General features: G+C 50.4%; 47 protein-coding genes (1 of these 47 running past the window's edge). 24 read left to right on the top strand and 23 right to left on the bottom strand.

Features of this window, described 5'->3' with window-relative positions; all coding sequences use genetic code 11:
• The 3 genes from O4H49_RS17170 to O4H49_RS17160 form a co-directional block, all read right to left on the bottom strand.
• On the bottom strand, positions 1-226 hold the start of the coding sequence (locus O4H49_RS17170; RefSeq protein ID WP_269424671.1) for an SDR family NAD(P)-dependent oxidoreductase. The gene continues 467 nt to the left of window position 1, outside the view; the window shows 226 of its 693 coding nt (coding positions 1-226); it begins with the start codon at positions 224-226; its stop codon lies beyond the left edge, outside the window.
• A 178-nt stretch (positions 227-404) separates the two neighbouring features.
• Positions 405-1,175, bottom strand: coding sequence for an SDR family NAD(P)-dependent oxidoreductase (locus O4H49_RS17165; RefSeq protein ID WP_269424670.1), 771 nt, complete (start codon positions 1,173-1,175; stop codon positions 405-407).
• A gap of 1,050 nt (positions 1,176-2,225) precedes the next feature.
• Positions 2,226-3,239, bottom strand: a complete 1,014-nt coding sequence (locus O4H49_RS17160) for an alpha/beta hydrolase family protein (RefSeq protein ID WP_269424669.1) — start codon at positions 3,237-3,239, stop codon at positions 2,226-2,228.
• Between the two features lie 244 nt (positions 3,240-3,483).
• Between O4H49_RS17160 and O4H49_RS17155 the strand changes: the two genes are divergently transcribed.
• From O4H49_RS17155 to O4H49_RS17115, 9 genes are all read left to right on the top strand, one after another.
• Positions 3,484-4,506 (top strand): helix-turn-helix domain-containing protein, encoded by a 1,023-nt coding sequence (locus tag O4H49_RS17155; RefSeq protein WP_269424668.1) that lies wholly within the window; start codon positions 3,484-3,486, stop codon positions 4,504-4,506.
• Positions 4,507-4,871: 365 nt separating this feature from the next.
• Positions 4,872-5,363 (top strand): MerR family transcriptional regulator, encoded by a 492-nt coding sequence (locus O4H49_RS17150; RefSeq protein WP_269424667.1) that lies wholly within the window; start codon positions 4,872-4,874, stop codon positions 5,361-5,363.
• Between the two features lie 75 nt (positions 5,364-5,438).
• Positions 5,439-6,260, top strand: coding sequence for an ABC transporter ATP-binding protein (locus O4H49_RS17145; RefSeq protein WP_269424666.1), 822 nt, complete (start codon positions 5,439-5,441; stop codon positions 6,258-6,260).
• Positions 6,257-8,248 carry a long-chain fatty acid--CoA ligase gene (locus O4H49_RS17140; RefSeq protein WP_419715236.1) on the top strand — a complete coding sequence of 664 codons (1,992 nt, stop codon included), beginning with the start codon at positions 6,257-6,259 and terminating at the stop codon, positions 8,246-8,248. The genes O4H49_RS17145 and O4H49_RS17140 overlap by 4 nt, the downstream gene beginning before the upstream one ends.
• Entirely contained in the window at positions 8,245-9,138 is an 894-nt protein-coding gene (locus O4H49_RS17135; protein WP_269424665.1) for a branched-chain amino acid ABC transporter permease, read from the top strand. Before O4H49_RS17140 ends, O4H49_RS17135 begins: the two co-directional genes overlap by 4 nt.
• 18 nt (positions 9,139-9,156) lie before the next feature.
• Positions 9,157-10,221, top strand: a complete 1,065-nt coding sequence (locus tag O4H49_RS17130; protein WP_269424664.1) for a branched-chain amino acid ABC transporter permease — start codon at positions 9,157-9,159, stop codon at positions 10,219-10,221.
• Positions 10,222-10,289: 68 nt separating this feature from the next.
• Positions 10,290-11,516, top strand: coding sequence for an ABC transporter substrate-binding protein (locus O4H49_RS17125; RefSeq protein ID WP_269424663.1), 1,227 nt, complete (start codon positions 10,290-10,292; stop codon positions 11,514-11,516).
• A 108-nt stretch (positions 11,517-11,624) separates the two neighbouring features.
• The gene (locus tag O4H49_RS17120) at positions 11,625-12,452 is read left to right on the top strand and encodes an ABC transporter ATP-binding protein (RefSeq protein ID WP_269424662.1); all 828 of its coding nucleotides are present in this window, start codon (positions 11,625-11,627) and stop codon (positions 12,450-12,452) included.
• 76 nt (positions 12,453-12,528) lie between these two features.
• Positions 12,529-13,776, top strand: coding sequence for a phenylacetate--CoA ligase family protein (locus O4H49_RS17115; protein ID WP_269424661.1), 1,248 nt, complete (start codon positions 12,529-12,531; stop codon positions 13,774-13,776).
• Between the two features lie 69 nt (positions 13,777-13,845).
• On the opposite strand, the gene O4H49_RS17110 is transcribed toward O4H49_RS17115, so the two are convergent.
• The 9 genes from O4H49_RS17110 to O4H49_RS17070 form a co-directional block, all read right to left on the bottom strand.
• A complete protein-coding gene (locus tag O4H49_RS17110; protein WP_269424660.1) occupies positions 13,846-15,030 on the bottom strand; it encodes an acetyl-CoA C-acyltransferase in 1,185 nt (394 codons plus the stop codon).
• Between the two features lie 59 nt (positions 15,031-15,089).
• On the bottom strand, positions 15,090-15,842 hold the full coding sequence (locus tag O4H49_RS17105; protein ID WP_269424659.1) for an SDR family NAD(P)-dependent oxidoreductase: 753 nt from the start codon (positions 15,840-15,842) through the stop codon (positions 15,090-15,092).
• Between the two features lie 31 nt (positions 15,843-15,873).
• The gene (locus O4H49_RS17100; RefSeq protein ID WP_269424658.1) at positions 15,874-16,803 is read right to left on the bottom strand and encodes a hydroxymethylglutaryl-CoA lyase; all 930 of its coding nucleotides are present in this window, start codon (positions 16,801-16,803) and stop codon (positions 15,874-15,876) included.
• 3 nt (positions 16,804-16,806) lie between these two features.
• The gene (locus O4H49_RS17095; RefSeq protein ID WP_269424657.1) at positions 16,807-18,789 is read right to left on the bottom strand and encodes an acetyl/propionyl/methylcrotonyl-CoA carboxylase subunit alpha; all 1,983 of its coding nucleotides are present in this window, start codon (positions 18,787-18,789) and stop codon (positions 16,807-16,809) included.
• 14 nt (positions 18,790-18,803) lie between these two features.
• Positions 18,804-19,589: an enoyl-CoA hydratase/isomerase family protein gene (locus tag O4H49_RS17090; protein ID WP_269424656.1), complete on the bottom strand. Its 786-nt coding sequence runs from the start codon at positions 19,587-19,589 to the stop codon at positions 18,804-18,806.
• Positions 19,590-19,593: 4 nt separating this feature from the next.
• On the bottom strand, positions 19,594-21,201 hold the full coding sequence (locus tag O4H49_RS17085) for a carboxyl transferase domain-containing protein (RefSeq protein ID WP_269424655.1): 1,608 nt from the start codon (positions 21,199-21,201) through the stop codon (positions 19,594-19,596).
• Complete coding sequence (locus tag O4H49_RS17080; protein WP_269424654.1) at positions 21,201-22,376, bottom strand: isovaleryl-CoA dehydrogenase; 1,176 nt, start codon at positions 22,374-22,376, stop codon at positions 21,201-21,203. Before O4H49_RS17080 ends, O4H49_RS17085 begins: the two co-directional genes overlap by 1 nt.
• Before the next feature lie 95 nt (positions 22,377-22,471).
• Positions 22,472-22,966 (bottom strand): PaaI family thioesterase, encoded by a 495-nt coding sequence (locus O4H49_RS17075; RefSeq protein ID WP_269424653.1) that lies wholly within the window; start codon positions 22,964-22,966, stop codon positions 22,472-22,474.
• An 81-nt stretch (positions 22,967-23,047) separates the two neighbouring features.
• Complete coding sequence (locus tag O4H49_RS17070; RefSeq protein ID WP_269424652.1) at positions 23,048-23,455, bottom strand: MerR family transcriptional regulator; 408 nt, start codon at positions 23,453-23,455, stop codon at positions 23,048-23,050.
• Between the two features lie 207 nt (positions 23,456-23,662).
• On the opposite strand from O4H49_RS17070, the gene O4H49_RS17065 reads away from it, so the two are divergent.
• Positions 23,663-24,304: a helix-turn-helix domain-containing protein gene (locus O4H49_RS17065; RefSeq protein WP_269424651.1), complete on the top strand. Its 642-nt coding sequence runs from the start codon at positions 23,663-23,665 to the stop codon at positions 24,302-24,304.
• A 37-nt stretch (positions 24,305-24,341) separates the two neighbouring features.
• Here the strand turns inward: O4H49_RS17065 and O4H49_RS17060 are convergent, their stop codons facing one another.
• The gene (locus tag O4H49_RS17060; protein ID WP_269424650.1) at positions 24,342-24,734 is read right to left on the bottom strand and encodes a VOC family protein; all 393 of its coding nucleotides are present in this window, start codon (positions 24,732-24,734) and stop codon (positions 24,342-24,344) included.
• A 207-nt stretch (positions 24,735-24,941) separates the two neighbouring features.
• Between O4H49_RS17060 and O4H49_RS17055 the strand changes: the two genes are divergently transcribed.
• The gene (locus O4H49_RS17055; RefSeq protein ID WP_269424649.1) at positions 24,942-27,170 is read left to right on the top strand and encodes an esterase-like activity of phytase family protein; all 2,229 of its coding nucleotides are present in this window, start codon (positions 24,942-24,944) and stop codon (positions 27,168-27,170) included.
• An 85-nt stretch (positions 27,171-27,255) separates the two neighbouring features.
• Here the strand turns inward: O4H49_RS17055 and O4H49_RS17050 are convergent, their stop codons facing one another.
• A complete protein-coding gene (locus O4H49_RS17050; protein WP_269424648.1) occupies positions 27,256-28,161 on the bottom strand; it encodes a LysR family transcriptional regulator in 906 nt (301 codons plus the stop codon).
• A 231-nt stretch (positions 28,162-28,392) separates the two neighbouring features.
• Between O4H49_RS17050 and O4H49_RS17045 the strand changes: the two genes are divergently transcribed.
• From O4H49_RS17045 to O4H49_RS17025, 5 genes are all read left to right on the top strand, one after another.
• Positions 28,393-29,892 (top strand): CoA-acylating methylmalonate-semialdehyde dehydrogenase, encoded by a 1,500-nt coding sequence (locus O4H49_RS17045; RefSeq protein WP_269424647.1) that lies wholly within the window; start codon positions 28,393-28,395, stop codon positions 29,890-29,892.
• Positions 29,893-29,991: 99 nt separating this feature from the next.
• Positions 29,992-31,152, top strand: a complete 1,161-nt coding sequence (locus tag O4H49_RS17040; protein WP_269424646.1) for an isobutyryl-CoA dehydrogenase — start codon at positions 29,992-29,994, stop codon at positions 31,150-31,152.
• Positions 31,149-32,222, top strand: coding sequence for an enoyl-CoA hydratase/isomerase family protein (locus O4H49_RS17035; RefSeq protein WP_269424645.1), 1,074 nt, complete (start codon positions 31,149-31,151; stop codon positions 32,220-32,222). The genes O4H49_RS17040 and O4H49_RS17035 overlap by 4 nt, the downstream gene beginning before the upstream one ends.
• A gap of 25 nt (positions 32,223-32,247) precedes the next feature.
• Complete coding sequence (gene mmsB / locus O4H49_RS17030) at positions 32,248-33,129, top strand: 3-hydroxyisobutyrate dehydrogenase (RefSeq protein ID WP_269424644.1); 882 nt, start codon at positions 32,248-32,250, stop codon at positions 33,127-33,129.
• A 63-nt stretch (positions 33,130-33,192) separates the two neighbouring features.
• Entirely contained in the window at positions 33,193-34,809 is a 1,617-nt protein-coding gene (locus tag O4H49_RS17025) for an acyl-CoA synthetase (protein ID WP_269424643.1), read from the top strand.
• Between the two features lie 199 nt (positions 34,810-35,008).
• Here the strand turns inward: O4H49_RS17025 and O4H49_RS17020 are convergent, their stop codons facing one another.
• From O4H49_RS17020 to O4H49_RS17010, 3 genes are all read right to left on the bottom strand, one after another.
• Complete coding sequence (locus tag O4H49_RS17020; RefSeq protein ID WP_269424642.1) at positions 35,009-35,902, bottom strand: alpha/beta fold hydrolase; 894 nt, start codon at positions 35,900-35,902, stop codon at positions 35,009-35,011.
• 232 nt (positions 35,903-36,134) lie between these two features.
• Entirely contained in the window at positions 36,135-36,695 is a 561-nt protein-coding gene (locus tag O4H49_RS17015) for a hypothetical protein (protein WP_269424641.1), read from the bottom strand.
• 192 nt (positions 36,696-36,887) lie between these two features.
• On the bottom strand, positions 36,888-37,373 hold the full coding sequence (locus O4H49_RS17010) for an Lrp/AsnC family transcriptional regulator (protein WP_269424640.1): 486 nt from the start codon (positions 37,371-37,373) through the stop codon (positions 36,888-36,890).
• Positions 37,374-37,685: 312 nt separating this feature from the next.
• On the opposite strand from O4H49_RS17010, the gene O4H49_RS17005 reads away from it, so the two are divergent.
• Positions 37,686-38,783: a Glu/Leu/Phe/Val dehydrogenase dimerization domain-containing protein gene (locus O4H49_RS17005; protein ID WP_269424639.1), complete on the top strand. Its 1,098-nt coding sequence runs from the start codon at positions 37,686-37,688 to the stop codon at positions 38,781-38,783.
• 91 nt (positions 38,784-38,874) lie between these two features.
• On the opposite strand, the gene O4H49_RS17000 is transcribed toward O4H49_RS17005, so the two are convergent.
• The 5 genes from O4H49_RS17000 to O4H49_RS16980 form a co-directional block, all read right to left on the bottom strand.
• Positions 38,875-39,828 (bottom strand): dimethyl sulfoxide reductase anchor subunit family protein, encoded by a 954-nt coding sequence (locus O4H49_RS17000; RefSeq protein ID WP_269424638.1) that lies wholly within the window; start codon positions 39,826-39,828, stop codon positions 38,875-38,877.
• Between the two features lie 39 nt (positions 39,829-39,867).
• Positions 39,868-40,620, bottom strand: coding sequence for a 4Fe-4S dicluster domain-containing protein (locus tag O4H49_RS16995; RefSeq protein ID WP_269424637.1), 753 nt, complete (start codon positions 40,618-40,620; stop codon positions 39,868-39,870).
• The gene (locus tag O4H49_RS16990; protein WP_269424636.1) at positions 40,617-43,568 is read right to left on the bottom strand and encodes a molybdopterin oxidoreductase family protein; all 2,952 of its coding nucleotides are present in this window, start codon (positions 43,566-43,568) and stop codon (positions 40,617-40,619) included. Before O4H49_RS16990 ends, O4H49_RS16995 begins: the two co-directional genes overlap by 4 nt.
• Before the next feature lie 101 nt (positions 43,569-43,669).
• Positions 43,670-44,587, bottom strand: coding sequence for a bifunctional enoyl-CoA hydratase/phosphate acetyltransferase (locus O4H49_RS16985; protein ID WP_269424635.1), 918 nt, complete (start codon positions 44,585-44,587; stop codon positions 43,670-43,672).
• Positions 44,588-45,053: 466 nt separating this feature from the next.
• Entirely contained in the window at positions 45,054-46,544 is a 1,491-nt protein-coding gene (locus O4H49_RS16980; protein ID WP_269424634.1) for a PLP-dependent aminotransferase family protein, read from the bottom strand.
• Between the two features lie 364 nt (positions 46,545-46,908).
• Between O4H49_RS16980 and O4H49_RS16975 the strand changes: the two genes are divergently transcribed.
• The 5 genes from O4H49_RS16975 to O4H49_RS16955 all read left to right on the top strand — a co-directional run bounded on the left by O4H49_RS16975 (position 46,909) and on the right by O4H49_RS16955 (position 54,297).
• The gene (locus O4H49_RS16975) at positions 46,909-49,122 is read left to right on the top strand and encodes a methyl-accepting chemotaxis protein (protein ID WP_269424633.1); all 2,214 of its coding nucleotides are present in this window, start codon (positions 46,909-46,911) and stop codon (positions 49,120-49,122) included.
• 942 nt (positions 49,123-50,064) lie between these two features.
• The gene (locus tag O4H49_RS16970) at positions 50,065-51,204 is read left to right on the top strand and encodes an extracellular solute-binding protein (protein WP_269424632.1); all 1,140 of its coding nucleotides are present in this window, start codon (positions 50,065-50,067) and stop codon (positions 51,202-51,204) included.
• Positions 51,205-51,318: 114 nt separating this feature from the next.
• Positions 51,319-52,410 carry an ABC transporter ATP-binding protein gene (locus O4H49_RS16965; protein WP_269424631.1) on the top strand — a complete coding sequence of 364 codons (1,092 nt, stop codon included), beginning with the start codon at positions 51,319-51,321 and terminating at the stop codon, positions 52,408-52,410.
• Complete coding sequence (locus O4H49_RS16960) at positions 52,403-53,413, top strand: ABC transporter permease (protein WP_269424630.1); 1,011 nt, start codon at positions 52,403-52,405, stop codon at positions 53,411-53,413. Before O4H49_RS16965 ends, O4H49_RS16960 begins: the two co-directional genes overlap by 8 nt.
• Complete coding sequence (locus O4H49_RS16955) at positions 53,410-54,297, top strand: ABC transporter permease (RefSeq protein ID WP_269424629.1); 888 nt, start codon at positions 53,410-53,412, stop codon at positions 54,295-54,297. Before O4H49_RS16960 ends, O4H49_RS16955 begins: the two co-directional genes overlap by 4 nt.
• Before the next feature lie 112 nt (positions 54,298-54,409).
• Here O4H49_RS16955 and O4H49_RS16950 read toward each other — a convergent pair whose 3' ends face one another.
• Complete coding sequence (locus tag O4H49_RS16950) at positions 54,410-54,787, bottom strand: hypothetical protein (protein WP_269424628.1); 378 nt, start codon at positions 54,785-54,787, stop codon at positions 54,410-54,412.
• A gap of 493 nt (positions 54,788-55,280) precedes the next feature.
• On the opposite strand from O4H49_RS16950, the gene O4H49_RS16945 reads away from it, so the two are divergent.
• Together O4H49_RS16945 and O4H49_RS16940 are read left to right on the top strand one after the other, a co-directional pair.
• Entirely contained in the window at positions 55,281-55,931 is a 651-nt protein-coding gene (locus O4H49_RS16945) for a hypothetical protein (RefSeq protein WP_269424627.1), read from the top strand.
• Positions 55,932-56,094: 163 nt separating this feature from the next.
• Positions 56,095-57,597 (top strand): ATP-binding protein, encoded by a 1,503-nt coding sequence (locus tag O4H49_RS16940; protein ID WP_269424626.1) that lies wholly within the window; start codon positions 56,095-56,097, stop codon positions 57,595-57,597.
• Positions 57,598-57,671: the final 74 nt, after the last annotated feature.

Raw genomic sequence — 57,671 nt, 5'->3', positions numbered from 1 at the left:
CCGGCGGACCGTACCTGCTTATATAGGTATTGAGGGTCTGTTCTGTGGCAAGGTTATCTTGCAGATCAAGCTGTGCGAATTCTACACCTGATATCCGTTCTGCTGACGGTAATGAACGTCTCAAACCAATGACGCGATAGTTTTCCTGCGCCAGTTTTCTGGCAACGGCCTGCCCTAATCCGGGGCCAGCTCCAGCAATAATGGCCAAGGGTTTTGTCTTGTTCATCTCGGGTCTCCTCTGGTTGAGGGGGGAATGCCGCAAGAGCTGGTCAGATATCTGTTAAAGGACTCTTGCGGCAGTGTTGCACGGAAAGGCATCCGGGCTTTAGGCGTTATCGTGAGTTGACGGAAGAGATCAGGGCTATCTACTGGTTTATACCTGCTTTTCCTGATTCTACATAAAATCAGTTCCGCCCTGCCATGACCCCGCCATCTGTATCCCAGATAGCTCCGGTTACCCATGCTGCCCGTTCCGAGAGCAGAAAGTCGATTACTGAAGCGATATCATCGGTTCTGCCAACGCGCCCGATAGGGTGAAAGTGATCAAACGCCCCGGTCAAGGTTGTTTCAATCTGGGCAGGTTCAATGAAAGAGCCAAAAATCGGCGTAACGACCACTGCCGGAGAGACCGCATTAACCCGGATATTGTGGTCGGCCAGTTCCATGGCAAGGTGTTGGGTGAGGGCATGTAGTCCTGCCTTGGCCATGGAATAAGCTGATGACGGGGTGGCTTTGATCGCCTGTTTGGCCCACATGGATCCGATGTTGACAATGGCGCCACCGCCGTTGGTTTTCATATTACCTGCGATGGCCTGGGTAATGAAAAACAGGCTTTTGTTGAGTTGATGATACCCGTCAAAATCATCCTGGGTATGTTCAAGAAAGGAAACAGGTTTAAAAGAACCCGCTGCGTTAACCAGCTTGTTGATATGGCAGGTTTCCTGTTTCAGTTGTTGGGTAAACGCTGTGACCTGTTCTTGCGAATAGAGGTCGACTGCCTTGAGTTCAATATTGCCACTGCCCTCGGTGGAAAGCTCTTTTTTAGTTGTCTCCAGTTTTTCAATGTTTCTGCCCAGGAGAATAAGGTTCTCGCCCCGCGCACGCAGTTTTCGGGCGGTGGCTTTGCCCATACCGCTTGATCCACCAATAATCAAAGTCGCCAAATTATTCATCATTCATTCCAATCTATCAGTAGGTAGGTATGAGTTGTATGTAAACCTGTTTGAAAAAATATCAAGACAAAAAACTACCTATAGATAGATATGTTTATGAATTATTTTTTCAGAAATTGATGAAATAGCAAAATAAAACAAAGGGATGATTGTGAGCGCAATTCAAAAAAAACATTTAAAAAATAGCTTGTGACCGTTCTAAATGAGGTTATGAAAAGCGGGGCTTCGGCTTGAAGACTGAACCTGGGAAGCTGGTCGTCAGTTGTGTCTTTGGCGGCAGAGCTGTTGCAATAATGCATCACAGTGACCTTGTTGTCACGGTTTGTAATGAACCGGGCTTGGCAAAAATGTCGGACGGAGTTACAAGGTTCGCGTGTATTATCAATAAGACTTCAGAAGGACTGCTTTATGACCCGTATTTTTGCCTCTGCATATATTCGCACGAGTGCATATGGGTTGTGTGCACCTGAAGCTCTTGTCACTCGTGTTTCCAAATCAGCATTCAACCGATGTAATCTCGGCTAAGCCCTTTGGCCCCGTGATTATACCCGGCTCCGGCTGTCAGGAATGGTAATTCACCTTTTTCTTTAACCATATCAGCAATCTTTTCGTATCTTGATCAGGCTTGTCTTGATGACGAGAAAAAACTTGCTTGCGGAAGTGCGTTTTCCTCAAGTTATGTTGTATTATTCTTTTTGATACAAACAGTTGTCTGATGTGTTTCTAATGAAAAAGTACGAGTGACACAGCACGTTTCCCGATAGTCGTGGCCTATTCATATGGAGAATAGACATGACCAGGCTTATTCAGTTTGTAAGCAACTTTTTCTTAAATCGCCAAGCAACCACGCGTTTGCAAGACCTGCCTCGCAGGTTACGTCGTGATATTGGCCTTCCTGAAGACCCGGGACCTCCCGAGGGAATGGGTGGTTTCAACCGCTCATGGGAAAGGTTTATGTAAGGCTCAGATCGCTTGCAACCTTGGCAACAACGCATAGGTGACAATACTCGGGAGAGGCGGGGAGTATCCCCGCCTCTTTGGTGTGTTCCATTATTACTTGCCGAGACTTTTATTGAAGAAATCCAGGACTTTCTGGTTGAATATCAGGTGAAACATGGTCCGATCAAAGCTGGGGTCATCTACGCAGACCATATTCCAGACTTCGGGATTGGCTCCTTTCAGGCGCGGGTTACAGGGAGGGAGAAAAGCGAAGTGCCCGGCATTTTCAACCTGATGATAATCCGGTTCCTGAGGAAGGGATTGGCGAACAATCGCTGTATTGCTTTTGTAAGGTACATTTTTATCATTGGCCGCCGCCCAGAGCTGGACAGGGATTGTTATCTGTTTCAAGGCCTGTTTGTTGAAGGCAAATCCGAGCCCCGGGGCAACAACGACCGCTGCAGATATTCTGGAATCATGTCCCCAGTTTTCAACGAATAATTCTGCCAGTTCGGCAATTTTCGGATCTTCTTTCAGGCCAAGTGTGCAGGCCAGTTCTTCCGGGCTGTCAGCGCAATACGAGAGCATTGTCTTGATATCCGGTATGGCGCCGGATGAAACAAGGGCCGTGTATCCCCCTGCAGAAAAGCCGAAAATACCAACTTTCCCAGGGTCTATAATTTCTCTGCTTTCCCAGCTAGACAGGATGTAATCAAGAGCGAGCCTGATATGGCGGGGACGATCTTGCATCCAGCGAGAGGGGGGATAGCTTTCATCTTCGTAGTTGTTGCCAGTGTGGGTGGGGGCAACCACAACATAACCGGATTGTGCTAGGGTGAGGGCAGTATCTGCATGACCTGCCATCCAACCGCCATAACCATGGGACATTAGGACGACGGGTAAATTCGCTCCGGCTGGTTCACTATTAATGGACAGGGCTTGTAGAAAAGGTGTGTTGGGCTCTGCCGGTGCTTCAGCATCTGTCGGGTACCATATGCCGATTTCAAATGGCTGATCATCAGGATCAGATATTTTGTGAAACTGAAATCCTGTAGAGGAAGCAAAGGATAGTTGAGAAAACAGGCAGAACGTGCTGACAGAAATGGTTATCAGAGAATAGAGTTTCATTGGAGACCTTTCTTAAAACTTATATGATCAGGCTTGTCTTTTGCGACAGGGGTGAGTGACTATCCCGGATTCACTGCTCTTTTGAGACCTTGATCATGTTTAAGGTCGTACTGAATCGCGTTTAAGATCATTTTCTTGTCAGATGAGGCTCTCGAGCATCGAGAGAGAGCCAACTTTTTGCCAAGCGGAGAGATCTTTCGATATGAAATGTAGGTCCGCTGGTTGTGGAGTGTGAGATTTATTGATGATTTTTGTGCCGCTACCGTTTGTTGTAACCCTGTTGCTTTTGATTTTAATCTTTCAGTTGCTCCGTCAGGGGCGAGAGTTGCCATCCAGCCGATTTTTTATTCTTCTTCTTGGTTTTTATGTTGTTCTGTCGGTTCTGATTGGTGTCCGCTGGGGCTATGATATCCTGACATTTTTGCCTGTACAGTCCGTTCTGGCAGCCGCCTGGGCTCCGTTAGCCTGGCTCTGTTTCAGAAGTCTTTCCCGTTCTGGCCCCACCGTAATATGGCCCGGAGATATAAAACACCTGGTGCCGCCGATATTGATTTTATTGATGGTTTTACTGTCTCCCCGCTTTATCGACCTCTTCCTGATCGGGATATATCTTTTATACGCTATCCTGCTCGCTCATCTGGCTTTTTCGGGGATTGATAAGCTGCGCATGGTTCGGTTGGATGAAGCGAAGAACGCGCACCGGGCTTTGGTAATCACTGCATTGGCGCTGTTTTTTTTCGCCGGAATAGATATTTTTATTTCTTATGATATGCGCTCCGGCGCAGGGGATATTTCAGCCAAAATTGTCGCTTTCGCCAATGTTCCAGTACTTTTGACCCTTGGGCTGATGGCGACCCTGGCTGGCCAAGGGCGATCACCGGAAGCTGAAGCTGCCTCTGTTCCAGAGCCCGACGTAAGACTGGCCGAAGAAGATGATTTTGAAGTTTTTGACAAGATCAACAGCTTGCTATCAACCAAGGAAATTTACCGTGATTTTGATCTCAATCTCGATCGTTTGGCCCGTAAGAGCGCGATCCCTGCGAGACGTATTTCGGAGGCTATAAACCGGGTTAAAGGGCAAAATATCTCTCAGTTTGTTAACGAACTGCGCGTGGGGGAGGCCTGTCGACTTTTGAAAAATACAGAAGCACGGATTACAGACGTGATGTTTGAGGCTGGTTTCCTGACAAAATCGAACTTCAATCGGGAATTTAAAAGAGTGACGGGGCTTTCTCCCAAAGACTGGCGTGCCAGGTTTTCTGACTGATTCTGTTTTTTGAACGAGCTTCTGAGCGAATAGTTTTGAGTAATATAATTACAAAACTTTGACGGGTGAATAGGTCGCTATTTCGAGTAGGAGGCTGAATTCATATGTATATATCGGGCTTTTAATGTTTTGATCTGCGAAATTGCAGACCACTGCTGCAGAATTATGTGTTTATCTGCAAATCAGCAGATGACACTATGAGCTTACCTAAGAAGGCATTACGTAATAGATTAAAAAAAATATCTTTAAAAACAATATTTTGTCTCTAGGTGTGAACAGGAAGTAACAAAGCATCTTTATAAAAGGGCTCTAAAAGCTCAGGTGAAAGTGATTGACTTTTACGTAAGATGTTAAGGGATCTGTATATGAATGGGCGGGGCTTCTATAGCATTACCGAACTGACAAACGAGTTTGGGATAACCACCCGGACCTTGCGGTTTTACGAGGGGGAAAAACTTCTCAACCCCCAGAGAGAAGGGCGTAAAAGATTATATTCTTCACGAGATCGGGCGCGACTGGTTTTGATATTACGAGGCAAACGCCTTGGTTTTTCTTTGGCAGAAATCCGTGAAATCATTGAAATGTATGATCTTGAACCGGGTGAAAGCGGACAATTGCAGCGGTTGCTTGATTGTATAGCAAAGCACAGGGCCCTATTGGAAAAGAAACGTCAGGATATTGACCAGATCCTGATGGAGATGAACGAAGTAGAAACATCTGCAACCCTCCGGCTTGGAGAGTTGGAGATGAACACAAGTAATAAAAAAGAGACTGCAGAAACGCCTTTGGTCATTCCTACCAACTTTAACTCTCTCCAGGGTTTGTTGGTCAGAAATGGAAAAGGCACGCAGAAATAAACAGGCGGAAAGACGTGATGTAAAGTCACGCGGGACATAGGTGGCATAAAGCTGCTGTGGACAGGGAGAAGAGGTTTGGTTCAATCGGGCGAGCTTTTGCTTGAGGCGAAGGGGATTAACCTTCGTTTCGGTGGTATTCGTGCTTTAACAGATGTGAGTTTCAATGTCCGCAAGGGCGAGGTTTTTTCAATTATCGGCCCCAATGGTGCCGGAAAAACCTCTATGCTTAACTGCATTTCCGGGCGGTACAAACCCCAGGAAGGTGAAATAACCTATAAGGGACGTAGTCTGATCGGGCGCTCAATCAATGATCGCGCAGCCATAGGTATTGGCAGGACTTTCCAGAATCTTGCTCTTTTTGGCCATATGTCGGTGCTCGACAATATTATGGTCGGTCGGCATCATCTGCTCAAAAACAATTTCCTGACAGGGATGTTCTATTGGGTCGGCGGGGCCAGAAAGGAAGAACTGGAACACCGCCGGGCAGTTGAGGATATCATTGATTTTCTTGAAATTCAGCATGTGCGAAACGAACCTGCTGGCACACTTTCCTATGGTCTGCGTAAACGGGTGGAGCTTGCCAGAGCGATTGCAATCAACCCTGATCTTATCCTGCTTGATGAACCCATGGCGGGGATGAACCTGGAAGAGAAAGAGGATATGGCACGCTATATTCTTGATCTCAACGAGGAACTGGGCACCACGGTCGTGATGATTGAACACGACATGGGCGTGGTTATGGATATTTCCAACCGGGTAATGGTTCTGGATTTTGGCAAAAAAATTGCCGCAGGACTTCCGGAAGAGGTGATGGCAGATGAACATGTCAGGCGGGCATATCTCGGCGAGGAAGACGAGTTGCTGCATGATGAAGAAGGGGAGGCAGCTGCGCTATGAGGGATACAGGCCTTAATACTGTCATGATCGGGGATAGCATTGACTGGGCTCCCTTTTCCAGCAGCCATGCTGATGTTGTGCTCTATGACACTCTGCCGAAAATTCTGGCTTTCAATGCCGAAAATTACCCCGATGCTGTGGCATTACGGGAAAAGGAATTCGGGATCTGGAATCAGTTTACCTGGCGGGATTATCACGACCACGTGGCGCGTATGTCTCTGGGGATGGCTGAGCTGGGGATCGTTGCAGGAGACACGATTGCTCTGATCGGCGATAACCGGGTTGAATGGGTCTGGGGAGAAATCGCGGCGCACAGCTGTCGGGCCATGAGCATGGGCATCTATCGGGATGCACTGGAAGAGGAAATTGCTTATCTGACCGACTATACCAGCCCCAAAATCGTCATCGCCGAAGATGAAGAACAGGTCGACAAGTTTTTAAATCTTGAGGATAAGATTCCCTCTGTTACACACATTGTCTATTGTGACCCGAGAGGAATGCGCAAATATGATGATCCGCGTCTGATATCAATTGAAGATCTTGAAGCGCTTGGTCAGAAGCTGCTGGACAAGGACCCCACAGCGTATCAGAATCTTGTTCAAGCCACAGATACTGATGATGTCGCTGTGCTCTGTACTACTTCGGGTACAACATCCAACCCCAAGCTTTCCATGTGGCCGCATCGGGCTTTTCTCGGCCATGCCGCAGCCTATTTACGCGCGGACCCGAAAACCCCGGAAGATGAATACCTTGCTGTGCTCCCCCTGAGCTGGGTGATGGAACAGATGTATTCTGTAGCCTGGAACCTGATTGCCCGGATGCGGGTCAATTTCCCCGAAGAACAGTCAACCATAATGTCTGATTTGCGGGAAATCGGCCCCACTTTTGTCCTTCTTGCGCCCCGGATCTGGGAACTGATAGCTGCTGACGTGCGCGCAAAGATGATGGACTCATCTGCCTGGAAACAGGCGGCCTATGAGTGGGGCGCCAAAAAAGGTCTGGCTGCTCTGGAAAAGGGTGAAAAATCCCTTGCTTCTGAATGGCTCCTGATGCGAGCACTGCGCGATCGCCTTGGTTTCAAGAACCTTAAATCTGCAGCGACGGGCGGGGCGGCCATGGGGCCGGATACTTTCAAGTTTTTCCTCTCGATGGGTATTCCCCTGCGTCAACTCTATGGACAGACCGAGGCACTTGGGGCGCATACGATCCACAAGTCGGATGATGTGAACCACGATACGGTTGGATCTCCCATGCCGGGTGTGGAACTGCGTATAGACAATCCGGATTCAGAGGGGCTGGGCGAGATCGTAGTTCAGCACGGGCATATGATGAAGGGCTATTATAAAAACGAGAAAGCCAGTAAGGAAACTTTTGGTGAGGATGGCTGGTTTCTGACTGGAGATGCCGGATATTTTGATAAAAACGGACATCTGGTCGTGATTGACCGGATCAAGGATCTCGCCAAGACCTCAAAAGGTGTAAAGTTCTCGCCGCAATATATCGAAAACAAACTGAAGTTTTCCACCTATGTTGCCGAAGCTGTGATCCTGGGGGCAGACCAGCCTTATCTGACCGCGATGATCTGTATCCGCTATCCCATTGTTTCAAAATGGGCAGAAAAAAAACGTCTGCGCTTTACCACCTATACTGATCTTTCGGCCCAACCAGAGGTGTATGAACAGCTGCGGGCTGAAGTCGAGATGGTCAATGCGACCTTGCCACCGGCTCAGCGGATCAAGAGGTTTCTGTTACTTTATAAGGAACTGGATGCCGACGATGGCGAACTGACACGGACCCGCAAGGTTCGTCGAGGGGTTATTGCCGACAAGTACGGCGATATTATCCAGGCGCTTTATTCTGATCAGGGCAAGGTTGATGTGGATACCGTGATCCATTTTCAGGATGGCACCAAACAGCGCATCGTGACTTCGTTGAAAGTCGAGACACTCGATACATCTGACAAAGAAAACAAGGGGGCAGGGCAATGAACTGGGATCTGCTGTTTCAGCTTTTGATCAATGGTCTGATCGTCGGAATGCTCTATGGCGTGGTCGCCATGTGTTTTGTCCTGATCTACAAATCAACCCAGGTGGTTAACTTTGCCCAGGGCGAGTTTCTGGTGCTCGGGGCTTGGGTCTGCTGGTTTTTCATTATGAAAATGCAGTTGCCCTTTGTTCTGGCATTCCTTTTCGCCATGGCTTTCATGACGATATTCGGCATTGTTGTCCAGATGGTTGTCCTCAGGCCCTTGATTGGCGAACCGATTATCTCGGTTATTATGGTCACCATCGGCCTGTCGATCTTCATGCAGGCGTTGATGAACTGGATATTTGGAAATTCAGCAGAACGTTTTCCTGCTGTCTTTGGCGAGAATACCGTCTCAATTGGGGGGCTGCAGGTCGAAACAGCCTATCTGATGTCTCTGGTGCTGTCCGTGCTGGTCATGGGGCTGTTTTATTATTTCTTCAAGTTCTCCAGATACGGGCTGGCGATGCGGGCAACAGCTTATAATCAGCAGGTGGCGCAAAGTCTGGGAATCTCCGTCAAACAGGTTTTCTCGATGGCCTGGGCGATTTCCGCCTTGGTTTCCTGTATTGCCGGGGTGGTTCTGGGGCTGGTCAATGCCGTGTCAAACTCTCTGGCAATTATCGGAATCAAGGTGTTTCCGGCAGTCATTGTCGGGGGGCTTGATTCCATTATCGGCGCTGTCGTTGGCGGTGTGATTATCGGTGTGCTGGAAAATATGGCCGAATTTGTTGATGGTCAGTTCCTTCATATTGGCAACATGTACACTGTCGCACCTTTCTATGTGTTGATCATCATCCTGATGATCCGGCCCTACGGGCTGTTCGGCACCAAAGACATTGAACGTATCTGAGCAGGGAGCGGTTAAACTATGTCTCATGTTCCTCATCCGCGCCCTTGTGGTGATTTCCGGACCTCTTACAGTGATGACACGTCACTGTTTCGCACCAGATTCGAAGGCTGGAGCATCTATGCAGGGATAGCAGCCCTACTGGTCGCGCCCCTGTTTCTGAACGATTATTATATCAGCCAGATGCTGATGATCGGGATCTTCGCCATTGCGGCTCTGGGCTTGAATGTTCTGGTGGGCTTTACCGGGCAGATTTCCCTTGGGCATTCTGCGTTTTTTGGATTTGGTGCCTTTGCTTCGGCCTGGATTAACAACACAACAGGCTTGCCAGTCTTTATTTGTATTCCCCTGGCAGGAGTTCTGACCACAGCAGTTGGCATGATCTTTGGTATTCCTGCCGCGCGACTGAAAGGATTATATCTGGCAATTGCCACCTTGGCGTCCCAGTTTATCCTGCAGGATTTCTTCGCCCGGGCGGATTGGTTTTCTGGCGGATCGTCCGGGTCTCTGGCCGAAACCGTGAATTTCCTTGGCATTGAGTTGGATACAGATCAGAAGTATTTCTATCTTGTCCTCTTCTGGGTCATTGTGTCCTTTCTTGCGGTAAGCAACCTGCGCCGCTCACGGGATGGGCGGGCCTTGGTCGCTGTCCGTGATCATTATCTCTCTGCCGAAATCATGGGCATTAACCTGACCAGATATCGCATCCTCTCCTTTGGGGTTTCCAGCTTCTTTGCCGGGCTGGGTGGGGCGCTTTACGGTCATTACCTCGGTTATGTATCCGTCGAAGGCTTTACCATTCTTTTGTCAATCCAGTTCCTGGCGATGATTATTATTGGCGGTCTTGGCTCAGTAACAGGGTCTTTGCTGGGCACCATATTTATCATGCTTTTGCCGCAGTTCATGGAAGAAGCCGCCAGCGCGATGGCTGTGGTATTCCCTGCTATGGAACAGGGCAAGGCCTATATCAAGGAAATGTCTGTCGGGGCTGTGATCATTCTGTTTTTGATCTTTGAACCCGAAGGATTGATCCACCGCTGGCGCATGATCCGTGCCAGCTGGAAGCTTTATCCATTCTCTCATTAAGAGAGGCTTCTCACACTGCGGCGGCCAGGGTGAGGAAATAACAATAAGCCGCCAATAGGGAGGAAAGTATGAAGCAGCGCATTCTCGCCGCAACATTTGCCCTGGCGGCAGCAGGAAGCCCGGCTCTGGCCGAAGATTCTGTCTTTGTTGGGCATCTGGTCGACTATACCGGACCAACGTCTTTTGTAAGTAAATTCTATGGGCCAGGGGTCCGTGATGCGGTTGATTATATCAACTCGACGGGCGGTATCGACGGCACAAAAATCGAAATGGAAACCATCGACTACGCCTACAAGGTTCCAGAAGCGATTGCCAATTATAAAAAATGGAAATCAAAAGGCATGATCGCCCTTCAGGGGTGGGGAACTGGCGACACAGAAGCCCTGATTTCCTTTGTTGCCAAGGATGAGGTTCCTGTCTGGTCCGCGTCTTATTCGGGTCACCTGACTGATCCAACCGGGAAAAACCCGAAAACCGCAAAACCTGCCCCTTATAACTTCTTCTATGGCCCGTCCTATACCGATGCCTGCCGGGCTCTGGTGCAGTGGGCTGCTGGCGATGCCAAGGAAAAAGGGATTGATAAGCCCAAGTTCGTTCATACCGGTGATAATCATCCCTATCCGAACGCACCGAAAGAAGGCTGTGCCGAATACGCTGCTGAACTTGGTCTGGAAGTCTTGCCACCGGTCGTGGTGCCGCTTGGACCCGGTGATTTCAAGGCACAGTGTCTGACCATCAAAGAGTCTGGTGCCAATTATGCCTATGTTGGAAACCTGGGTGGTTCTGTTATTTCCTTGCTGAAATCCTGTAATACCGTTGGGGCGGATGTGACCTATATGGGCAATATCTGGGCCGGGGATTATCTGACAATTGAGGCAGCAGAAGCCAAAGATTATGTTTTCCCCACAGCAACTCCTTTCTGGGATGCCTATGCACCGGGAATGGATCTGGTATACAAAATCGCCGATATGAGCGGTTTCTCCAAAGATGCCAAACCAACCCATCACTATATTCGTGGTGTCTGTTCTGCTTTTTACATGAAAGAGGCCATGGAGTGGGCCAAGGCAAATGGTGGTCTGACCGGGGCGAATATCAAACAGGGGATGTACGCCAAGAAAGACTGGGTTCCTGCAGGACTTGAAGGTGTTTGTCTGCCTTCAAACTGGACTGCTGATGATCACCGCGGCAGCACCGTGGTTTCTATCAACAAGGGATCTTTTGAAGATGGTGGCGTTAACATCGAGCGTATTGCCGAGATGACCCTGCCACGCCGTGATGACTGGGTTGGTTATTAAGAGTAATCAATCCCTTTGACCAAGAACGGGCCCGTCATCGGGCGGGCCTGTTCTTTCTCTCCAGATACCCCGATGTCCCCTGATATTCTGTGCCAGAGGTTCTGATCAATGAGTAGCGTTACACAGCTGAAAAACCAGACCCAGGAAGATACAATCCTGTCTGTGAATAATATCGAAGTGGTTTTTAACGATGTTATTCTGGTCCTGCGTGGCTTGAACCTGAATGCCAAACGCGGACAGATAACGGCTCTGCTCGGGGCAAACGGGGCTGGAAAGTCGACAACACTCAAGGCCATCGCGGGCTTGCTTGGTTCGGAAGACGGGGAAATTACCCGGGGTGATGTGGTTTATAACGGGGTGGATATCACCCATATGCCCCCGGAAAAAATTGTCCGAAATGGTACCTTTCTGGTGATGGAAGGACGCGGGATTGTCCAGGACATGACCGTTATCGAAAATTTGCGTCTGGGTGCCTTTACCCAGCCTCAGGCCAATGTTGCCGGAGATATCGAGAAGGTCTTTAGCTATTTCCCGCGCCTGAAAGAACGTACCGGTCTGGCCGGGTATCTTTCTGGTGGTGAGCAACAGATGCTGGCCATTGGCCGGGCATTGATGGCACGCCCGAAACTGATCATGATGGATGAACCCTCCATGGGATTGTCGCCGCTGCTGGTCAAGGAAGTCTTTGGTATTATCAAGCGCCTGAACAGGGAGCTGGGAATATCAGTCCTACTGGTCGAACAGAACGCCAACATGGCATTACAGGCGGCTGATTACGGCTATATCATGGAAAATGGCAAGATCGTTCTTGATGGCACCGCCGAAGAGCTGATGAACAACGAAGACGTCAAGGAATTCTATCTTGGTGGTGGAGGGCAGGAGCGCAAGTCCTTTAAAAACATCAAATCTTTCAAACGGCGTAAACGCTGGTTGTAATCTCGCCTGAAAAGGTCGAGGTACAGTTTTTAAAATTGAGTGCGGCCATTGAGGGCCAGGTGACAGGTAATTTGTTATGAGTGATTTTTTTGACCAGAAAGAAACCCGTAACCAGAAAGAGCGTGAGGAAAGCCTTCTGGTCAGACTGCGGGATCTGATATCTTCGGCACAGAAATCTGCTCCCTTTTACAAGGAAACGCTGTCCGGCGTTACAGCAGAAGAGATCACATCTCTTGCAGAGCTGTCACGCTTACCAGTTGTTCGGAAATCCATACTGATTGAACAGCAGCAGGCCCAGGCCCCATTCGGTGGTCTGGGAATGGTACCTGCAGGTGAAATGGCGCGCCTGTTCCTCTCTCCCGGCCCGATTGTCGAGCCCCAGGGCAAAGATGAGGACATCTGGCGCATCGCCCGGGCCTTGTATGCGACCGGCTTTCGCAAGGGCGAGGTCGCCCATAACTGTTTTGCCTATCATTTTACGCCAGCGGGCATCATGTTTGACTATGCGGCAAGAACCCTGGGCTGTGCCGTTTTTCCCGGCGGTGTCGGGCAAACCGAAGGACAGGTCGAGGCGATCAACCGTTTTCAGGCCAGCGGATATATGGGCACGCCTGACTTCCTCAAGATCATTCTGGAAAAGGCCGATGCACTGGGCACGCCGATTACCTCGATCAAGCGGGCTCTGGTCACGGGAGGCCCCTTGTTCCCTGATCTGCGTAAATATTATGAACAGCGCGGTATTACTGTTCTGCAGTGTTATGCAACGGCAGATGTTGGTCTGATTGCCTATGAAAGCCCGGCTTTGCAGGGCATGATCCTCGACGAGGATGTGATCGTTGAAATCGTTCGGCCGGGCACGGGGGATCTGGTCGAAGACGGTGAAGTCGGGGAGGTAGTGGTGACCTGTTTTAATCCCAATTATTCCCTGATCCGTTTCGCCACAGGTGATCTCTCGGCGATTCTGCCGGGACAAAGCCCCTGTGGGCGAACAAACCGCCGGATCAAGGGGTGGATGGGCCGCGCCGATCAGACAACCAAGATCCGCGGCATGTTTGTCCACCCGGAACAGGTCGCCCGGGTTGTCGCCAGCCATGACCAGCTTGTCAAAGCCCGTCTTGAAGTCACGGAACAGGGTGGCAAAGACAATCTGACCTTCCATTGCGAAGTTACAAGCGGCGCTGAGAATGCCGAACTGCAGTCATCCATCGAAGAAGCCATCCGGGTGCACTGCAGATTGCGGGGGGATGTTGTTTTTGCCGCTGTTGGATCGCTGCCAAACGACGGCAAGGTAATCGATGACGCCCGACCCTCGGGCGTTGTGTAAACGGGGTATGCGAACGAAGAAAAGGGCTGTATCCAGTTTGATCTGTGATACAGCCCTTTTCTTGATCAGCTAGATCAACTCAACAGCCAATGCTGTGGCTTCGCCGCCACCGATGCAGAGGCTGGCGATGCCTTTGGTGCCGCCGGTCTGTTTCAGGGCATGGATCAAGGTCACGATCAACCGGGTGCCGGAAGCGCCAATCGGGTGGCCGAGGGCACAGGCCCCGCCATGCACGTTGACTTTTTTATGCGGGAGATTGAGTTCTTTCATCGCGGCCATGGTGACAATGGCAAAGGCTTCGTTGATTTCATAGAGATCAACATCTTCCGACGTCCAGCCTGCTTTATCCAGGGCTTTGGAGATCGCGCCGACAGGGGCCGTGGTGAACCAGCAGGGCTCCTGAGAGTGGGTGGCGTGTGCCTTGATGGTTGCCAGAGGTTTCAGGCCGCGTCTTGTTGCTTCGGACTGGCGCATCAGGACAACAGCTGCTGCCCCGTCGGAAATCGAGGAAGAAGAAGCAGCCGTCACCGTGCCATCGGGGCGGAACGCCGGGCGCAGGTTGGGGATCTTGCTGGTATCGACGGCATAGGGCTGTTCGTCCTGCTCAACAAAGGTTTCACCTTTGCGGTGCTTGACGGTGAGGGGCTCGATTTCGTCTTTGAACAGCCCTGTCTCGGAAGCTTTTCTGGCCCGGTTAAGGCTTTCAATGGCAAAGGCATCCTGTTCTTCGCGGGTGGCGGCATATTTGTCGGCAGTGTTTTCAGCAAAGGTGCCCATCAGGCCACCCTTGTCGAAATAGGCATCTTCAAGGCCATCCATGAACATGTGATCGACGACAGTGCCGTGGCCCATGCGCATGCCACCACGAGCTTTGGGCAGCAGATACGGCGCGTTGGTCATGCTTTCCATTCCACCGGCAACGATGATTTCGACAGATCCTGCGAGCAGCGCATCATGGGCAAGCATGACGGTCTTCATGCCAGAGCCGCAGACCTTGTTCACGGTGGTACAGCCAGCGGAAAGGGGCAAGCCGCCCTTGATTGCGGCCTGACGGGCGGGGGCCTGACCCAGACCTGCGGGCAGGACACAGCCCATCATCACCTCCTGGACATCCTCGGCGGCGATCCCCGCGCGGGTAACCGCGGCCTTGATCGCAACAGCACCAAGATCGGTGGTGGAGAGAGGGGAAAGAGTTCCCTGAAAAGAGCCCATCGGGGTCCGGGCGGCAGAGACGATGACAACGGGATCAGACATGATGTGTTCCACTTTGTTTATAGTCATTTTGAACAAGCGTTTTCGGGACAGGCAGCGCGTCAGGCAAGCCTGACGGAACCGTCAAGGCGAATGGTTGTGCCGTTGAGGAAGGCATTCTCACAGATATGGGCCGCAAGAGCTGCAAATTCTTCAGGTTGGCCAAGGCGTTTCGGGAAAAGGCTCTTTTCAATCAGGGCTTCTTTGACCTTGTCCGACATTCCGGCAACCATCGGGGTTTCCATTACGCCCGGAGCGATGGCAACAACTCGGATGGCGCTACGGGCCAGTTCACGTGAGAGCGGTAAAGTGAGGGAGGCTACACCGCCCTTTGATGCCGCATAAGCGGCCTGCCCGATCTGGCCTTCCCAGGCGGCGATCGAGGCGGTGTTGATGATCACACCGCGTTCACCGTCAACTTCGTCGTAGCTCACCATTCGTTCGGCTGCCAGACGCATGACATTGAATGCGCCGATCAGGTTGATCTCGATGGTTTTTCGGAAAAGATCAAGATCGTGGGCCCCTTCGCGGCCAACCAGCTTGGCACCCGGCGCAATTCCGGCACAGTTCACGACAATGCGGATCGGACCCAGCATCTTTTCAATCATGGATACGGCAGAACGGATTGCATCCGGATCTGTCACATCCGCCGTCACCGCCAGGCCGTCAATATCTGTGGCAACGCGGTTGACACCCTCGTCATTCAGATCAATCAGGCCACACTTTACGCCTTTGTCAGCAAGGTGACGGGCGACAGCTTCGCCCAGGCCCGAGCCACCACCTGTAATCAATGCGGTAAGTCCAGAGAGTTTCATGGCTTTTATCCTTTTATCTTCCTGCTACAGCTTAAGCTGATTTCTTGATCTGTTCTTCCATAACGCGGGCCAGTTTTGACCCCGGTGCTTTGCCAAGAACGCCCGAGATGTACCAGGCGGTCTCGACCAGTTTGGTCAGGTCAACCCCGGTTTCAACGCCCATGCCGTTAAACATGTAGATCACATCCTCGGTGGCGACATTGCCCGAAGCGCCCTTGGCGTAGGGGCAGCCGCCGAGACCGGAAACCGAGGTATCAAAAACCCGAATGCCCAGTTCCCAGGAGGCAAAGATATTGGCCAGAGCCTGACCGTAGGTATCGTGATAATGGCCTGCAAGCTGTTCAATAGGTACAGATTTGGCCACGGTTTCGATCATGCGTTTGGTCAAAAGCGGCGTGCCGATTCCGATGGTATCGCCGAGACTGATTTCGCTACAGCCCATGGCGTGCAGTTCCCGCGAGACTTCCGCGACCTTTTCAGCGGCGATTGGGCCTTCGTAGGGGCAACCAAGAACACAGGACACATAACCCCGGACCCGGATGTTTTCTTTCAGGGCCGTGGCGATAACCGGGGAGAAACGTTCCAGACTTTCCTTGATTGAACAGTTGATGTTCTTCTGGGAAAAGCTTTCGGACGCCGCACCAAATACGGCAATTTCATCAACGCCCGCCTCAATCGCCCGTTCCAGCCCTTTCAGGTTGGGGGTCAGCACGGGGTAGCGCACCCCCGGGCGTTTCTTGATGCCTGTAATAACCTCTGAGGCGTCTGCCATCTGGGGTACCCACTTGGGCGAAACAAAAGCACTGGCCTCAACCGCAGAAAGCCCGGTATCGGACAGGCGTTCGATCAGCTCGATCTTGGCGTCTGTCGGCACCAGATAGGGCTCGTTTTGCAAGCCGTCCCTTGGTCCGACCTCGACGATTTTTACCCTGTCCGGATTTGTCTGGTTTGTTACCGTCATCGGCTATTCCTCCGCTTCCAGTTCAACCAGACTGTCGCCATCATCAACCTGATCGCCTTCCTGGGCGAGGAAGGCTGTGATCTTGCCCTTTACCGGCGCAAGAATGGTGTGTTCCATCTTCATGGCTTCGAGAACCAGCAGCGGAGCGCCACGTTCGACAAGATCCCCGGCAGCGGCAAAGAGCTTGACGATTTTTCCGGGCATGGGCGCGCGCAGGCCACCCGTGTCATCATCGACGTTTTCGGCGGCGACCAGAGGATCAAATAGATCCAGCTGATAATGCGCCCCCTCCAGGAAGATATGGCGTTCCAGCGCGTTGCTGACAACTGCCGCGACGATGCGATGACCGTCGATGTTGGCCGTGACGATATCCCCCATGACGCTTCCGGTGACTTCATATCCGGTTGCACCGATCTGCAGGGCATAGCCTTCGGCATGATAGACTGCGGCCACAAGGTGTGCTTTTTCCCCTGTCATAAAACGCAGCAAACGCGTGGCCCGTCCGCCAAGACGCCAGCCATCCTGGGCAACCCAGGGGGAAAAGGGGTCAGAGGACGAACCATGTGGCGGATGACCAAGAAGTTCGGTCAGAGCTGCAAGAACCAACACGGTATCGGGCAGTGCTTTGGGTGCTGGAAACAGCGCGGCTTTTTCCCGTTCGATCAGACCGGTATCCAGCTTTGCCTTTTTGAAGGGCTCGACCGAAGCCAGTCGGGAGAGGAACGAAACGTTGGTGGTCAGGCCGACAATGCGGGTTTCGCCCAAAGCGCCGATCAAACGATCCAGGGCGCGTTCCCGGGTTTCATCCCAGGAGATCAGCTTGGCAATCATGGGATCATAATGCGGGGAAACGGTTCCTTTTTCCTCGACCCCGGCATCAACCCGGATGTTTTCCGAAGCTTCAGGAAAGGAAAGCCGGGTGAGGTGACCTGTTGCCGGCAGGAAGTCGTTATCGGGATCTTCCGCGTAGATACGGGCTTCAAAAGCGTGGCCGGTCAGGCTGATTTCATCCTGTCTGGCGGGCAGGGGCTCGCCAGCTGCAACACGCAGCTGCCATTCCACCAGATCAAGCCCGGTGATCATCTCTGTCACTGGGTGTTCGACCTGAAGCCGGGTGTTCATTTCCATGAAGTAGAAGTCACCGCTGGGATCAAGCAGGAATTCAACCGTCCCTGCGCCGCGATACCCCACGGCTTCGGCGGCGGCAATAGCTGCCTTGTGCATGGCAGCACGGGTCTGATCGTTCAGGCCAGGGGCAGGGGCTTCTTCGATGACTTTCTGATGACGTCTTTGCGCAGAGCAATCCCGTTCGAACAGATGCACGGTATTGCCGTGATTATCGGCAAACACCTGTATTTCCACATGGCGCGGATTGACGATGAATTTCTCGATCAGGACCCGCTCATCGCCAAAGGCGGCTTTGGCTTCGCGTTGACAGGATGCCAGGGCCGCAGCGAATTCCTTTTCATTGTGGACAATGCGCATCCCCTTGCCGCCACCGCCGGAAGATGCTTTTATCATAACGGGATAGCCGATTGTTTTCGCCTGATTTGCGAGAAGATCAGGTGCCTGATCTTCACCTTCATAACCCGGAGAAAGTGGAACCGCAGCCTCGCGCATCAGGCGTTTGGAGGCTGATTTGTCCCCCATGGCGATTATCGAACTGGCTGGTGGCCCGATAAAAACCACGCCAGATTTGGCACAGCTTTCAGCAAAAGCTGCGTTTTCTGACAGGAAACCATAGCCTGGGTGGATTGCTTCTGCGCCGGTCAGTTTTGCGGCTTCAAGAATACGATCTGCAAGCAGGTAACTTTCAGCGGGGGCAGGCGGGCCGATGTGGATTGCCTCGTCGGCTTCTTTGGCGAAGGGGGCGTCTTTGTCTGCATCAGAATAGACCGCAACAGTTTTAACACCCATAAGACGGGCGGTGCGAATAATCCGCCGGGCAATTTCCCCGCGATTGGCAATCAGGATTTTTTTAAACATCTGTTTATCCTATCTCAGGCAACCCAGGAGGCTTTGCGTTTTTCAAAAAAGGCGGTCAGTCCCTCGCGCGCTTCTGGCGCGAGCCGCTGACGGGCAATCAGTTCTGCCGTTTCGCCCATCAACTTTTCATCAAGCTGGCGATTGGAAACGCTGCGGATCAGATCCTTGGCAACATCAACAGCATCCGGTGCGGCGAGTTTCAAAGCCGCGAGAATCTCGGTAATCATCACATCCAGCTGGTCATCCGCACAGCTCTCATGGACAAAGCCGATTTCCCGCGCCCGCTCGGCCCGGATGACTTCGGCTGTGAGGAAATAACGTCGGGCCTGACGTTCTCCCATCGCAGCAACGACGTAAGGGGCGATAGTTGCCGGAACCAGACCAAGTTTTACCTCGGACAGGCAGAACTTGGCGTGCTCCCCGGCGATTGCGATATCTGCCGCAGCGGTTAATCCGACGCCGCCACCAAAGGCCGCGCCCTGTACCCGGGCAATAACCGGCTTGCTGCAATGGGCAATGGCCTGGAGCATCTTTGCCAGCTTGAGCGCGTCCTGACGGTTTTCTTCCTCGGAGAAGGTGGCGGCCCGTTTCATCCAGCCCAGATCTGCCCCGGCGGAAAAGCTTTTGCCCCGTCCGGCCAGGACGATGGCCCGAACGGAGATGTCTTTGCCGAGAGTGGTAAAGGCGTCTGTCAGCTCTGCGATCATTACTTCATCAAGCGCGTTATGAATATCCGGACGGTTCATCCAGACCCAGGCCGCAGCTTCGCGAATTTCGATTTCAAGTGTTTGATAACTCATGGCATTACATCCTGAAGACACCAAACTTGGTGTCGCTGATCGGGGCGTTGAGAGAAGCGGACAATCCAAGTGCCAGAACCCGCCGGGTCCGGGCCGGGTCAAACACCCCGTCATCCCAGAGCCGGGCAGAGGCGTAGTAAGGCGAGCCCTGTTCTTCAAACATATCGAGCATGGGTTGTTTGAACCTGGCTTCTTCATCCGCAGACCAGCTGTCACCCTTGGCTTCGATGTTGTCCCGCCGCAGGGTTGCCATAACAGAAGCGGCCTGTTCGCCGCCCATGACGGAAATGCGCGAATTTGGCCACATCCAGAGGAAACGCGGCTGATAGGCACGGCCACACATGCCGTAGTTTCCGGCGCCAAAGCTGCCGCCGATGAGAACGGTGAATTTGGGAACTGCCGCCGTTGCCACTGCTGTCACCATCTTGGCACCGTCCTTGGCAATGCCACCGGACTCGTATTTGCGACCAATCATAAAGCCCGAGATATTCTGCAAGAACACCAGCGGAATACCACGCTGGGCACAGAGTTCGATAAAGTGGGCGGCTTTCTGGGCGCTTTCGGAAAAGAGAATACCGTTGTTGGCAACGATCCCGACCGGATAACCCCAGATGCGGGCAAAACCACAGACAATGGTGGTGCCGTATCGCGCTTTGAATTCATCAAAACGGGAGCCATCGACAATGCGCGCGATAACTTCGCGGACATCGTAGGGGGTTTTCAGATCGCTTGGCACCACACCATAGATCTCTTTGGGATCATAAAGCGGCTCTTCCGGTTTGCTCAGATTGAGCTGGTTCGGTTTTTGCCAGTTGAGATTGGCGACGACATGCCGGGCGATGGTCAGGGCATGGGCGTCATTTTCTGCAAGGTGATCTGCAACCCCGGACAGGCGGGTATGGACATCTGCCCCGCCAAGGTCTTCAGCCGAGACAACCTCGCCTGTCGCTGCTTTGACCAGTGGTGGACCCCCCAGAAATATCGTGCCCTGTTCCTTGACGATAATGGTCTCGTCTGACATGGCCGGAACATAGGCTCCGCCTGCGGTACAGGAACCCATAACAACAGCGATCTGGGGAATGCCTTTTGAGGACATCTGGGCCTGATTGTAGAAGATCCGGCCAAAGTGATCGCGATCGGGAAAAACCTCGTCCTGGTTCGGCAGATTGGCACCACCGGAATCAACCAGATAGACACAGGGCAGGCGGTTTTCCAGTGCAATTTCCTGCGCCCGCAGATGCTTTTTCACCGTGAGGGGATAGTAAGTTCCCCCCTTTACCGTGGCATCGTTGGCCAGGATCATACACTCAACACCAGAGATCAGCCCAATCCCGGCAATCACCCCCGCTGCCGCGATATTGGCATCGTACATGCCATGGGCTGCGATCGGTGCAATCTCGAGAAAAGGCGATCCGGGATCTAGCAGGGCTTCAACCCGTTCGCGCGGCAGCATCTTGCCACGGGCCAGATGCTTTTCGCGGGCGTGGTCTGGGCCACCTTTGGCGGTTTCTGCCAGAACCGAGTTCAGTTGATCAACCAGTCCCTGCATATGGGCCGCGTTGGTTTTAAAACTCTCGGATCTCGGTGAGATCTTGGAACGGATAACCGACATCAGGCTGTCTCCCCGAAGAGTTCACGGCCAATCAGATACCGGCGGATTTCATTGGTACCCGCCCCGATTTCATAGAGCTTGGCATCCCGCCACAGACGCCCGGTCGGATAGTCATTGATATAGCCATTGCCACCAAGAACCTGGATTGATTCACCAGCCATCCATGTGGCCTTTTCAGCAGAAAAGAGAATTGCTCCGGCAGCATCCTTGCGGGTGGTTTCCCCACGATCGCAGGCCTGACCGACGGCATAGACATAGGCACGGGTTGCATTCCATGTGGCATAGATATCCGCAAGCTTGCCCTGCATCAGCTGGAATTCACCGATGGCCTGGCCGAACTGTTTGCGCTCGTGGACATAGGGAATGATCACATCGAGACAGGAAGACATGATCCCAAGCGGCCCGCCGGAGAGAACTGCACGCTCGTAATCCAGACCGGACATCAAAACACGCACACCCCCGTTCAGTTGACCAAGGATGTTTTCTTCGGGGACTTCACAGTTATCAAACACCAGCTCGCCTGTATTCGAGCCTCTCATGCCAAGTTTGTCGAGTTTCTGGGCGACAGAAAATCCGGGGAAATTCTTTTCCACGATAAAGGCGGTAATGCCTTTTGCCCCTAAGTCAGGATCAGTTTTGGCATAGATCACCAGAGTATCGGCATCAGGGCCGTTGGTGATCCACATCTTGGTCCCGTTGAGCACATAGCGGTCGCCTTTTTTCTCGGCTTTGAGTTTCATGGAAACCACGTCTGATCCGGCACCGGGTTCAGACATGGCCAAGGCACCGACGTGTTCGCCAGTAATCAGCTTGGGTAGGTATTTCTGTTTCTGGGCGTCGGTGCCGTTGCGTTTGATCTGGTTGACACAAAGGTTTGAATGCGCGCCGTAGGAAAGGCCGACAGAGGCCGAAGCGCGGCTAAGCTCTTCCATGGTGACGATGTGGGCGAGGTATCCCATACCGCTGCCGCCGAACTCTTCAGCCGCGGTGATACCAAGAAGTCCGAGATCACCCATTTTGCGCCAGAGATCCATCGGGAACTCGTTGCTGCTGTCTATCTCAGCGGCGCGTGGGGCAATCTCGGCCTCGGCAAAGGCCTTGACGCTGTCGCGCAGCATGTCGATTTCTTCACCGAGATGAAAGTTCAGGCTGGGGAAATTATGGCCGGTGCTCATGTTCTGCTTCTCCGCTTACGGACGTTTGATCAATTGTGACAGAGCTTGAGGAATTAATGTATGGAAATTCTGGCTCTGTGTTTTTGTTAGTACGGTCAGTTTGTTTTGTTCTTTTGCAGTCGGCCGATTGTTGCGGCGACATCTGGCGTGTTTTCCATTCGCATAAAGGTACCCTGACCTGCGGCGATATGAACTTCGCTGCCGTCACTTTGCCGGGCGAAAACATCCATTCTGGCTATGGTGACCCGTCTGCCGGGGCGCAGGACTGTTCCGGTCGCGCGCAGGCTTACACCCGCACCCGGCGCCATCATGTTGATCTTGTATTCAACTGTCAGCATGGAATCACCTGCATTGATCAGTGTATAGCTGGCAAAACCGCCGGCATAATCCGCCATGGCTCCGATTACACCGCCTTGGAAAAAACCGTGGTGCTGGGCCAGTTCATCCCGGAAGGGGAGGATCATCTCGACATGGCCGGGCTCAATGACGCTGAACTCGGCCCCCAGCGTTTTGCCAAATCCGGAATAGTGATAACTGTCCATGACCAGCTGTTTGTAATCCGGGTTTGGTGGATCGAACCTCTTTGTCATCTTCCCCTCGCTCCTGTCAGTCAGTTCCTGACGTGTTTGTCCTGTTGATCGCCCTGTTCGGGTTCTGTGGGTTTCCTGCGCTCAGGATCCCGTATCTTTTTTCAATTTTTCGAGTTCGCTTATCCGGATCAGTGCGACGCTTTCAACGTCGGCAAGCTCTTTCAGTGTTTCTTCTATATCCCGGCGTTTCTGTTCCAGTTCGGCTTTTCGTTCATTGATACGTTGCATCAGGATCTGCAATTGGCGGTTTTCTCCCGGGGCGTGATCATACATTTCGATGATCTCCCTGATTTCTGCCAGGGAAAACCCCAGGCGTTTGCCACGAAGGATCAGCTTTACCCGGGTCCGGTCACGCGGGGTATAAAGTCGCTTGCGCCCGTGTCTGCGCGGGTTGATCAGCTTCTCGTCTTCATAGAACCTCAAGGTCCGGGTTGTAATCCCGAACTCGGCTGTCAGCTCCGTGATGGTGAAATAGCTTCTATCTGTCATTTTTCAATTTTTTACGCATCTTACGTAAAGGTCAAGAATATTTTAATATAGTATAAATAACATATAGTTGAGTAAATAATTGTTTCCGATTTTCATTGGTAATGTATGAGTTTCAAGGAGAATCGGCCAGTTGTACTTTCTTTAAGCAGGGGCTTGGAAGGAATAACTTTTATCCATAGTATTATGGGACCAATGAGGGGCCTGGATTTGACTGATACCATTCTGGATAGCTGGCAATCCTGTGCCAATAAAGACAGCTTCATACCTATTATCCCTGATGGATGTCGTGATCTTATTTTGAAATTCACGGGAAATGGTAAACCCGGCTGGTTTGCTTCTCCCCTGCAGGATCAAACACATAAGGTGGCCGTGACGGCAGGTGTCTTTATGAAAGGCTATCGTCTGCATCCGGCTTTACGCATTCAGGAAAACGAAATTCTGGCACAGATTGAGGGCAAGGTCCCGACGGCCGATGAGATCCGTTGTCTGCTTGAAGATTTCGCGGCTGTTGAAACTGCGGCAGAGGAGGCCTTGATTTGCCTGGCTTCAGACGTTGGTACGGTGGAACAGGCTTCGAGGCTTTTGGGGCTGAGCCAACGAAGCCTGCAAAGATTACTGCAAGAGCAAACGGGACGCCCACCGTCCTTTTGGCTCCAGCTGGCACGGGTTAGAAAAGCAGCCCGGCGTGTAAGAGAGGCAATTTCTCTTGCCGAGCTGGCTTACCTGTCTGGCTTTTCTGACCAGGCGCATATGACCCGTGAGTTTCAGCGCTGGTTCGGGATCAGTCCCTTGAAGATGCGGTGTGGTGGTGAGGAGTTTGAGCAACTGCACGTACCAGCATACGCTTGAGGATACAATCTGTTCTCGCTATTCAATCTGCTGTTGCTTAACCTGATATAGGGCAGACCGAGCTACAGATTTCAATTAAAAAACCGTTGGGATCTCCCACATAGGCGGTTGTTTGTCCCCAGGGCATTTCTTCAACCTTCTGGACAAGTGTCGCCCCTGCCTTGATTGCAGTCTCTAGCGCCAGAGGTACATTTTCAGTTTCAAAAGCAATCTCGAAGACAGGGCGACTGATATCTGGTCGATCTGGAGATTTCCCCAGCTGTTCCATCAATTTGCGTGAAGAGAATGACAGGGTGGTTGATCCTGTTTCCAGCTCACCATAGTCCCCGCTTTCGTGGCGCATTTTTTCAGTGAAGCCAAAAGCCTTTATATAGAAATCGAGTGTTTCTGAGACGTTATCTACATAGAGAATTGTGTATCTTAGGTGCATGGAACCGTTCCTGATAAAAATAGGATTTTACGATGAAACAGTCTTCGCAGAAGCGCAGTTCGTTTGTCTTGAATAAATACGACAAAAAGTTCTTTGTCTTCACAGATAAGACAGGCTTCGTAAAAGTGACATGAAACTGAAATTCAGATGACACCAAGAAGCTTCATAGCAGGAGAATAGATTGAAATAGTGTCCGGAGCTTTACTAATGAACTATCTTGCCAAATCAGCCAGCCTGGCGGTTATTGCCTTATGCATGGCGAGCCCCAGCCTGGCTGTTGAAGGCTTTAGCCGTCTTTCGAGCCTTCCTGTCTACAAGAACCTGCCAAAAGGCAATGAGCTGGTGACGGAAACCGGTGCTGAAATTATCACTTCTGCAATGAACGGCACAATGCTGGTCTATACAGACTCTGCGCTCGAAGCGATTGGCAAGGTAAATATCTTTGACCCGGCCAGTCCCAAAGCAGCTGGTGTAATCATGGTTGGCGGGGAGCCCACCTCGGTTACGGTAAAGGGCAATTACGCTTATACAGGTGTTAATACCTCAAAAAGCTATAAAGAGCCTTCCGGTTATCTTGCCGTTATCGATCTGACAACCGACAAGATTGCTGCCAAATGCGATGTTGCCGGGCAGCCTGATTCCGTTGCCTTGAGTCCCGATGGCAAATACCTGGCCGTGGCCGTTGAAAACGAGCGGGATGAAGAGCTGAACGACGGTTTGCTGCCTCAGGGACCTGCCGGACATCTGGCAACGTTTGCTGTTAGCGATGAAGGCAACCTTTCAAACTGCAAGGCAGTCACCATAACTGATCTGACTGGATTGGCCGAAATTGCACCATCTGATCCAGAACCGGAATTTGTTTCGATTAACAGTAAAAACCAGGCTGTGATCACACTTCAGGAAAACAACCACATTGCACTGGTTGATCTGGAGAATAATAAAATCATTCGCCATTTTTCTGCTGGGACCTCGACAGTTTCCGGTGTTGATTCCTCTAAGGACAAGTCTATTTCATTGACCGATGATCTGACTGATATACGGCGGGAACCTGATGCTGTTTCCTGGATTGATGACAACCGTTTCGTGACAGCAAATGAGGGCGATTACAAAGGCGGATCAAGAGGGTTTACTGTCTTTTCTACAGCAGGCGATGTTCTTTATGACAGCGGCGCGCTCACTGAAGAGCTTGCTGTTTCGATGGGGCAATACCCGGAAAAACGATCCCATAAAAAGGGAACAGAACCTGAAGGTGTGACGGTAGGAACCTTTGGCAAGGACCGCCTGGTCTTTGTTGGCCTGGAGCGCGCCAATCTGGTCGGTGTTTTCCATGATGTAGAAACATCCGGTATGCCGAATAATCGTCTGGATCTGGTTCAGGGGCTTCCAAGTGGTGGAGTAGGGCCCGAGGGCATTGTTGCAATTCCAGAGCGGGGGCTGCTGGTTATTGCCAATGAAAAAGATAACGCCGAGGACGGGTACCGCTCTAACGTAACAATCTATAAACAGGGCAATGAGGGTGCTGTTCTGCCACAGATTGTTTCTGTCGATGGTCCCGATGGTAAACCCATTGGCTGGGGCGCCTTGTCCGGCCTGACAGCCAACCCGAGCGACCCGAGCATTCTTTACGCGGTTAATGACAGTTTCTATTCAACCGCTGATATTTTCACCCTTGATGTGTCCGCCAGCCCGGCCCGTATTGTCACTGCCCGTCGCCTGACCAAAGATGGCAAGCCAATGGAGAACCTGGATCTGGAAGGCATAGCAGCCGCAGAAGATGGATCATTCTGGGTTGTGTCAGAAGCAAAGCCGGAAAAACGCCAAAGCCAGTTGTTACATGTTTTACCAACGGGTCAGGTGATAAAAGAGATCGCTTTGCCTGAAGCTGTCGAAGCCCAGATGCTCAAGCACGGTTTAGAAGGTGTAGCCTTGGCAGATGATCAGCTTTACATCGCAGTTCAGCGAGAATGGAAAGATGATCCAAAGGGTTACAGTAAAATCCTCTCCTATGACATTAATAAAAATATCTGGGGTGTTCTGGCCTATCGTCTTGATAAACCCGAAAGCCCGGCTGGTGGCTGGGTTGGTTTGAGCGAGATTACCAGCCTGGGCAATGGCGAGTTGGCCATTGTCGAGCGTGACAACAAAGGCGGTGAGGATGCTGCAATCAAACGCCTTTACCGGGTCTCTGTTCGCCACACCAAACCGGTGCCTGTTGGCACCAAAGAAATCCCGGTTCTGGAAAAAGAACTGATCCGCGATCTTCTGGTGGATATGAAAACATCTAAAGGCTGGACACCGGACAAGATTGAAGGCCTGACGGTTGCTGCAGATGGAACGGTTTATGCCGTTACCGACAACGACGGGGTGGATGATTCCAACGGGGAAACACTGTTCATGAACCTTGGTCCGGTGAATAAGGTGCTTGCACAAAACTGATTTATTCAACAGCCGATTTTTGCCTTAATTATTCGGCCGTAACTAGACGTAACAAGCCCTGATCTTCTGGTCAGGGCTTGTTACGTTATGTATCAGGCAGGAAGACCTTGCGGGCTGCTGTGACCTTTTCGACGATAAAATCGACCGTGGCCCGGATGCGGGCAAAGCCCTGGAGGTCGGCATGATAGATCAGCCAGAAGGTACGCATGATTTTGACTTCCTCGCGCAGGATCGGCACCAGATTTTCATGATTGTCGGCCATGAAACAGGGCAGGATACAGATCCCGGCCCCGGTGGCGGTGGCATGCATCTGGGCGATCAGGTTGGTACTGCGTAGTTGGGGGCGCAGTTCCTTGCCAACCTGAGGAACATAGTCCAGTTCGGGGGAGAAAATCAGGTCTTCGATGTAACCAACCAGTCTGTGGCTCTGGAGCTGGTCTTTACTGGTGATCGGCCCGCGACGTTTAAGGTATTCTGGTGAAGCGTAAAGCCCAAGGCGATAATCTGTCAGTTTTCTGGAACGCAGGCGGCCTTCGGTCGGGCGGCTGAGGCCAATGGCGATATCAGCTTCACGTTTTGACAGACTGAACATGCGGGGCATGGCGACCAGATCAATCTCCAGACCGGGGTGCGCCCGGCAGAGATCGCAAATCCGGGGGGCCAGGAAATAACTGCCAAATCCATCCGGTGCGCCTATCCTCACGGCTCCGGTCAAGGTCAGATCAGCCCCGGCCAACTCGTTTTGAACACCCATGGCAACCGTCTCCATGGACTCAGCAGCGCCAAGCAGGCGTTGGCCGATTTCCGTCAGGGCATAACCCTGTGGACCACGCTCGAACAGAGTGGCGTTGAGCGCGTTTTCAAGCGCCTGTATCCTCCGACTGACAGTGGTGTGATCCACTTTCAGACGTTTGGCAGCTATGGTGAGCTTGCCGGTTCTGGCCACAGCCAGAAAAGGGCGAAGATCATTCCAGTCAAAAGTCGGGTTCATAATTGCATTTTCGCACACTGGTTTGTTGCTATTACCTATAGCTGTGCAAAAAAAACAATGCAAGTCTCTGTGGTAAGTTCTTATGCGTGGGGCTTCGTAGAAGGAGTCTCGGCATCTCAGGGAATACTCTCTGACCGACAGGAACACCTGGATAACCAATTGTCAGATGATCGAAGACCAGAACATTTGTTTCTGTCGGTCCTGACTTCTCACAGTAAAGGAGATGCGGATATGACCGCTGAACTCTATCACCTGATTGGTGGTAAAAAAGTAAAAGGCACTTCTGGTCGTTTCAGCGATGTGTACTGGCCAATGACAGGCGAAGTTGCTGCAAGAGTTCCGCTGGCTTCAGCCGCCGAATTGCGCGCCGCTGTCGAGAATGCCAAGGCTGCACAACCTGCCTGGGCTGCGACCAACCCGCAGAAACGCGCCCGCGTCATGATGAAGTTTCTACAGCTGGTTGATACTCACTATGACGAGCTTGCTGAAATGCTGTCGCGCGAACATGGCAAGACCATTCCCGACGCCAGAGGCGATATCCAGCGTGGTCTGGAAGTTGTTGAATTTGCCTGTGGAATTCCGCATCTGCAGAAGGGTGAATTCACCGAAGCTGCAGGCCCGGGAATCGATATGTTCTCTATGCGTCAGCCGCTTGGTGTCGTTGCAGGGATTACGCCTTTCAACTTCCCGGCGATGATCCCGATGTGGAAATTTGCGCCAGCGATCGTTTGTGGCAATGCCTTTATTCTCAAGCCGTCAGAGCGTGATCCTTCCCTGCCGTTGCGTCTGGGTGAACTGATGCTTGAGGCTGGCTTGCCTGCAGGTATTCTCAACGTGGTCAACGGCGACAAAGAGTCTGTGGATGCCATTCTTGATGATGAAGATATCCGCGCAGTTGGTTTTGTTGGTTCGACACCGATTGCCGAGTACGTTTACACCCGCGCAACAGCGAATGGCAAACGCGCCCAGTGTTTCGGTGGCGCCAAAAACCATATGATTATCATGCCTGACGCCGACATGGATCAGGTTGCCGATGCCCTGATCGGTGCCGGATATGGTTCTGCAGGTGAGCGCTGCATGGCAATTTCTGTTGCTGTACCTGTTGGCGAAGAAACCGCAGATCGTCTGATTGCCAAGCTGACCCCCCGGGTTGAAAGTCTCAGGATCGGTCTTTCAACAGACCCTGATGCCGATTTTGGGCCTCTGGTAACAGCCGAAGCCGTTGAACGTGTTAAAGGCTATGTGAATATTGGTATTGAAGAAGGTGCCAAACTTGTTGTCGACGGTCGTGACTTCGTCATGCAGGGCTACGAAAAAGGCTTCTACATGGGCGGGTGCCTGTTTGATAATGTGACCCCGGATATGCGTATCTACAAGGAAGAGATCTTTGGCCCCGTACTTTCCGTGGTTCGTGCCAAGGATTACGACGAAGCGTTGCGTCTGCCAAGTGAACATGAGTATGGCAACGGTGTTGCGATCTATACCCGTGATGGTGATACCGCCCGTGACTTCATGACCCGGGTAAACGTCGGCATGGTTGGCGTGAACGTGCCGATCCCTGTTCCTTTGGCTTACTACACATTCGGGGGCTGGAAGCGTTCCGGTTTTGGCGATCTGAACCAGCATGGTCCCGATGCGATCCGTTTTTATACCAAAACCAAGACGGTTACGTCACGCTGGCCTTCCGGAGTGAAAGAAGGCGCGGAGTTTTCTATCCCGACGATGGGGTAATACAAAAAAAACAGGGGGCGATCCGTCAGGTCGTCCCTTGTTATTGTATATATCGCCGTTGAGTAACTGGAATAATCATGACCGGGCAGGAAAAACGCAATGAGCCAGCTTGACCTATTTGAATTAAACGAAGATCAGCGTGCCATTCAGGAAATGGCACAGGATTTTTCTCGCGACAAGATCGCTCCTTTTGCCCTGGAATGGGATGAAAAAGAACATTTTCCCGTCGATGTCATGCGCGAAGCTGCCGCATTGGGTATGGGCGGTATTTATGTCCGGGATGATGTCGGGGGAACGGGTCTTGGCAGGCTGGATGCAGCTTTGATTTTTGAAGCGTTGGCAAGCGGCTGTCCGGCTGTTTCGGCTTTTATCTCGATCCATAACATGGCTTCCTGGATGATTGACCGCTTTGGAACCGAAGCACAACGTCAAAAATGGCTACCATCCATGATGACGATGGATTTGATTGCAAGTTATTGCCTGACAGAACCCTCTGCAGGGTCTGATGCTGCAGCCCTAAAGACCAAGGCTGTCCGTGAGGGGGATGATTTTGTTCTTAACGGGACCAAGCAGTTTATTTCCGGGGCTGGTACCTCTGATCTCTATCTGGTGATGGCCCGGACGGGTGGTGATGGGGCAGGGGGTGTTTCCTGCTTTCTGGTTCCCAAGGATGCGCCGGGTGTTTCCTTTGGGGCGAACGAGAAGAAAATGGGCTGGAAGGCCCAACCAACTCGTACAGTCATCCTGGAAGATGCCCGGATCCCGGCCGAGAACATGATCGGTGAAGAAGGGCAGGGCTTCAAGATTGCCATGATGGGGCTTGATGGGGGACGCCTGAATATTGGCGCCTGCTCTCTCGGCGGAGCTCAGGCTGCACTCGACAAAGCCGTTACCTATATGGGCGAACGCAAGGCTTTTGGCAAAAACCTGGCCCAGTTCCAGGCGCTGCAGTTCAAGGTTGCAGATATGCTCACCGAACTGGAAGCTGCAAGAACACTACTCTATAAAGCTGCCTGCAAGCTCGATGCAAAAACCCATGATGCCACCCGCTGGTGCGCCATGGCCAAACGTTTTGCCACAGACACCGGGTTTTCTGTCGCGAACGAAGCACTGCAAATCCACGGTGGGTATGGATATCTTGCTGACTATGGGGTTGAAAAAATTGTGCGTGATCTGAGAGTCCATCAGATCCTTGAGGGGACGAACGAAATCATGCGCCTGATCATTTCCCGTGATCTTCTCAAGGGAGGTCAGGCATGACTGATGAGCTGATTGTCCGTCAGGAGGGAGCTGCAGGCCGTATAACCCTGAACCGCCCCAAGGCATTAAATGCGCTGACACTCGATATGGTTCACGGCATGTTGGCCGCACTGGAACGCTGGCAGACGGATGAAACCGTGCGGGTTGTTATTGTCGACGGGGCCGGTGAACGCGGTCTTTGTGCTGGCGGTGATATCAGGGCACTTTATAAATCTGCCCAGGAAAAAGATGGTCTTGCTCAAAAATTTTGGGCGGATGAATACCGTTTAAATGCCCTGATCGCCAACTATCCCAAACCATATATTGCTGTTATGGATGGCATCGTCATGGGCGGTGGTGTCGGTGTATCGGCCCACGGCAGTAACCGGATTGTGACAGAGCGTTCCATGATCGCCATGCCGGAAACGGCTATCGGGCTTTTTCCGGATGTTGGTGGTAGCTGGCTTCTTGCCAATGCACCGGGAGAAATCGGTAGCTATCTTGGATTGACAGGTCACCGGATCGGAGCCGTTGATGCGATTTATGCCGGACTGGCCGATGTTGAGGTTTCAAGTGACCGCCTGCCACGCCTGATTGAGACCCTGATCGCTGCAGATTATGGTATGGATAGCAGGAACGATGTAGATACCCTTATACGAGGCTTTGTCAGCTCCAATTCACAGCCCCCACTCGCGGCTTCACGCGGCCTCATAGATGATGTCTTTTCCTTTGACAGGATCGAAGACATCCTTGCTGCAGCAGAAAGGCTAGGGACTGACTGGGGAGATGAACTGGTCAAGACATTACGGGGGCGGGCTCCCCATTCCCTGAAGGCGACCTTGGCTGCCCTGCGTAAAGCCCGTAATCTTGGGGGAATTGAAGACGTGCTTGATATGGAATATCGGCTTGCCCTGAGAATGTTCGCCTTGCCTGATTTTTCCGAAGGTGTGCGTGCAGCAGTCATCGACAAAACCGGAGATCCCAAATGGTCTGTCGCTGCGGTTGAAGATGTTCAGGATGAAGCGGTTGAAGTGTGCTTTGACAGCCTTGGTGACAAAGAGCTGGGCTTAAGCACCAGACTGGTCCGATAAATCAGGTTAAGAAGGAAGTACTATTATGAAAACAGTTGCGTTTATCGGTTTGGGAAACATGGGCGGGCCTATGGCTGCCAATCTGGTCAAGGCCAAATATAGTGTTAAGGGCTTCGATCTTTCCGAAGAGGCCAAGGCGCATTCCAAAAGCCAGGGCGTAGACATTGTCAGCTCTGTCGAAGAAGCCGTTACCACAGCTGACGCCGTTATCACCATGTTACCTGCTGGCAAGCACCTGCTTGCCGTTTACGAAGGCGCCCTCAAGGCAGCTAAAGCGGGAACACTCTTCATTGACTGTTCGACAATTGATGTTGATAGCGCCAGAACAGCCCATCAGGCTGCCACTAAAGCATCGATGCTTTCCCTGGATGCGCCAGTTTCTGGTGGCGTGGGCGGAGCAACAGCAGGAACCCTGACCTTCATGGCAGGAGGCAGCAAGGCTGCTTTTGACAAGGCGCAGGAACTGCTGAGCGTTATGGGTGGCAAGATTGTTCACTGTGGTGGTGATGGCAATGGCCAGGCCGCGAAGATCTGCAACAACATGATCCTTGGAATTTCCATGATTGCTTCTGCAGAAGCCTTCAATCTGGCGGAAAAACTGGGACTGGATCATCAGGCCTTGTTTGATGTTGCATCGACATCCTCGGGCCAGTGCTGGTCAATCAACAGCTACTGTCCGGTGCCAGGGCCTGTGCCGACCAGCCCGGCCAATAATGATTACAAACCGGGCTTTGCCGCGGCATTGATGCTCAAGGATCTCAAGCTTTCTCAGGAAGCGGCCAAATCGAGCGGTGTGTCGACACCTTTGGGGGCCCATGCTGAAGAACTTTATCAGCTCTTCAACAACGAAGGCGGCGCAACGACAGATTTTTCCGGTATTATCAAGTTTCTCAAAGGCGAGAAATAAGGTAGATTACTGTCTGTCCAGTGTCCCTGGTACCAAAAAAAATAATCCTGCGGGGAAAGAGTAATGTTACGTCAGGGGCCAAGCTATGAATCTGTTCAAGAGGCTTTTATCTGGGAAATTCCGGACAACTACAACATTGGTGTAGATGTCTGTGACAAATGGGCTGAGCGTGAGCCGGAGCGGCTTGCACTCAGCTTTATTGATACGGTCGGACAGGTTAGTGACTATTCTTTTGGCGATTTAAAAAAACTCTCAAACCGCTTGGCGAACCTGCTCGGAGGCAGTGGAATTGTTCGTGGTGACAGGATCGCCATTCTGCTTCCTCAATCTCCTGAAACCGCATTTTCCCATATTGCAGCTTATAAAATGGGCTGTATCGCCATTCCGTTATTTATGCTTTTTGGTGTCGAGGCACTTGAATATCGTTTATCAAATTCTGGGGCGCGGGTGGTTATTACCAATGCCGACGGTGTACGTAAACTCGCAGAAATCAGGGACCGTTTGCCAGAACTGGAACTTGTCCTGTCAATCGATGGCCCGCTTGATGGAGCCAGAGATCTGCATCGGGAAATTGCAGAACAGTCAGAGCGTTTTACACCCGTCATAACCCGGGCAGATGATCCGGCCGTGATTATCTATACATCCGGCACAACCGGGCAACCCAAAGGCGCGCTCCATGCGCACAGGGTCTTGCTCGGGCATTTGCCCGGGGTCGAGATGTCGCATGATTTCTTTCCTCAACCGGGAGATAAAATCTGGACCCCGGCGGACTGGGCCTGGATTGGCGGTTTGCTGGATGTGTTGCTCCCCGCGTTACATCACGGTGTAACAGTGGTGGCCCGGCGATTTGAAAAATTCACTGCAGAAGCAGCTTTTGATCTTTTAGAACAGCAGAATATTCGCAATGCCTTTATCCCGCCGACAGCATTGAAAATGATGCGGACTGTGAAAGAGCCGGAAAAGCGCTGGAATCTCCAGATGCGCTCTATCGCGTCTGGAGGGGAAACGCTTGGCACAGAATTGCTTGACTGGGGCCACAAGACTTTTGGCCTGACGATCAATGAATTTTATGGTCAGACAGAATGCAATATGATCGTTTCATCCTGCGCCAAGATCATGTCTGCCCGCCCGGGCATTATGGGACGTGCCGTCCCTGGGCATGAACTGGCAATTGTTGACGACAAGGGGATAGAGCTTCCGACTGGTCAGCTTGGAAATATCGGCGTCAAGAGCCCGGACCCGGTTATGTTCCTGCAGTACTGGAACAACCCTGAAGCAACCGCACAAAAATTTGCAGGGACCTGGTTACTCACGGGCGATACCGGCATTCTGGATGATCAGGGCTGGATCCAGTTTGTTGGCCGGGATGATGATGTAATTACCTCCTCGGGGTATCGTATCGGGCCGGGAGAGATCGAAGACTGCCTTATCGCTCATCCCGCCGTGCGTATGGCCGGGGTAGTGGGCAAACCCGATCCGCAGCGAACGGAAATAGTAAAAGCTTTTGTGGTCCTGAACGAGGGCTATAGCGAAAGCCCGGAGCTGGTCAAAGAAATCCAGACCTTTGTCAAAAGCCAGCTTGCTGCACATGAATACCCGCGTGAAGTCGCTTTTGTTGCAGAATTACCCATGACCACTACAGGCAAGATTATCCGCCGGGAATTGAGAACTCTAGGATGATGCTCAACTCATTTAATTAACCAGCTATGCAGTACTTCATATAATCGGTTCTGTTTTTTGATTGTGTCGTTTCCTGCGGTATTGGTCTGAAGAGAGTTTTCCTTAATTACGCAAAAATGATCGGTTTTTTTTGACATGCTGGGGCAAGACACACGAGCAGAAATGTTGCTGGACTGAAATGCTGTTGGTATTTCATTTCCTATTGCTGAACTTCTGATAATGTCAGCACCGCATCAGTAAAGGCCTCCGGGGCTTCTTGCGGCAGATTATGGCCCGTGCCCTCTATGATCCGACGCTCATAGAATCCTGAGAAAAGCAGTCGATCTATATCCTCCTCTACAGGTGGGTCGACCCCATCATCCTGTCCCTGAAGCACAATACATGGTGTAGAAATACCGGGTTGAGCGGCCAAACGTTCTTCGATCCGATGGTAGGCAGGATCACCAAGAATACCACCAAAACGGTGCCGATAAGAATGAATTACGATTTCCACGAAGTCCGGATTGTCAAATGAAGGAGACGTTTTAGCCCAGGTCGCCTCATTAAACCTCCAGCTTGGTGACCAGAGCGACCAGATATGATGGCATAGTTCACGTCTGTTCTGCGTTAATCCGGTCCGTCCTCGTTCACTGTGGAAGTAATACATATACCAGTAGCGGGCTTCTTGGGCCGCTGGAGCTGGTTTCCAGGCATTTGCAATATCTTGAATGTTGTAACCCTTGCCGCAACTCACCAGGCCACGAACGCGTTCCGGCCAGAGTGCGGCGACAATGCAGGCCGCTCGTCCACCCCAGTCATATCCACCAAGCAAGGCATTTTTTATCGAAAGCGCGTCCATAAAGGCCAGAAGGTCTGCGCCGAGCGCAGCTTGCTCGCCAGAGCGCATCGTGTCAGTGGAAAGGAAGCGAGTTGGGCCATAGCCGCGAAGATATGGAACGAAGCAATGAAATCCCTGATTTGCAAGACTGGAAGAGACTGCATCATAGGCTTGAACGTCATATGGAAAGCCGTGCAGAAGAACAACAGGGGTACCATTTGTTGGGCCAGTTTCGTGATAAGCGATTTCCAGAACGCCAGCCTTAATTGACTTCATCTGCCTTACCTCTCAATTATCTTGATCAATTCAACGTCTGAATTTATGGCAGTGTTTTTTTTATTCGAATACTGATTCAGTAAAATAAAAATAAGTAAATCGGTAAAGAGAAAATACCAGCAGGAATATTGTAACTCTGCATTCGGGTATGAGTTTTACTTTCCTGTGACCGCAAGGTGAAACAGTTCACTCTTATCCTCTGTGCAAGTTTGATTTTAATTTTTTAACTTCATTATGATAACCAGTCCTGGCCTTCGAGAGTATAATTGATCAGGGCTTGATAAAGCGCGCTCCTGGCATTGATATCCTTGGGGTTTGCCCAATCTCTGCCAATCCTGTTCCAATTTTCATCCCTTGGATCCAGGCCCAAAGTTGTTATGTAATCTTCTTCCGTGACGAGGTATTGAGTTCCATAGGTCAATAGAAAACCATTGTTTTTTGCCCGAACATCCTTTGCCTCTTCATAATTTACCGACCAGACATTGGTATAAACCCTGCAGCGAGATGGAGACAGAATCTTGCCGTAGTCCAGATTAGAACGCCCTGTAGGAGGAGAGGGAAAAGTCTGTAATTGCAAGATTTTTACAAGTGAATACCAGCTGCTAAACCCAAGAGCATTTGCGATCTGCGAAAGGCAGTGCTTGCGTTTGACCTCGGTGAGCAATGCCTCGATAGAGTGGGACTTTAAATCAGGATGCTTTTGGATAAAGTCCAGACTTGCCTGCTTACCGGTCAAGATATTGCGGTGCAGGAATCGTGCTTTGTGTTTGAGATCTTTGATAATATCGGCCATAGAGCTTTCTCCTTAACCCGGATCATTCCCGCTCCATGCGATCCAGAAGAAATCTTAGGTGATATAAAAAGTCAAAACGACATTGCAACAGGGTGATAAGACTTTCGGCGGCAGGCGTCCCTTAAAAACCTTGTGACAAGCTAGAAGATAGAACCCTGACTTTCAAGTTTTATTCGCCTGTGAGTCTAATATTCAGTCTTTGGTTTTGATCAGATCAAGCGGTAAAGCTGTTGTGTATTTGACTTTCGAAACAGCAAAGCGGGAATGAACCTCGCCGATATTGGGGATTTGCAAGAGATTGTCCCGAAGAAAACGTTCATAGGAACGCATATCCGTCGTGACAATACGCAGGATATAATCCATCCCGCCACTAACGGTATAGCACTCGGTGATTTCGTCAAAACGACTGACCCGCCGCTCAAAGTCTTCCAGTCCATGCTGAGCCTGTGCTGTCACCTTGACAGTGGCAAAAACCACAATTTCGAGCCCCAGACTGTCCGGGTCAAGAATGGCAACTTTTTGCCGGATAATACCATTTTCTTCGAGGCGCTTGATCCGGCGCCAGCAGGGGGCCGTCGAGAGCCCGACTCTCTCAGCAATCTCTGCATTGCTGAGATCAGAATCCTGCTGCATCAGTTTCAGGATCTTTTTATCGGTATTATCCAATGATATGGGCATAGTTTTTTCAATAAAATCAGATTTTGGGAAACCAGATTGCCAAAATACAGGAAAACGAAGCGTAAAAGAAAGAACATTCCTCAAGGGCTTTGGCAAAATATTAGAAAGCCGTAATCAAACAGAACAAGCGGCAGCTGCAAAATAATTTGTAGAGCAGGAGAGAAATGATGCTGGACCTTGTGTCGGGTGCTGGACGTACAGTTTGTGGCTTTTTCTCTTCTCTGTCTGGATTTTGTTTTCCATCTGCACGTAGCCTGTTCTGCGGATAATCAATTTTGACTGATCGTTAGATCGATCCGGGGAAACAGTACAATGGGCGTATTTAAGAATGAGGCTTTTGCCGGGCACGAGCAGGTTGTTTTCTGCCATGATGCCACTTCTGGTCTCAAGGCAATAATCGCGGTTCATTCAACCGCATTGGGACCCGCTGCAGGCGGCTGCCGTATGTGGTCGTATGCCAGCGATGACGAAGCGCTTCGCGATGCGTTAAGGCTTTCCAAGGGGATGAGTTATAAAAACGCCATGGCCGGACTTGATCTGGGTGGGGGGAAGGCTGTCATTATCGGTGATGCTAAAAAAGATAAATCCGAAGCATTGTTTCGGGCTTTTGGGCGATTTGTCGAAGGACTATCCGGAAAATACATTACGGCGGAAGATGTGGGGATATCGGTTTCCGATATGGAAATTGTGGCCCGTGAAACAGCCCATGTGGGGGGATTGAATACAGGGAAGGCGGCAAGTGGCGACCCATCCCCCTTTACAGCGCGTGGGACGTATAACGGGATTGTGGCCGCTGTCCGCCATCGTCTGGCCCGAGAAAACCTGAAAGGTCTCCGGGTTGCAGTACAGGGACTGGGACATGTCGGCTGGCACCTTTGTGAGGAACTGCATGCTGCAGGGGCAAAGCTGATTGTTGCTGATATAAATGATGCAGTCGTACAAAAGGCAGTAGCCACCTTTGGTGCATCAGCTGTTTCCTGTGATGAAATTCTCTTTTACAATGTAGACGTCTTGGCTCCTTGCGCACTCGGTGCCGTTCTGAACGAGCAAACGATCCCCCGGATCAAGGCACCGATTGTTGCCGGTGCAGCGAACAATCAACTGGCTTCGGCAACAGATGGGCATTTGTTACGCCTGCAAAAAATTCTCTATGCACCGGATTATGTTATCAATGCGGGTGGCATTATTAACGTCGCAGGGGAAATTGGCGGGCGTTATGATCGTGCATCGGTAGAGCGAAAGGTTGCCAATATTCATGACGTGTTGCTGGATATTTTCAAACGAGCCGATCACGAGGGCCGATCAACCAGTGATGTTGCTGATTCAATGGCACAGGAGAAAATCCTCCAAGCACAGCAGCTTCATGGAAATGATATGCAGATTGGTAAAACAGCTAAAAACGTCGCCTGATTATCGTTGAACTTGATAAAAAACGCTGAGGCAGTTCTAGTCTGCCTCAGCGTAGTTTCCTTGAGGAGATATCCATCAAGGAGGTATGATGTTAGAGTTTTTCTGCTCCGTAATAGAGACTGACACTGTGTTTGGCTTCGGCAAAGAAAAGCCAGCGCTCTGTGAGAACCCCAATCGTGCCGAGCAGAATGCTAAGAGTTATCACAAGATTGGTAAGGGCAGTGCTTGCAAATAGCCCGGCGACCGAGATCAGAAAAACCGGTAGAATAAACCCACAGACAAAAGTGATCTTGCGCAGGCGCCGGCTGTGTTTACGGGCAATTTTGAACCCCATTTCCTTCATCAGATAGTTGGCTTCGCTGTGTGCGGCTTCAAGCAGCCTGACCTTCCCCATTTTACCCAGTCCTGTAGCGGTTCCAACAGAAGATAGGCCTTTGTTTTCAGCGATGTATTGCCAATATAGAAACTTGGTTACCAGACCTGCCAGCAACAGAATGACGGTAATACCGTCGGTAATCCTGTTATTCAGGGAATGAAAATACAAGATACAGTTGAGCAACAGGGCGCCGGAGGAGAGGGCAAGAACAAGATAACTTGCTGGAACCAGATGATTACACCAGGCAGGAACCGGTTTTAGGGACGCGTAAATCATGGCCGTACAATAGACTGTCGCTGCACAAAGAAGCAGACTGGCGAGCGCCAGAAGTACCATTGTGTTGCCAAAGATACCGTCACCAAATGCAGCGAGCAGGGCATAAAGTCCTGTTGGGATAAAGGTCGACAGGGCAAAAATACCTTCACGGCTTAACCAGGAACTGCGCCATTGTGTCAGGGCTCTCCAGGCTCTTTCCGGGCGCCCCAGGTGAAAGGTAGAAGATGCCAGGCCCAGGATGATCAGGGCGAAAGCGGTACCAAAACTGCTAAAAGCCAGTGTGCTGTCCAGCGGCAAAAGTCCTGTCAACTGGCCCAAGACAATCAAAAAGATCATCCCGTATCCAGCCCCCGAAGCTGTGGTGAAAAGAATAACAGACCTAGCCGGGTGCATGGAGAACCTCTTGTGTTGATTTAGTCGATAAAACCTTGTTCACAGGGACAATACCTTGTCGGCCCAGCGGGCAAAGAGTCCGGCCTTTTCAGTGGCAATGGGAGTAAGTTGTTTTGGCTTGCCTGAGCTGCAGCTGTGTTCGTTTTGTTTGGGGCGCGGTGGCAGGTATTTGTTGACCGGTTTATAATCAAGCTCTGCCATCAGGTCGAAACCGCCGCGATCAACGACCAGCTGACTGACGGCAGATTGTGGATCGTTCAGATCACCAAAAGACCTGGCCCCGACGGGGCAGGTGGAAACACAGGCCGGAACCCGCGAAGCCTCTGGCAGGTTCTCGTTGTAGATCCGGTCAACGCAGAGGGTGCATTTTTTCATGATGCCGACATCTTCGTCATATTCCCGTGCGCCATAAGCACAGGCCCAGGAACAGAGTTTGCAGCCGATGCATTTGTCGGCATCAACCAGTACAATCCCGTCTTCTTCGCGTTTGTAGGAGGCTCCCGTCGGGCAAACCGTAACACAGGGGGCATCATCGCAATGCAGACAGCTTTTGGGAAAGTGAACGGTTTTGCTGTCGTTGTCTTCATCCACAACCTCAAAGCTGTGGATACGGTTAAACCAGACGCCGTTTGGGTCAGCCCCATAGGGGTCGAGATCGGTCAGAGGGGCAGAATGCCCCCCTGTATTCCATTCCTTGCAATTCACCGCGCAAGCATGGCAACCGACACAGATATCCAGATCAATGACCAGTCCCAGTTTTTTTGTCGGGCTGACAGAAGGAAGGCAGGTCATAGGCCTTCTCCTTTCACGATCGGCTGTTTTACCATGACAGGTTCATGAATTTCTGTTTCTGGTTTGGGCTTATCTGTTTTGGTTTTCGGAAAACTCTCTCCATAACGCAGAACGGCCAGTTGTCCCGGTGCGTTTGGAAGGGGCGGCAGGGCATCAAAGATCGGTTCTGTCACAGCTTCTTCGTAAGCATCACATTTTTCAATGCGCACTCTCAGGTCGTACCAGGCCGCCTGCCCAGTAACCGGATCGGAATTGGAATAGCGATAACCATCTGCTCTGGGGGGCAGCAGTTCGGAAATAATATGATTGAGCAGGAAACCTTTGTTTGATTCCGGAGCCGTTGTATTCAGCCCCCAGGTGCCTTTGCGCTTGCCAATGGCATTCCAGGTCCAGATGGTGTCGGGGTTAACCCCGCTCATTAAACGCACCTGGGTTTTTACCTTGCCATGCGGGGAGATAACCCAGATCCAGTCATCATCCACAATGCCTTGTTTTTCAGCCGTTTTCTGATTTATGAACAGGCGGTTTTGTGCCGTAATCTGGCGTAACCAGGCATTTTGTGACCCCCAGCTGTGATACATATGCATCGGGCGTTGGGTGATGGCATGTAAAGGATAATCTTCGCCATCAAAGGCTTTTTCTTCAAGCGGTTGATACCATAATGGCAGAGGGTCAAAACTCTCTTCAATCCGGCTGCGCAGATGATCTGGTGGCTGGATTTTGCCATGCCCGCGGGCAGCAAGGCGGAATTTCTGCATTGGTTCAGAATAGATTTGCATGACAATACGATCCGCTGTCGGGATCCAGCACATAGATTGCGCCCGATCCAGATAAGAGCGATTGGCAAATTTGAAATAGGACTGTTCAGGAGTGAACTCGTCGGACCAGAAACATCCGTTATCAATATAACGTTGGAGCTGGTCCTTGTTCGGGGTGCCTTTGCCGTGATTTTTGCCATCTTCTCCCCGCCAGCCTGCCAGAGGTCCAACACCGGGTGATCGCTCGTGATTGGTAATATAGTCAGCATAGCCACCGGGATAGGCAGGCGATCCGTCTTCCTTGACCATGCCAGGTAACCCAAGGCGGGCACCAAGATCTAACAGGACTTCCTGAAAAGCGCGCACATCGCGATCCGGCTTGATCACAGGCTGGCGAATTGAATCAGCGGGCCCATGGGCGCTACAGATCGGACGATCCAGAAGAGAGATGCAATCCCAGCGCTCCAGGTAGGTTGTATCCGGCAGGATTAGATCGGCGTAAGCCACCATCTCTGAATGATAGGCATCGGAATAGATGATCCGAGGGATCTTGTAGCTGCCATCCTCGTTTTTATCAGTGAGATACTTAATGGTTCCCGGCACATTCATGGAACTGTTCCAGCTCATGTTCGCCATATACATGAACAGAGTGTCCACCGGATAGGGATCGCCTTTCCAGGCATTGTGAATGACCATATGCATCAGGCCGTGAGAGGCCAGAGGGAACTCCCAGCTATAGGCCTTGTCGATCCTTTTGGGGCTGCCATCTTTTTCCACGAGAAGGTCTTCAGGCCCAGTCGGAAAGCCCAATGGCATGCCGGGCAGGGGGGTGTCTGCGATTGAATCCTGTCCTGAGGGTTTCGGGCCGGGAGGACAGGGGCGCGGGAAAGGTGGCTTGTGCCTAAAGCCACCGGGCACATCAATCGAGCCCAGCAACATCTGTAAAACATGTATGGCCCGGCAGGTGTGAAACCCATTGGAATGCGCAGAAATCCCCCGCATGGCGTGCATGGAAACCGGACGGCCGATCATCTTGTCCTGTTGACGGCCAGCCCAATCGGTCCAGGGAACGTCCAGCACAATTTCCTGCTCAAAGGCAACCTCGGCAATTTCGGCGGCAATGCGCCGGATGTTGGAGGCGCTGTAACCAATTTGTTCGGCGACAGCATCCGGGGCGTACTTTGGATCAAGGTACCGTTCTGCCATCAACTGGAAAGCAGGGACCGCCTTATGGCCATCGGGAAGGGTGTATTCACCAACAAGAGTTGGTTGCGTATCGGGATTGTTTGCAGAAACCAGTGTCTTTTTTGCGGCATCGAAACACAGAGGGTTTCCCTCGGCATCGCGGGCAAAAAGGCCGTCGTCTGCGGCACCGGGATTCTGGATAACCAGCCAGACGGCATTGGTATAGCGTGAGAGGTATTGCCAGTCGATTTTTTCTGCCTTGAGCAGTTCATGGATCAGGGCAAAAACAAACAGTCCATCTGTGCCGGGTCTGATCCCGATCCATTCATCGGCAATGCCGGAATAACCCGTGCGAACCGGATTGACCGAGACAAACTTGGTACCTTTGCGTCCCTTTAGCTTGCCCAGACCGATTTTGATCGGGTTCGAGTCATGGTCTTCGGCAACCCCGAACATCAAAAGATACTTGGTCAGATCCCAGTCGGGTTCGCCAAACTCCCAGAAGGACCCACCCGCGGTATAAAGTCCAGCTGCAGCCATATTGACGGAACAAAAACCGCCATGGGCAGCAAAGTTTCTGGTGCCGAATTTTGCGGCCCACCAGCCGGTAAGGCTCTGTGATTGATCGCGCCCAGTGAAGAAAGCTAGCTTGGCCGGGTCGGTTTTTCTGATATTCCCGAGCCACCCGGTTGCCAGCTCCAGCGCTTCCTCCCACTCGATTTCCTTGAACTGGCCAGAGCCTCTTTCACCAGTTCGCAACAAGGGTTTGCTCAGGCGTGCTGGCGAGTTATGCTGCATGATCCCGGCAGAACCCTTGGCACAAAGCACCCCTTTATTGACGGGATGGTCCGGATTTCCTTCGATGTAGCGGATCTGGTCTCCTCTTAAATGTACTTTGATGCCGCAACGACAGGCGCACATGTAACAGGTTGTTGTCTTTACCTCGTCCGATACATGGGGAGAGGTCTCAACCTGCTCCTGTTTGGACGTGGGCAAGAAGCTCATATTTTATCTCCATCCTGTAGCAACCCTGATCTTTTTTTATTTTTGGTAGAGTTATAGCTGATTGTTAAGTTCGTTATTTCTTAAACAGCTGTTCAAGATGTTTATACATATTGAGCAACTATGGTTGCAATAGCCATGCTCGCCAAACGTGCGGCTGGCGGATCGGCACGGCTGGTAAGAACGATAGGGACCGAAGCACCGAGGACGACACCTGCAGCACAGGCGCTATCGCAATAAACCAGCTGCTTGAACAGGGCATTGCCGGTTTCAATATTGGGAACAACCAGAATATCTGCCTGTCCGGCGACTGCATTTTCTATCCCTTTGATCCGGGCTGCTTCGGGCGAGATTGCATTATCCAGAGCCATGGGGCCAAAAACATCGGCATTACTGATTGAGGTTTTCGCCCAGCGTGTGAGTTCTGCAGCTTCCATGCTTGAGGGGATCCGCGGGTTTTCTTCTTCACTTGCAGAAAGGATCGCTACTTTTGGATGCTTGTTTCCCAGTGCATGAAGCATCTTTACAGCATTGAGAATTATTGATTTTTTTGTTTCCAGATCTGGCGCGATATTAATTGCTGCGTCTGTGATCACAACGATGCGATCTGAATCCGGCACCGACATGTAAAAGGCGTGTGAGAGACGACCTTCTCTCCGTAATCCCTTTGAGCGATCAATGATTGCCTTCATAAAAATATCGGTATGGATTTGGCCTTTCATCAAGGCGCCAACCATTTTGTTCCGTGCTAATTCAACAGCACAGGCGGCAGCGGCTTCTTCATCTGAAGCATCATGGATTTCCAGATGGCAGGTCTCCCATTCAAACTCTGCGGCCAGCGTTTTTATCGTTTCTTTATTGCCTATCAATACCGGCTCAATAAGCCGTGCTCGTGCTGCGAGAAAGGCACTTTCCATTGCGATGGGGGTAACCGCATTTACAATCGCCGTTCGTATCGGCCCATGCGCGGCAGCCGAATTAATCAGGGTGATTGGGCATTCAACAGGATGTTGGCTTAACATTGACGAAATCTCATTTGTACGCCTGCTCGCCTGGACTGTGTAAAGTCGATTTCAAATGAAAAACCGGGAGTTCTCCTTGTTTCAGAATCACTCCCGATGAGTTTATGCTGAAGGTCGTCGGGACACCTCAGCAGCTTCTTCACTTCCGTTTGACAGGGACGTGAACTGGTGAAAACAGGGGGAGCAGCACTTTGAAATTTACAAAATGCCTGATTATCTTATCGATTATACGGGTGAGTTCACAACTCAACATACAACACCTCCTGCGAAACCTTTTGGTTTTGCTGTTTTTATTAATTCTGTTCCGGCGTACGAAGCACCGTCTGATCAGATTTAATTGTTCTACAGCAATTCTTTATCGCGAGTGAGGTTGCGACTAGCTCCATATGGAGCCTTTCGATGGGTCCAGTTCTGAATGGTCCAGTCTGGTATAGCCTGTAAAGATAAGCAGGGGGCAGGGACCTCGTTATTTCACAAGATGTTCAATCGTGCTTGCCAGCTGTTTGATACCCGGCTCGATCTTGGCCGTTTCTATGGATGTAAACCCTATTCGGATATAGGTATCAGGAGCAGGACGTTCGAGAAAAAATGGGCGTCCAGATTCAATCAAAACCCCGTCATTGTAAGCTTCCTTGACTAAAGTGTCTGCGCTGAGCTGTTCCGGGACCCTAACCCAGTAGGACGTACCACCTGAAGAATGAGGATAGCTGCACTGCGGCAAAAAGCTATCCAGTGCCTCACTCACCGCTTCCCAACGGCGATGCCAACGTTTTCTCAGGCTATAGATAAGGCTGTCATAATAGCCGTGGGAAAGGAACAGGGCGACGGTTCGCTGATTATTGCTGGGGGTATAGCGGACAACAAGGCGGCGGAAATCGCTTAACTGAGCGATCAGTTCGGGTGCTGCGACAACATATCCAACACGCAACCCAGGAAACAAGGTTTTGGAAAGGCTGCTGATATATATAACCCGATTATTGGTATCAAGGGCCTTGAGCGAGGGACTGGCGGATTTGAAATAGTTGATCTCGTTTTCATAGTCGTCTTCTATGACTATAAAATCCTGTTCTTCTGCTTTTTCAAGCAGCTTGCAGCGCCGTGACAAAGGCATGGTTACTGTTGTCGGGCACTGGTGGCTTGGTGTGACAAAGGCGTAATCACAGTCATTCAGGCGTTCATCGACGACCATGCCCTGTTCATCAACGGGAATCGGGGTCAGTTTTTCTGTAAAAAGCCGCATGATATTTTTGGCATCCGGATAACCGGGATTTTCAATAGCAACCCGCGTATTCTTGCGAACAAGTAGTCCTGCAAGCATGTAGAGCGCATTTTGCCCGCCCAGCGTAACCAGTATCTGGTCACTTGACACATGTATTCCTCTTGCTGGTAACAGGCGGGTTCTGATCTGTTCGACCAATTGAGGGTCATCATAGATCTTGTCGTCGTGGATCCAGTCCGCCATATCGCGGGTACTGAGAGCTAACCTGCTGCATTCCCTCCAGGCCGTCAGCGGAAACAACCCGCGGTCCGGCTGGCCATAAATAAAAGGATAGGGTTTGTGTTGCCAGTTCTTGGGAAGGTTAAGGTAATCCAGATCTGACGGACGCAGATAAAGGCGACTGTTCCAGTCAGGATCTTTTTCCTGATTACGGAGCGGGGCTCTGACTTTTTCTGGTGACAGGCGTGATTGTTCCAATCCTGCGACAAAATCCTTGTTAACAAAAAGACCGCTTCTTTCATGCGCGACCAGATAGCCGTCATCCGTCAGGCTTTGGTAAACCAGAATGGCCGTGTTGCGGGAAATACCCAGATCTTTTGCGAGCTTTCGGCTGGAGGGTAACTTGAAACCAGCAGGAAGAGTACTGTTTAGAATGGCATTGAGGATTGCTCGTCTAAGTTGGCTTTGCAGGGATTCACGGCTGTTTTTATCCAAATGAAAAAGTATGTCACTGGCCACCTGCATATCCCCTTTATTGATTATCCGGATTCTCTGCGTCAATCTAAGTCATTTGTTCATAAGGCTATATCACGCTTTTATTCTGGACTCATCATGTTCTGAGTACTGGTTCTAACTGCAGGTCTTTCTCCGATCTTACGGTGAGGGGTGAAATAATAGAAAATGCATGGGGTTTTTATCTGGAGAAACCGGTCTTGAAATCTCCGGGTAGGAAGATTTTAAGACATTTTCCCCTATGATCATTGTTTAAAAAGGTGCCTGCGGGGTGGTTCGGGCCAAAAACTTGTCAGCTGTGTATCAAATACGGGAAGTGATCTGTTCAAATCGTGTCGGTTGAGCTTCGGGACTTCCAGGGGAGACGAATATGCCTGAAACAACTTCGGGTTCTCATGTCGTTGAGAATCCTGCAAACGAAAATCCTGATTTACACGAAGGCAAACATACATCACCTGATGAGGGACAACGGGGATTAAGTGTTAAGGTAAAGATGCTTCTTGCGGTAGGAAGTATCGTTGCAACAACTCTCCTTGCGGGATTGGTTGGCTGGATATCTTTTCAAGGAGTGAACCAGTCCCTGGATCAAATTTCAAGTCGCAGTATGCCGCAGATGACGACGGCGTTAAAGTTGTCAGATATTGGAACAAAAATAGCCACAGCAGCACCCGCACTGATTTCTGCGCCGGACAGGGATGAGAAAAACAAGGTTTATGTCTCGCTTCAGGAGCGGGAAAAAGAGCTGGAGAGTCTGACACAAGAGCTCAAAGCCGGAGATTTTGATGCCTCGCTTAGCGAGGGGCTTGGGCGTGTCGCGGGGGATATTTCTTCAAATCTTTCAGAGCTCAATAATTCTGTATCCCGACAGCTGGAACTGGAAAGCCAGGGTTCAGCCAAGATGGCAGAGCTTCTGTCCCTGAAGTACGCTTTTGATACAGCAGTCATTCCTTATCAGGAACAGGCAAAGAAAACCGCCGAGGATTCAATTGATCAGGCTTTTGGCAGTTCTGATGTTACCAATCAATTGATTGAAATCCTGATATCTGTGACGAGAAATCAGGTTTCATCTGGCTTGCGCGTCGATATTAATTTTATCTTTGCCCAGCTTGCTGAAGCAATCTCGGCTAAAGACCCTGCAGTGGTCGATGGCGCTGAAGAAGAGGTCAGAAAGGCCGTTGCACGAAGCGAGAATAATCTTTCGTTGATCAGCGATGATATCTCTGCCGAAGCCGTTAAGATACGCGAACTTGGCAAAAAGCTGTTTAGTCTGTTGCTGACCGAAGAAACTGTCTTTTCCTATCGGCGCGCCATGTTAATCGAACAGCAAACAATCCAGGTTTTATCGATGAGGAATACCGAACTTTCTCTGGAGCTTACAGCCTTGATCAACCAGGTTGTTTCAGGAGCGGCAGAAGGGGCTGTGGCTTCCGTATCCGTTTCTGAAGATGCAATTGCTGAGGGCAAGTTCTGGCTATCGGCAATCTCGGTTCTTTCGGTAATTCTGGCGGTTTTCATCGTTTTCTTTTATGTCGGCCGGATGATTATCGAGCGTTTGGTGGTTTTGTCTTCTGCCATGAGTGATATTGCCAATGGCGATCTGACAGTCGAGGTTTCCGCGGGGCAGAACGATGAAATAGGTGCCATGGCCCGGGCGCTTGAGGTTTTCAAGAACAATGCCTTGAATGTTGAACGACTACGGCGTGAACGTGAAGAGGCAAAAACAGTTGCTGAAGCCAAACGTAAGGCCGATATGAATGCCCTTGCCGATCAATTCAACAGCCGGGTCAAGGCCATTGTTTCGACGGTTCAATCCTCTGTTTCTGACTTGAGCACAACAGCCCAGGGGATGAATGACATTGCTGGACGGGCGCAACAAAAATCGTCCCAGGCGTCCCAGGCTTCGTCAGATGTATCGATTAATGTTGATTCTGTTGCCGCGGCCTCAGAAGAACTTTCTTCATCCATTGAGGAAATCAGCCGTCAAACAGCCTTGGCGGCAACGGCCTCTCGTGAGGTCAGTTCGGATGCCAGAGAGACCAATCAGGCTGTGGATAGCTTGTCAGAAGCGGCAGAGAAAATTGGTGCCGTTGTTGATCTGATCAGCGAAATTGCGGACCAAACCAATCTTCTGGCATTGAACGCCACAATCGAGGCCGCAAGGGCGGGCGATGCTGGCAAGGGATTTGCTGTGGTGGCGTCAGAAGTAAAAAACCTGGCAACACAAACCGGCTCGGCTACGGATGATATCTCGACCCAGATCTCGACAATACGTTCCACTGTTCAGCAGGCGGCTGAGGCAATCAAGAAAGTTACTTTGGCGGTGGGGAATGTTGACGAGATCACCAGTTCAATTGCCGCAGCGGTAACCGAGCAGTCCTCTGCGACAGGCGAGATGTCGAGAAACGTACGACTGGCTGCGGATGGAACAACCCGGGTGTCTCAGAACATTCAGGAGGTCATGCAGGCCTCAGAAGAGACGGGCGATGCTTCCGAAACAGTATTGAGCGCCTCCAGAAAGCTTGCTGTCGAGCTGGAAACATTGTCCAGGGAAGTCGATGTCTTCATGCAGGAAATTCGCAACTGATACCATATATGGTCAACGTATATTACAAATCTGTTCCTTAACTGGACCCATCTTGTTTTTGTGGTTGGCACTAGATCGGATTTCCAATTCGATTACCGTATTGATAACAAGGCAGTTAAAGCCAATAAAACAAAGAACAGGTAAATATTCAGATCTTTCACATCAAGTTTTGTTTGTGATCGTATTTTGAAATGAGGTTTCGTGTTTTCATAAACGAAAGTTGCCTTGTTTTGCATCGGGGTAGGCAATTGTGAAAATACTAATATCTTCAGGGGATTGATGAATAAAAATTGTAATGTTCTTTAGGTTATTTGAAGAGTATTCGTAATTTTTTTTCAGAATTCGTCTATGTAGTGTATTATTCCCTGAGATCACCAGTGTTTTGTTTGTTTGTGTATTTGAACTGTAACGTAAGGGTTATCGGACTATCGGGCAGAAATGTTCGCCGATGGCAGGTTGACCGAGGCAGCAAGCGATTGCTCTAATCGTTTTATGAGTAGTGTTATCTGACGGATAACGTATTTCCGTTCGCAAGAACACTAGCTCTTCACAGCTTGCCTTTTGGTCGGTTCAGGTAAGGAGCTGACAGTGGGTATGTCTGTTGTAAGTACCAGAAATCTCTTTGGATCAGAGAGTTCGTGTTTTCTACTGCTTCGATGTAATTCCCTGTTTTTGAATATTAGTCTTTTACCAGAATTTTTTATTCTCTTTTCCCGCTCTTTTCTACGAGATAACGGGATTTATATCCTATTTAACAATATTTTAAGAGGCGCTTTTCACAACACTCGACAGGGAGGTGTCTCGGCAAACAGGTCCTGATTCAAGCGAACATTTACCCAACAATAAACGAAACAGCTTTCTTGGTTCTGGAAAAGTTCTGCAGAAGCTGTGAACAGGGAAACACCTTGCTTATCACAGCAGGGAATTTGGGAGAAGTGATACATGACAATTATAACAAATAAATCTGTAAGCCGTCGTAAAGTCCTTAAAAATGCCGCTGTTGCAGGGGCATCTGTGCTGGCAGCACCAGCCTTTATAAAAAATGCCCTGTCTTCTTCGGGTGAGATCAACGTGATGATGTGGTCTGATTACCTGCCCGAGGAATTCAAAGAAGCCTTCACCAAGGAAACCGGCATTGCGATAAACCATACTGGCATTGGATCAAATGAAGAGATCATCAACAAGCTGCGGGCGACCCGTGGTCGGGGCTTTGATCTGGTTTCTCCAACCAACATGCGTGCCCAGCAATGGGAACCTCTGAACCTGTTGCAGGCATTTGATATGAACAAAGTGCCAATTGACCGGGTGAATGCCTCCATGGCCAAGGTCGGAGAAACCGACTGGAATTTTGGTGGGAAGGGATCACACTGGGTTCCACAGCTTTGGGGAACGGAAGCCATTGCATGGCGTACGGACAAGTGGACACCGGAAGGTGGCATCCCCAGTTATGGCGATCTCTGGGTCGAGGGGCGAGACAATGAAATGATGGGCCGTCCACATTCCATGATGCTCGGCGCCGGACTTTATATGGAGACCATTGGTGAACTGGCTCCGGGCGATGTTGTACGTGCCTATAAGAGCGAAGATGACATGAAGGATGTCTGGTCCAAGATTACCCAGTTCTGTATTGACCGTAAAAAGAATGTCAAAAAATTCTGGAATGATGCCGATGGTCAGAAGAACGGTCTGATGCAGGAAGATGTTATTCGTGGACAAACCTGGGATGGACCAATTCTGGCCCTCAAGTCAGAAGGTAATCCGGTTCAGTATCAGGCACCAAAAGAAGGGGCTCTTGCCTGGGTTGATGGTATTGCAATGCCGGTTGGTGCCAAGAATATCGATCAGGTATATGCGTTCCTCGAATTTTCCTTCAGACCAGAATTCGGTGGGTTAACCGCGAACCTGACAGGCTATAATTCGGCGGTGATCGGAGCTGATGCTCACCTGACCGAGACATCGAAGAAAAACTTTGCCGAAGCCTATCCCGGAGACGCGCTGGATAATCTCTTTGCATGGCCTGCTGAGCCCACTTGGTATGCACAGCTGCGTACCGAGTTCCAGGACAAGTTTGTTGCGTCCTAGCCTCTTGGGCGAATTTCGATTGAGAGGAGCGCAGAAAGTCTGTGCTCCTCGTTCTTCCTGAAATAAAAAAACCGGGTCAGTTGTTGAACCCGTGAGAATAGTCTTGGGGGCGTCATGAGCTCGGGTGTAGATTTAGAACATGTGTCAATTCGTTTCGGGAATTTCACAGCTGTAGATGATGCGAACCTTTCAATTAGAAAGGGAGAGTTTTTCAGCTTCCTTGGTCCATCCGGCTGTGGCAAGACCACAATATTGCGAGCAATTTCAGGGTTTAATGAACCTACCGAAGGAGTAATCCGGATCAATGGAGCCGATATGCGAGGGATTGGTCCGAACAAACGTCCTACAGCCCTGATTTTTCAAAATCTGGCACTTTTTCCCTTGATGTCTGTTGCCGAAAATATTGCCTTCGGGTTGGAGGTTGAAGGCGTTAAATACGCCGAACGTCGCCGCCGGGCTGAAGAGCTCCTTAACCTTATTGCCTTGCCTGGGCAGGGTGACAAAATGGTCTCCGAGTTATCTGGTGGACAGAAACAACGTGTAGCTATTGCCAGGGCTCTGGCTGTTGAACCCCAGGTTTTATTACTTGATGAGCCTCTCTCCGCCCTTGATCTGAAGCTCAGGCAACACATGCGTAGCGAATTGCGCAATATTCAGCAGCGTGTCGGCATTACCTTTATCTATATTACCCACGATCAGGGGGAGGCTTTGACCATGTCTGACCGGGTGGCTGTCATGTCTGCCGGGGTTATTCAGCAGGTCGGAGATGGAACAAGTATCTACAACAATCCCCAGACTGCATTTGTTGCTTCCTTTGTCGGAGAGAACAATCCCTTCTTTGGCAAAGTCATCCAGGCAGACAATCAGTATGCCCAGATCAAAAACAAATTCGGAACACTGCGGGGACGAAATACCCAGGGGCTTCAGGAAGGAGATGCCGCCATCCTTTTTGTTCGCCCGGAATCCCTTTCTCTTGTTGAGGGCACAAACCCTCCTGAAAACAGCATTGAAAGCACGGTTCTGTCGGAAGAGTTTGAAGGCCATTCCATACATATCCACCTGGAAGGAGAGGGCAGCAAACATATCGCGCTTTCCTTAAGTAACGATGGTGTTGATACCAATATGCATGTCGGTGACAAGGTAACGATCTGTTTTGATCCAGACCGTGCCATCGTTCTGCCCGAAGGAGAACTGGCCGATGAATGATCCGCTCAGTACATTCTTTGTTGTTTTTCTTGCCGTGATTATGGCTCTGACGCTTGCGCCTGTCCTGCAAAACAATTCTGCCCGGGTTTGGGAAAATCTGCGCCAGATCAAGTTTGTTCGGAAAAACGGTGTGTTCGTCTCGACCTATCTCGTTGGGGCTGTTGTGCTCTGGGTCGGATTGATGATTGTTGCTCCCCAGCTTTATATGGTGGACTACTCCTTCCGGGATGGGGCTATTGGTGGAAATCCCGAAGGGCATACGCTGGTCAACTATTCCTATCTTATTTTTGGGAGGGAGAGTGACGAGGCCTGGTTTAACTGGTTGCATCTACAGGTATTTCTCAGGACCATTATTGCTTCGGTTATGGTGACATTGCTCGCTTTCGCTCTTTGTTATCCGATAGCTTATTATCTGGCACAAACAGCCAGAGGAGGGACGGCAAGACTGTTTTTGATTTGTCTTATCCTGCCGTTCTGGGTCAACGAGATTTTACGGGCTTTTGCCTTTCGTATCCTTTTTGGATCAAGCGGGGTGATCAATGCCGTTCTGATTTCTATCGGGCTTATTGATGATCCGATTGATTTTATCAAAATCGACGTGGCGATGTATGCGGGTCTGAGTTATGCCTACATTCTGCTGATGGTATTCCCGATATATAATGCGATTGAAAGCCTGGATCACAACCAGATTGAAGCCGCACGGGATCTGGGATCGCCTTGGTGGCGCATCCATTATCGCGTGGTCATTCCCTATGCAAAACCGGGTATCGCATCAGGCTGTACCATGGTTTTTATGTTATCAGCGGGGGCCTTGGCTGTGCCACAGATTTTGGGTGGTCCAAGCAGCCTGTGGTTTACCCAGATTATCTATGACTGGTTCTTTTCCGGGGGCGATTGGGCGAGGGGATCTGCTTATGCTTTTGTTCTTCTGTTTTCCTGCATTATCTTCGTTCTGACGATTATGCGTCTCTTCAAGGTTAATCTGGGGGAGCTGGCAAAATGACTTCAGATCGTATTCAAAAATACATGATCCGTTTTTATATCGGGATGTTCTTCCTATACCTTTTTGGCCCCTTGATACTGATGGGAATAACGGCTTTCAACACGCCCAAGTTTCCGACGGCAATTCCGATTGAGGAGCTTACACTGGAATGGTTTTCTGTTCTGGCCAATGACAAGGAGATGATTGCAGGTATCCAGAACTCGCTTCTCATCGGTGTGGGAGTCATTTTTCTTGCTGTACCAATCGGTTTGGCCGCAGCTCTTCTAATGTCCCAGGTGCACAAAAAGGTTCAGCCGATATACTATACAATCGTCGTTTCTCCTCTGCTGACACCGGGCGTAATTCTGGGGATATCAACGCTGGTTTTCTGGGATCGTCTCGGTGTGTGGATGGAGGCAGATTACGATACCATTTTCTACAGCGGGATCTTTCTGACGATTGTGGGGCAATCTACCTTTATCTCGGCCTACTGTATGTTGATTTTCCTCTCACGTTTACAGCGGTTTGACCGCACCCAGGAAGAGGCTGCACTGGATCTGGGTGCAACAAATGTGCAAGTGTTCTGGAAAATCCTGATCCCGTTCTTGCGGCCAGCAATCGGGTCAGCAGCGGTGCTGGCATTTCTAACCAGTTTTGAGAACTATAATACGACCCTCTTTACCATTCAGGCCGAAAGTACATTGACGACGGTATTGGCAGGCAAGGTGCGATTGGGAACAAATCCTTCTCTCAGTGCTTTGGCCGTTGTTATCGTCTGTGTGACTTTACTTGGTGCTATTCTGCACGAAGTTTACCGTCGCAAGGAGATGCGCAAGGAGAAGATTGCAGCGGAAGCCGCCAAGCGTGCCGCTGATAAGGCAGACAATGCAATGGCGCCAGTCTGAGCAATATATAGGATCAAAAAAAGATATGGCGATTGAGTTTATCTTCAATCGCCATATCTTTTTATTCGTAAAGCTGGGGCTTGTTTATTTTATCGGGAAAGACGTTTTGCTGTCAGGCGCCACCATTGCCAAAATGCTCGCCAATGATTTCTGCTTTTGTATCCAGGGAGACATCGAGAACGGTTTTGTTCGGACCGATTTGCTGCCAGGCGATTTTCCAGAAGAGTTCTTTCTCAAGACGTAAAATATCGACAAAAGACTGATAGTACTTGATGTCATAATAGGCGGTTGCCGTTTGTTTCTGGTGATCGCCGTAAGGATTTTGCGCATTAGTTTCACCATAATCCTTGAAGACGGCAACCCCACAGGTTTTATCTTCCTTGTTGAGCAATCGAACGATGATTTGTGCTTTTGGCGTATCGGCGTTGCCTTTGGTGTTCAGGATCTGGACTGTGTACTTAAAGATACTGTGAACTGTGGTAGGCATCATTGACCGATTTCCTTTTGTCGTTTGTCTAACGTATCTGACGGTAAAATTCCGATTGGCTTTGGATATAAAAGGTGGCAATCGTCAAGGCGGAAATTCTCTGATCACTTTTAGATGATCCGTTCAAAACTGCAAAAAAACCTCCGTTAACTATCTATCATAAAATCAAAAATATCGCCAGAGATGCTGGAAAACTGGACCCATAAAATTATTCCAGTTGGCTTTGTGGATAAGCCGGAAAGTTTTTTATTTATAAAAATTATATTTTTTTTTATTAATTTCAGTAAAGATAGAGAGAGTTGCCAGACAGTGAGTGTAAATGAAAAGACATCATGATTATCTGAAAAGGGCTATTCCGCTGCTTTTCAGTATCTTTCTGGCACACAACGCAACAGCTTCAGAACGTAATTTTCGCATTTGTTTTGAAGATAAAAGCTTTCCCCCCTTTACGATGGGGAGTGGAGATTTCATTCCAGAAACAAATCCAGGTATCTTTGTGACAATGATATCTGAAGCTCTTGCAAAAATAGATGTAAAGGCCGGGTATATAAGGCGCCCCTGGAAACGTTGTCTGGCTTTGCTGGAAAACAATGAAATTGATGCAGTATTTCCTTCAATATACCTCAAGGAACGGGAAGCCCTCGGACAATACCCTTTTGATTCCAATGCCAGCTCAGAGACCGGGGCAGATGCTGCTCCGGATTTTGACCGCCGTCTTTTACGGGTTTCCTATATGCTTTTTGCGCGTAGTGACACGGTGTTGATGTGGGATGGTACCGCATTTAATAATGTCGAAATGTCCATAGGGGCGCCGCTGGGATATGTTGTCGTCAAGCGGCTAAAGGAAGATTTCGGGCTTGAGGCCAATACTGTGCATTCTCCCGAAAAAGGCTTGTCACTTGTCGCCGAAGGGCATCTTGCTGCTTATATTATTGAGCGTAATATCGGTCGTGAGTTGTTGGCCAGATCAGGGTTGGTTAACGAGATCGTCGAGTTAAAACCGGCTTTTGCCGAATATGACTGGTATATGATGATCAGTCACAAATTTTACTCGGAAAATCGGGAGTTTTCAGAGGAAATCTGGAGTGAGATCGCAACTTATCGTCGCCAGAGCATTGAGGATCTCTTTGAAAATACCCCCGAATGATGTCTCTGTAGCAATGGCTTTGAAGCAATAAATCGCCAAATCAATATCGACTTGTTCAGTGAAATGGTGTTTATGATTTTCTTAATCGTCTGTTAATAGTCGATGTGCTGTCAGTCTTGCTTAATCAGAGAAACGCTCTAAGTCCGGGAATACAAGGGTAATAATGACCAGAACCACGTGGAAAATTTACCAGATAATTGGGCGACACCCCCAAGTTGTTGTGGGGTTTTTTATTTTGGTTGTATTTGCGCTTTTTCTGCTTGGTTCACGCTATTATGTAGATCAGACCAGAAAGGCTCTGGCCTATGAGACTGCAAAAGCTTTTGAAGTTTCTATTACCACACTTCATAATTTCTATTCAAAAGATATTGTGCCCCGGGCTGAGGCCGCTGGTATAAAGCTCTCTGATGATTATACGGCGCACAATGATCAGATTCCCTTTCCGGCAACAATGACAATCACCTTTGGTGAGAAGCTGCAGGAAGAGAATACGGGTATGGTTACAGCACTCTATAGCTATTATCCATTTAAACGACGCGCCCATCGTATACTGGATGATTTTCAGGAAAAATCTCTTGAGTTCCTGGCGCAGAACCCTGAAATGGTCTTCTCTCGCTTTGAAACTTTAGAGGGGCGAGAGGTTATCCGCTATTCCAAATCAATGTTGATGAAAAAGGATTGTGTTACCTGTCATAATAACTCCGGGTTTAACAGAATTTGGGAGGTCGGGGATTTTCGGGGGGCGCGTGAGGTTGTGATAGATCTTCCTCAAATTACGGCTCTAGAGCAGGAAATGAATAGTGTGGGTGTTGGTCTCGCCGTTTTTGTGACGATATTAGGGGCCTTTCTGATGTTACCAACAGTGGGTTTGCTCCAGTCCTCTGCACGTGAAAACAAACGATTGGCTGTTGAACTGGCTGAACAGAATACCTCTCTCGAAAGTGCTGACCGTGCTAAAAGCCGGCTTCTTAAAGGCGTAGGTCATGATCTTCGATCTCCCTTAAATGCAATAATTGGTTTCTCAGAAGTGATGCAAAATGAATTGCTGGGTAAGCTGGGAAATGAAAAATACATCGACTATAGCAAATCGATCCATGATAGTGGCCAGCATTTGCTCCGTATGATCAATCAGCTTCTCTCCACCGATAACCTCGAGGGTTCTGGCTGGCGTTATGAAGAGGAAATTATCGATATAAGCCTCTTGATTTCGTCCATCGAACCTGTGTTGAGGTCCTCTGTTGAGAAAGCAGGTATTGGAATCAATGTTGTCTCTCTGGCTCAAGACTGCCAGTTACGGGGAGATGGGCGAGCCTTGCGGCAGATGTTGACCAACCTGGTCGATAACGCCGTAAAGTATAGTGAAGCATCAAAAATTGTGGTGACCTTCAAGTTGACGAAAGGACAGTTAGTACTCGCGGTCGAAGATAACGGTATCGGAATTTCCGGGGAGGAGATCCGACGACTACGGAATGAGAACTATCGCGGAAAATCATCTGAAGACAAGGGTGTTCAGGGACTGGGTATTGGCTTGTGGTTGGTTGATAGTTTTGCCCGGATGCATAATGCGGAACTGGAAATAGTCAGTGAAGAGGGGCAGGGGTGTACGTTTTCAATCATAATCCCCGCCGAGCGATTAATTTCTCAGGGAGCTACCTCTTCGCATTAAAGCCTTTTGCTTTTAATCTGAGACATATCCAGCAGCCTTGAAGAAATTCCAGCATTCGGAAGGATCGTAGAGAT

Source organism: Kiloniella laminariae (assembly GCF_027214005.1).
In the GTDB taxonomy this organism is placed as follows: domain Bacteria; phylum Pseudomonadota; class Alphaproteobacteria; order Kiloniellales; family Kiloniellaceae; genus Kiloniella; species Kiloniella laminariae_A.
Note: the sequence above shows the minus strand (reverse complement) of the source record. Positions and strands in the feature narration are given on the sequence as shown.

Coding starts and splice junctions, on each gene's coding strand:
- O4H49_RS17165 (WP_269424670.1), bottom strand. CDS start 1,175: ATGATGAATAATTTGGCGACTTTGATTATTGGTGGATCAAGCGGTATG.
- O4H49_RS17160 (WP_269424669.1), bottom strand. CDS start 3,239: ATGAAACTCTATTCTCTGATAACCATTTCTGTCAGCACGTTCTGCCTG.
- O4H49_RS17155 (WP_269424668.1), top strand. CDS start 3,484: ATGATTTTTGTGCCGCTACCGTTTGTTGTAACCCTGTTGCTTTTGATT.
- O4H49_RS17150 (WP_269424667.1), top strand. CDS start 4,872: ATGAATGGGCGGGGCTTCTATAGCATTACCGAACTGACAAACGAGTTT.
- O4H49_RS17140 (WP_419715236.1), top strand. CDS start 6,257: ATGAGGGATACAGGCCTTAATACTGTCATGATCGGGGATAGCATTGAC.
- O4H49_RS17135 (WP_269424665.1), top strand. CDS start 8,245: ATGAACTGGGATCTGCTGTTTCAGCTTTTGATCAATGGTCTGATCGTC.
- O4H49_RS17130 (WP_269424664.1), top strand. CDS start 9,157: ATGTCTCATGTTCCTCATCCGCGCCCTTGTGGTGATTTCCGGACCTCT.
- O4H49_RS17125 (WP_269424663.1), top strand. CDS start 10,290: ATGAAGCAGCGCATTCTCGCCGCAACATTTGCCCTGGCGGCAGCAGGA.
- O4H49_RS17120 (WP_269424662.1), top strand. CDS start 11,625: ATGAGTAGCGTTACACAGCTGAAAAACCAGACCCAGGAAGATACAATC.
- O4H49_RS17115 (WP_269424661.1), top strand. CDS start 12,529: ATGAGTGATTTTTTTGACCAGAAAGAAACCCGTAACCAGAAAGAGCGT.
- O4H49_RS17110 (WP_269424660.1), bottom strand. CDS start 15,030: ATGTCTGATCCCGTTGTCATCGTCTCTGCCGCCCGGACCCCGATGGGC.
- O4H49_RS17105 (WP_269424659.1), bottom strand. CDS start 15,842: ATGAAACTCTCTGGACTTACCGCATTGATTACAGGTGGTGGCTCGGGC.
- O4H49_RS17100 (WP_269424658.1), bottom strand. CDS start 16,803: ATGACGGTAACAAACCAGACAAATCCGGACAGGGTAAAAATCGTCGAG.
- O4H49_RS17095 (WP_269424657.1), bottom strand. CDS start 18,789: ATGTTTAAAAAAATCCTGATTGCCAATCGCGGGGAAATTGCCCGGCGG.
- O4H49_RS17090 (WP_269424656.1), bottom strand. CDS start 19,589: ATGAGTTATCAAACACTTGAAATCGAAATTCGCGAAGCTGCGGCCTGG.
- O4H49_RS17085 (WP_269424655.1), bottom strand. CDS start 21,201: ATGTCGGTTATCCGTTCCAAGATCTCACCGAGATCCGAGAGTTTTAAA.
- O4H49_RS17080 (WP_269424654.1), bottom strand. CDS start 22,376: ATGAGCACCGGCCATAATTTCCCCAGCCTGAACTTTCATCTCGGTGAA.
- O4H49_RS17075 (WP_269424653.1), bottom strand. CDS start 22,966: ATGACAAAGAGGTTCGATCCACCAAACCCGGATTACAAACAGCTGGTC.
- O4H49_RS17070 (WP_269424652.1), bottom strand. CDS start 23,455: ATGACAGATAGAAGCTATTTCACCATCACGGAGCTGACAGCCGAGTTC.
- O4H49_RS17060 (WP_269424650.1), bottom strand. CDS start 24,734: ATGCACCTAAGATACACAATTCTCTATGTAGATAACGTCTCAGAAACA.
- O4H49_RS17055 (WP_269424649.1), top strand. CDS start 24,942: ATGAACTATCTTGCCAAATCAGCCAGCCTGGCGGTTATTGCCTTATGC.
- O4H49_RS17050 (WP_269424648.1), bottom strand. CDS start 28,161: ATGAACCCGACTTTTGACTGGAATGATCTTCGCCCTTTTCTGGCTGTG.
- O4H49_RS17045 (WP_269424647.1), top strand. CDS start 28,393: ATGACCGCTGAACTCTATCACCTGATTGGTGGTAAAAAAGTAAAAGGC.
- O4H49_RS17040 (WP_269424646.1), top strand. CDS start 29,992: ATGAGCCAGCTTGACCTATTTGAATTAAACGAAGATCAGCGTGCCATT.
- O4H49_RS17035 (WP_269424645.1), top strand. CDS start 31,149: ATGACTGATGAGCTGATTGTCCGTCAGGAGGGAGCTGCAGGCCGTATA.
- mmsB (WP_269424644.1), top strand. CDS start 32,248: ATGAAAACAGTTGCGTTTATCGGTTTGGGAAACATGGGCGGGCCTATG.
- O4H49_RS17025 (WP_269424643.1), top strand. CDS start 33,193: ATGTTACGTCAGGGGCCAAGCTATGAATCTGTTCAAGAGGCTTTTATC.
- O4H49_RS17020 (WP_269424642.1), bottom strand. CDS start 35,902: ATGAAGTCAATTAAGGCTGGCGTTCTGGAAATCGCTTATCACGAAACT.
- O4H49_RS17015 (WP_269424641.1), bottom strand. CDS start 36,695: ATGGCCGATATTATCAAAGATCTCAAACACAAAGCACGATTCCTGCAC.
- O4H49_RS17010 (WP_269424640.1), bottom strand. CDS start 37,373: ATGCCCATATCATTGGATAATACCGATAAAAAGATCCTGAAACTGATG.
- O4H49_RS17005 (WP_269424639.1), top strand. CDS start 37,686: ATGGGCGTATTTAAGAATGAGGCTTTTGCCGGGCACGAGCAGGTTGTT.
- O4H49_RS17000 (WP_269424638.1), bottom strand. CDS start 39,828: ATGCACCCGGCTAGGTCTGTTATTCTTTTCACCACAGCTTCGGGGGCT.
- O4H49_RS16995 (WP_269424637.1), bottom strand. CDS start 40,620: ATGACCTGCCTTCCTTCTGTCAGCCCGACAAAAAAACTGGGACTGGTC.
- O4H49_RS16990 (WP_269424636.1), bottom strand. CDS start 43,568: ATGAGCTTCTTGCCCACGTCCAAACAGGAGCAGGTTGAGACCTCTCCC.
- O4H49_RS16985 (WP_269424635.1), bottom strand. CDS start 44,587: ATGTTAAGCCAACATCCTGTTGAATGCCCAATCACCCTGATTAATTCG.
- O4H49_RS16975 (WP_269424633.1), top strand. CDS start 46,909: ATGCCTGAAACAACTTCGGGTTCTCATGTCGTTGAGAATCCTGCAAAC.
- O4H49_RS16970 (WP_269424632.1), top strand. CDS start 50,065: ATGACAATTATAACAAATAAATCTGTAAGCCGTCGTAAAGTCCTTAAA.
- O4H49_RS16965 (WP_269424631.1), top strand. CDS start 51,319: ATGAGCTCGGGTGTAGATTTAGAACATGTGTCAATTCGTTTCGGGAAT.
- O4H49_RS16960 (WP_269424630.1), top strand. CDS start 52,403: ATGAATGATCCGCTCAGTACATTCTTTGTTGTTTTTCTTGCCGTGATT.
- O4H49_RS16955 (WP_269424629.1), top strand. CDS start 53,410: ATGACTTCAGATCGTATTCAAAAATACATGATCCGTTTTTATATCGGG.
- O4H49_RS16950 (WP_269424628.1), bottom strand. CDS start 54,787: ATGATGCCTACCACAGTTCACAGTATCTTTAAGTACACAGTCCAGATC.
- O4H49_RS16940 (WP_269424626.1), top strand. CDS start 56,095: ATGACCAGAACCACGTGGAAAATTTACCAGATAATTGGGCGACACCCC.